Origin of the sequence: Paenibacillus curdlanolyticus YK9, assembly GCF_000179615.1 — a bacterium.
GTDB lineage: Bacteria > Bacillota > Bacilli > Paenibacillales > Paenibacillaceae > Paenibacillus_T > Paenibacillus_T curdlanolyticus.
In genome coordinates this window covers 288,069-345,739 of record NZ_AEDD01000002.1, presented here as the reverse complement: position 1 = coordinate 345,739, position 57,671 = coordinate 288,069, and the positions used below count along the sequence as shown (strand labels likewise).

At 51.3% G+C, this 57,671-nt stretch carries 54 protein-coding genes (2 of these 54 cut by a window edge); 12 read left to right on the top strand and 42 right to left on the bottom strand.

The window, feature by feature from the left end; all coding sequences use genetic code 11:
* Both PAECUDRAFT_RS04840 and PAECUDRAFT_RS04835 read right to left on the bottom strand, forming a co-directional pair.
* A protein-coding gene (locus tag PAECUDRAFT_RS04840; RefSeq protein ID WP_006036993.1) for an LSm family protein crosses the window boundary here: on the bottom strand, positions 1–97 show its 5' end (the start). Its footprint begins 401 nt before the window's first position; 97 of the gene's 498 nt are visible here — the first part of the coding sequence; it begins with the start codon at positions 95–97; its stop codon lies beyond the left edge, outside the window.
* Positions 98–138: 41 nt separating this feature from the next.
* A complete protein-coding gene (locus PAECUDRAFT_RS04835) occupies positions 139–465 on the bottom strand; it encodes an LSm family protein (RefSeq protein WP_006036992.1) in 327 nt (108 codons plus the stop codon).
* Between the two features lie 173 nt (positions 466–638).
* Between PAECUDRAFT_RS04835 and PAECUDRAFT_RS04830 the strand changes: the two genes are divergently transcribed.
* Complete coding sequence (locus PAECUDRAFT_RS04830; protein ID WP_006036991.1) at positions 639–1,349, top strand: class I SAM-dependent methyltransferase; 711 nt, start codon at positions 639–641, stop codon at positions 1,347–1,349.
* 77 nt (positions 1,350–1,426) lie between these two features.
* Here PAECUDRAFT_RS04830 and PAECUDRAFT_RS04825 read toward each other — a convergent pair whose 3' ends face one another.
* On the bottom strand, positions 1,427–3,178 hold the full coding sequence (locus PAECUDRAFT_RS04825) for an ABC transporter ATP-binding protein (RefSeq protein WP_006036990.1): 1,752 nt from the start codon (positions 3,176–3,178) through the stop codon (positions 1,427–1,429).
* A gap of 134 nt (positions 3,179–3,312) precedes the next feature.
* Positions 3,313–4,695: an MFS transporter gene (locus PAECUDRAFT_RS04820; protein ID WP_006036989.1), complete on the bottom strand. Its 1,383-nt coding sequence runs from the start codon at positions 4,693–4,695 to the stop codon at positions 3,313–3,315.
* Between the two features lie 148 nt (positions 4,696–4,843).
* On the opposite strand from PAECUDRAFT_RS04820, the gene PAECUDRAFT_RS04815 reads away from it, so the two are divergent.
* Positions 4,844–5,686 (top strand): helix-turn-helix transcriptional regulator, encoded by an 843-nt coding sequence (locus PAECUDRAFT_RS04815; protein ID WP_006036988.1) that lies wholly within the window; start codon positions 4,844–4,846, stop codon positions 5,684–5,686.
* A gap of 74 nt (positions 5,687–5,760) precedes the next feature.
* Positions 5,761–6,270, top strand: a complete 510-nt coding sequence (locus PAECUDRAFT_RS04810) for a DUF3231 family protein (protein ID WP_006036987.1) — start codon at positions 5,761–5,763, stop codon at positions 6,268–6,270.
* A gap of 61 nt (positions 6,271–6,331) precedes the next feature.
* Here the strand turns inward: PAECUDRAFT_RS04810 and PAECUDRAFT_RS04805 are convergent, their stop codons facing one another.
* The 4 genes from PAECUDRAFT_RS04805 to PAECUDRAFT_RS04795 form a co-directional block, all read right to left on the bottom strand.
* The gene (locus tag PAECUDRAFT_RS04805; protein WP_006036986.1) at positions 6,332–6,850 is read right to left on the bottom strand and encodes a DUF3231 family protein; all 519 of its coding nucleotides are present in this window, start codon (positions 6,848–6,850) and stop codon (positions 6,332–6,334) included.
* 222 nt (positions 6,851–7,072) lie between these two features.
* On the bottom strand, positions 7,073–7,369 hold the full coding sequence (locus PAECUDRAFT_RS25500; RefSeq protein WP_085979460.1) for a WGxxGxxG family protein: 297 nt from the start codon (positions 7,367–7,369) through the stop codon (positions 7,073–7,075).
* A 276-nt stretch (positions 7,370–7,645) separates the two neighbouring features.
* On the bottom strand, positions 7,646–8,089 hold the full coding sequence (locus PAECUDRAFT_RS04800; RefSeq protein WP_006036985.1) for a cell wall hydrolase: 444 nt from the start codon (positions 8,087–8,089) through the stop codon (positions 7,646–7,648).
* Between the two features lie 162 nt (positions 8,090–8,251).
* Positions 8,252–9,673 carry an MFS transporter gene (locus PAECUDRAFT_RS04795; RefSeq protein ID WP_006036984.1) on the bottom strand — a complete coding sequence of 474 codons (1,422 nt, stop codon included), beginning with the start codon at positions 9,671–9,673 and terminating at the stop codon, positions 8,252–8,254.
* A 188-nt stretch (positions 9,674–9,861) separates the two neighbouring features.
* Between PAECUDRAFT_RS04795 and PAECUDRAFT_RS04790 the strand changes: the two genes are divergently transcribed.
* Positions 9,862–10,779: an AraC family transcriptional regulator gene (locus tag PAECUDRAFT_RS04790; protein WP_006036983.1), complete on the top strand. Its 918-nt coding sequence runs from the start codon at positions 9,862–9,864 to the stop codon at positions 10,777–10,779.
* Between the two features lie 104 nt (positions 10,780–10,883).
* Here PAECUDRAFT_RS04790 and ppsA read toward each other — a convergent pair whose 3' ends face one another.
* The 6 genes from ppsA to PAECUDRAFT_RS04760 all read right to left on the bottom strand — a co-directional run bounded on the left by ppsA (position 10,884) and on the right by PAECUDRAFT_RS04760 (position 21,598).
* Positions 10,884–13,481, bottom strand: coding sequence for a phosphoenolpyruvate synthase (ppsA, locus tag PAECUDRAFT_RS04785; protein ID WP_006036982.1), 2,598 nt, complete (start codon positions 13,479–13,481; stop codon positions 10,884–10,886).
* 258 nt (positions 13,482–13,739) lie between these two features.
* On the bottom strand, positions 13,740–15,833 hold the full coding sequence (locus PAECUDRAFT_RS04780) for a Kelch repeat-containing protein (RefSeq protein ID WP_006036981.1): 2,094 nt from the start codon (positions 15,831–15,833) through the stop codon (positions 13,740–13,742).
* Complete coding sequence (locus tag PAECUDRAFT_RS04775; protein WP_006036980.1) at positions 15,830–17,848, bottom strand: hypothetical protein; 2,019 nt, start codon at positions 17,846–17,848, stop codon at positions 15,830–15,832. The genes PAECUDRAFT_RS04780 and PAECUDRAFT_RS04775 overlap by 4 nt, the downstream gene beginning before the upstream one ends.
* Before the next feature lie 48 nt (positions 17,849–17,896).
* Positions 17,897–20,140, bottom strand: coding sequence for a hypothetical protein (locus tag PAECUDRAFT_RS04770; protein ID WP_006036979.1), 2,244 nt, complete (start codon positions 20,138–20,140; stop codon positions 17,897–17,899).
* Positions 20,141–20,239: 99 nt separating this feature from the next.
* Entirely contained in the window at positions 20,240–20,773 is a 534-nt protein-coding gene (locus tag PAECUDRAFT_RS04765) for a hypothetical protein (protein ID WP_006036978.1), read from the bottom strand.
* A gap of 297 nt (positions 20,774–21,070) precedes the next feature.
* On the bottom strand, positions 21,071–21,598 hold the full coding sequence (locus PAECUDRAFT_RS04760; protein WP_006036977.1) for a hypothetical protein: 528 nt from the start codon (positions 21,596–21,598) through the stop codon (positions 21,071–21,073).
* A gap of 129 nt (positions 21,599–21,727) precedes the next feature.
* Here PAECUDRAFT_RS04760 and PAECUDRAFT_RS04755 point away from each other — a divergent pair, with 129 nt between their 5' ends.
* On the top strand, positions 21,728–21,937 hold the full coding sequence (locus PAECUDRAFT_RS04755) for an H-type small acid-soluble spore protein (RefSeq protein ID WP_006036976.1): 210 nt from the start codon (positions 21,728–21,730) through the stop codon (positions 21,935–21,937).
* Positions 21,938–22,101: 164 nt separating this feature from the next.
* Here PAECUDRAFT_RS04755 and PAECUDRAFT_RS04750 read toward each other — a convergent pair whose 3' ends face one another.
* Together PAECUDRAFT_RS04750 and PAECUDRAFT_RS04745 are read right to left on the bottom strand one after the other, a co-directional pair.
* The gene (locus tag PAECUDRAFT_RS04750; RefSeq protein WP_006036975.1) at positions 22,102–23,337 is read right to left on the bottom strand and encodes a YbfB/YjiJ family MFS transporter; all 1,236 of its coding nucleotides are present in this window, start codon (positions 23,335–23,337) and stop codon (positions 22,102–22,104) included.
* 10 nt (positions 23,338–23,347) lie between these two features.
* Positions 23,348–24,436: a polysaccharide deacetylase family protein gene (locus PAECUDRAFT_RS04745; RefSeq protein ID WP_233516724.1), complete on the bottom strand. Its 1,089-nt coding sequence runs from the start codon at positions 24,434–24,436 to the stop codon at positions 23,348–23,350.
* A gap of 125 nt (positions 24,437–24,561) precedes the next feature.
* Here PAECUDRAFT_RS04745 and PAECUDRAFT_RS04740 point away from each other — a divergent pair, with 125 nt between their 5' ends.
* The gene (locus PAECUDRAFT_RS04740) at positions 24,562–25,464 is read left to right on the top strand and encodes a LysR family transcriptional regulator (protein WP_006036973.1); all 903 of its coding nucleotides are present in this window, start codon (positions 24,562–24,564) and stop codon (positions 25,462–25,464) included.
* 366 nt (positions 25,465–25,830) lie between these two features.
* Here PAECUDRAFT_RS04740 and PAECUDRAFT_RS26280 read toward each other — a convergent pair whose 3' ends face one another.
* On the bottom strand, positions 25,831–26,196 hold the full coding sequence (locus tag PAECUDRAFT_RS26280) for a GNAT family N-acetyltransferase (RefSeq protein WP_006036971.1): 366 nt from the start codon (positions 26,194–26,196) through the stop codon (positions 25,831–25,833).
* Between the two features lie 19 nt (positions 26,197–26,215).
* Complete coding sequence (locus PAECUDRAFT_RS26275) at positions 26,216–26,407, bottom strand: hypothetical protein (protein WP_006036970.1); 192 nt, start codon at positions 26,405–26,407, stop codon at positions 26,216–26,218.
* Between the two features lie 261 nt (positions 26,408–26,668).
* On the opposite strand from PAECUDRAFT_RS26275, the gene PAECUDRAFT_RS04730 reads away from it, so the two are divergent.
* Positions 26,669–29,230: a glycosyl hydrolase gene (locus PAECUDRAFT_RS04730; protein ID WP_006036969.1), complete on the top strand. Its 2,562-nt coding sequence runs from the start codon at positions 26,669–26,671 to the stop codon at positions 29,228–29,230.
* Positions 29,231–29,284: 54 nt separating this feature from the next.
* Here the strand turns inward: PAECUDRAFT_RS04730 and PAECUDRAFT_RS04725 are convergent, their stop codons facing one another.
* From PAECUDRAFT_RS04725 to PAECUDRAFT_RS04685, 9 genes are all read right to left on the bottom strand, one after another.
* Positions 29,285–30,052, bottom strand: a complete 768-nt coding sequence (locus tag PAECUDRAFT_RS04725) for an ABC transporter permease (RefSeq protein WP_006036968.1) — start codon at positions 30,050–30,052, stop codon at positions 29,285–29,287.
* On the bottom strand, positions 30,053–30,823 hold the full coding sequence (locus tag PAECUDRAFT_RS04720; protein WP_006036967.1) for an ABC transporter ATP-binding protein: 771 nt from the start codon (positions 30,821–30,823) through the stop codon (positions 30,053–30,055).
* 14 nt (positions 30,824–30,837) lie between these two features.
* A complete protein-coding gene (locus tag PAECUDRAFT_RS04715) occupies positions 30,838–31,704 on the bottom strand; it encodes a pentapeptide repeat-containing protein (protein WP_006036966.1) in 867 nt (288 codons plus the stop codon).
* Positions 31,705–31,718: 14 nt separating this feature from the next.
* Entirely contained in the window at positions 31,719–32,048 is a 330-nt protein-coding gene (locus PAECUDRAFT_RS04710) for a PadR family transcriptional regulator (RefSeq protein WP_006036965.1), read from the bottom strand.
* A gap of 240 nt (positions 32,049–32,288) precedes the next feature.
* The gene (locus tag PAECUDRAFT_RS04705) at positions 32,289–33,593 is read right to left on the bottom strand and encodes an MFS transporter (protein WP_006036964.1); all 1,305 of its coding nucleotides are present in this window, start codon (positions 33,591–33,593) and stop codon (positions 32,289–32,291) included.
* A gap of 16 nt (positions 33,594–33,609) precedes the next feature.
* A complete protein-coding gene (locus PAECUDRAFT_RS04700) occupies positions 33,610–34,275 on the bottom strand; it encodes an ArsR/SmtB family transcription factor (protein ID WP_006036963.1) in 666 nt (221 codons plus the stop codon).
* A 381-nt stretch (positions 34,276–34,656) separates the two neighbouring features.
* Entirely contained in the window at positions 34,657–36,693 is a 2,037-nt protein-coding gene (locus PAECUDRAFT_RS04695) for a Na+/H+ antiporter (RefSeq protein ID WP_006036962.1), read from the bottom strand.
* Between the two features lie 163 nt (positions 36,694–36,856).
* Positions 36,857–37,297, bottom strand: a complete 441-nt coding sequence (locus PAECUDRAFT_RS25605) for a hypothetical protein (protein ID WP_144266437.1) — start codon at positions 37,295–37,297, stop codon at positions 36,857–36,859.
* Positions 37,237–38,193, bottom strand: coding sequence for a sugar-binding transcriptional regulator (locus tag PAECUDRAFT_RS04685; RefSeq protein WP_006036960.1), 957 nt, complete (start codon positions 38,191–38,193; stop codon positions 37,237–37,239). Before PAECUDRAFT_RS04685 ends, PAECUDRAFT_RS25605 begins: the two co-directional genes overlap by 61 nt.
* Before the next feature lie 323 nt (positions 38,194–38,516).
* Here PAECUDRAFT_RS04685 and trpB point away from each other — a divergent pair, with 323 nt between their 5' ends.
* The 5 genes from trpB to PAECUDRAFT_RS04660 are packed head-to-tail and all read left to right on the top strand — an operon-like array spanning position 38,517 to position 44,795.
* Positions 38,517–39,713, top strand: coding sequence for a tryptophan synthase subunit beta (gene trpB, locus PAECUDRAFT_RS04680; RefSeq protein ID WP_006036959.1), 1,197 nt, complete (start codon positions 38,517–38,519; stop codon positions 39,711–39,713).
* Positions 39,700–40,524, top strand: a complete 825-nt coding sequence (gene trpA / locus PAECUDRAFT_RS04675; RefSeq protein WP_006036958.1) for a tryptophan synthase subunit alpha — start codon at positions 39,700–39,702, stop codon at positions 40,522–40,524. The genes trpB and trpA overlap by 14 nt, the downstream gene beginning before the upstream one ends.
* A gap of 11 nt (positions 40,525–40,535) precedes the next feature.
* On the top strand, positions 40,536–41,936 hold the full coding sequence (locus PAECUDRAFT_RS04670; protein WP_006036957.1) for a radical SAM protein: 1,401 nt from the start codon (positions 40,536–40,538) through the stop codon (positions 41,934–41,936).
* Positions 41,936–43,513, top strand: a complete 1,578-nt coding sequence (locus PAECUDRAFT_RS04665; protein ID WP_006036956.1) for a tryptophan halogenase family protein — start codon at positions 41,936–41,938, stop codon at positions 43,511–43,513. The genes PAECUDRAFT_RS04670 and PAECUDRAFT_RS04665 overlap by 1 nt, the downstream gene beginning before the upstream one ends.
* Positions 43,514–43,532: 19 nt before the next feature.
* Complete coding sequence (locus PAECUDRAFT_RS04660; RefSeq protein WP_006036955.1) at positions 43,533–44,795, top strand: cation:proton antiporter domain-containing protein; 1,263 nt, start codon at positions 43,533–43,535, stop codon at positions 44,793–44,795.
* Positions 44,796–44,870: 75 nt separating this feature from the next.
* Here PAECUDRAFT_RS04660 and PAECUDRAFT_RS04655 read toward each other — a convergent pair whose 3' ends face one another.
* The 15 genes from PAECUDRAFT_RS04655 to PAECUDRAFT_RS04585 form a co-directional block, all read right to left on the bottom strand.
* Positions 44,871–45,233 (bottom strand): (2Fe-2S) ferredoxin domain-containing protein, encoded by a 363-nt coding sequence (locus PAECUDRAFT_RS04655; RefSeq protein ID WP_006036954.1) that lies wholly within the window; start codon positions 45,231–45,233, stop codon positions 44,871–44,873.
* Positions 45,234–45,244: 11 nt separating this feature from the next.
* Positions 45,245–46,111: an energy-coupling factor ABC transporter ATP-binding protein gene (locus PAECUDRAFT_RS04650; RefSeq protein WP_006036953.1), complete on the bottom strand. Its 867-nt coding sequence runs from the start codon at positions 46,109–46,111 to the stop codon at positions 45,245–45,247.
* The gene (gene cbiQ / locus PAECUDRAFT_RS04645; RefSeq protein ID WP_006036952.1) at positions 46,108–46,908 is read right to left on the bottom strand and encodes a cobalt ECF transporter T component CbiQ; all 801 of its coding nucleotides are present in this window, start codon (positions 46,906–46,908) and stop codon (positions 46,108–46,110) included. Before cbiQ ends, PAECUDRAFT_RS04650 begins: the two co-directional genes overlap by 4 nt.
* Entirely contained in the window at positions 46,901–47,188 is a 288-nt protein-coding gene (locus PAECUDRAFT_RS04640) for an energy-coupling factor ABC transporter substrate-binding protein (protein ID WP_006036951.1), read from the bottom strand. Before PAECUDRAFT_RS04640 ends, cbiQ begins: the two co-directional genes overlap by 8 nt.
* Positions 47,185–47,952 carry an energy-coupling factor ABC transporter permease gene (locus tag PAECUDRAFT_RS04635; protein WP_006036950.1) on the bottom strand — a complete coding sequence of 256 codons (768 nt, stop codon included), beginning with the start codon at positions 47,950–47,952 and terminating at the stop codon, positions 47,185–47,187. The genes PAECUDRAFT_RS04640 and PAECUDRAFT_RS04635 overlap by 4 nt, the downstream gene beginning before the upstream one ends.
* 78 nt (positions 47,953–48,030) lie before the next feature.
* A complete protein-coding gene (locus tag PAECUDRAFT_RS04630) occupies positions 48,031–49,560 on the bottom strand; it encodes a cobyric acid synthase (protein ID WP_006036949.1) in 1,530 nt (509 codons plus the stop codon).
* A gap of 65 nt (positions 49,561–49,625) precedes the next feature.
* Positions 49,626–50,183: a nitroreductase family protein gene (locus PAECUDRAFT_RS04625; RefSeq protein ID WP_006036948.1), complete on the bottom strand. Its 558-nt coding sequence runs from the start codon at positions 50,181–50,183 to the stop codon at positions 49,626–49,628.
* A 39-nt stretch (positions 50,184–50,222) separates the two neighbouring features.
* Entirely contained in the window at positions 50,223–50,780 is a 558-nt protein-coding gene (locus PAECUDRAFT_RS04620) for a cob(I)yrinic acid a,c-diamide adenosyltransferase (RefSeq protein WP_006036947.1), read from the bottom strand.
* A complete protein-coding gene (locus PAECUDRAFT_RS04615) occupies positions 50,767–52,197 on the bottom strand; it encodes a cobyrinate a,c-diamide synthase (RefSeq protein ID WP_006036946.1) in 1,431 nt (476 codons plus the stop codon). Before PAECUDRAFT_RS04615 ends, PAECUDRAFT_RS04620 begins: the two co-directional genes overlap by 14 nt.
* The gene (locus PAECUDRAFT_RS04610; RefSeq protein WP_006036945.1) at positions 52,194–53,318 is read right to left on the bottom strand and encodes a cobalt-precorrin 5A hydrolase; all 1,125 of its coding nucleotides are present in this window, start codon (positions 53,316–53,318) and stop codon (positions 52,194–52,196) included. The genes PAECUDRAFT_RS04615 and PAECUDRAFT_RS04610 overlap by 4 nt, the downstream gene beginning before the upstream one ends.
* Positions 53,311–54,105 carry a precorrin-4 C(11)-methyltransferase gene (cobM, locus tag PAECUDRAFT_RS04605; RefSeq protein ID WP_006036944.1) on the bottom strand — a complete coding sequence of 265 codons (795 nt, stop codon included), beginning with the start codon at positions 54,103–54,105 and terminating at the stop codon, positions 53,311–53,313. The genes PAECUDRAFT_RS04610 and cobM overlap by 8 nt, the downstream gene beginning before the upstream one ends.
* Complete coding sequence (cobI, locus tag PAECUDRAFT_RS04600; protein WP_006036943.1) at positions 54,102–54,824, bottom strand: precorrin-2 C(20)-methyltransferase; 723 nt, start codon at positions 54,822–54,824, stop codon at positions 54,102–54,104. The genes cobM and cobI overlap by 4 nt, the downstream gene beginning before the upstream one ends.
* The gene (locus PAECUDRAFT_RS04595) at positions 54,821–56,077 is read right to left on the bottom strand and encodes a bifunctional cobalt-precorrin-7 (C(5))-methyltransferase/cobalt-precorrin-6B (C(15))-methyltransferase (protein ID WP_006036942.1); all 1,257 of its coding nucleotides are present in this window, start codon (positions 56,075–56,077) and stop codon (positions 54,821–54,823) included. The genes cobI and PAECUDRAFT_RS04595 overlap by 4 nt, the downstream gene beginning before the upstream one ends.
* Complete coding sequence (locus tag PAECUDRAFT_RS04590; protein WP_006036941.1) at positions 56,070–57,188, bottom strand: cobalt-precorrin-5B (C(1))-methyltransferase; 1,119 nt, start codon at positions 57,186–57,188, stop codon at positions 56,070–56,072. The genes PAECUDRAFT_RS04595 and PAECUDRAFT_RS04590 overlap by 8 nt, the downstream gene beginning before the upstream one ends.
* Before the next feature lie 31 nt (positions 57,189–57,219).
* Positions 57,220–57,671: the 3' portion of a precorrin-8X methylmutase gene (locus tag PAECUDRAFT_RS04585; protein WP_006036940.1), read on the bottom strand. The gene runs 199 nt beyond the window's last position; 452 of the gene's 651 nt are visible here — the last part of the coding sequence; its start codon lies beyond the right edge, outside the window; its stop codon occupies positions 57,220–57,222.

Here is a 57,671-nt window from a genome sequence, read left to right as displayed (position 1 = left end):
ACAACACGCAAACGGGCTGCCCGATACATCGGTATGCGTCTTTGGCTGCAATTACGCCCTCAGGTTTTCTTTTTTTAGGAGCTTTTCTGGATGCCACCGTAGTTACCTCTCTTCAATTAGAAGTCGTGTCAACGGCAATCAAATACAGAAGAACGGCAAAATGAACAGCGAAGCAATAAGGGCAAATGGAAAAAAGAAACCGCCGCAACCGCCACAGCCTCCACCGTAACCGCCATAACCGTCATAATAACTGGACAATCTTGCTTTATGCATAGAGCGCGTTTGTTTGGTAGAAGACATCGATACAGGCTTGTTGTCTAACGTACAATCCTCCAGTATTAACTGACCGTCTGCTACTCCCTTTATCGTTCCGATAACATGTCTTCCGTCATGCGTAACGGCACTCACTCTCCGTCCGATGTACGGATAGACCGTATTATGGGAAATCGGATAAACTTCCTGCATACCTTCATTCCTCCTAACCTGCAGCTTGTTTATCCTAGACTATGAAACTATCTGCTATAAAGATTGTACGATTGTCTTCTATTTTTAAAAAAAGAGCGGTAATGAATGGGTGTAGTCACGGCGACAGTTATGCATAGGATATCGGGAGAGGAACAGGATGAGGTGAAAAGGCAATGGATTACCACACATTGTTAGCCCGGCTCGGCGAAGGAAGTGCGCATCCAGGCGGTTTTCAAGCGACTACAGCATTAATCGGGCAAATCGGCTTTCCGCGCGGTGCCAAAGTGCTGGAGGCAGGATGCGGAACAGGCCGGACTGCGTGTTATTTAGCCAGTTTGGGCTGCGACGTGACAGCCATAGACCGAAACAAGGATATGATTCAAAAAGCGACCCATCGTGCGAAGCTGAGCGGGCTTCCCGTCCGCATCGTTCAAGCGGATGCCAGCTCCTTACCTTTTCCGGATGAGACGTTTGATGCCGTTTTTACGGAGTCGGTTACGGCTTTTACCCAAGGAAGCACCGCGATACGCGAATACTGGCGAGTGCTGAAGCCAAAAGGAGTCCTATACGATCGCGAGCTGGCATTTGCTGTGAAATTAACCGCGGCGCAAAAGAAAAAGCTCCAGGCGTTTTACGGACTTCAACATATGCGAACCGTTCCAGAGTGGCTGGAGCTGCTAAGCAAATCAAGGTTTGATCATTACTCCGCGTCTCCTTTCATGCAGATAAAACAACCGGCCAACGATAACGATCCTTTACGGGTTATCGATCACGAACTATTCGCGAAACCGGATGCAGTTGCCATGATGATGAAAAATGAACGTCTGATGAGCAGCTTTTCTACTGTGATGGGCAGTATTGTCATTACGGCGTGGAAAGCGTGAACATCTTACACGTGTTTCGATTGCAAATAGGCAAAAAAGCAGCCGATCGAGATGATCGGCTGCTTTTGTTGATGCATTTATACCAAGTCTCCGACATGTTGAATGTTAAACAGCCGTGCATATGCACCATCTTGTCTCATGAGCTCTTGATGCGTGCCCATTTCTTTGATCTCGCCATGATCGATCAGGTAGATCTTATCTGCATGCGTAATCGTTGACAAACGATGGGCGATGATGATTGTCGTACGCTGGCGAGCCAACTGCTCGAGTGATTCCTGCACAAGATGTTCGGATTCCAGATCAAGCGCGGAAGTCGCTTCATCCAAAATAATGACCCTTGGATTTTTGAGGAATACGCGCGCGATGGCGACTCGCTGCTTCTGTCCGCCGGAAAGCTTAACGCCTTTTTCGCCAATTTGCGTATGGTATCCCTGCGGCAGATCCTCAATAAAATCATGGGCATTCGCAGCCTTTGCCGCCTCTTGTACTTCCTCATCCGTAGCGTCGGGACGCCCAAGCAAAATATTGTCGCGAATCGTACCGCTAAATAGAATGTTATCTTGCAGCACGATTCCGATCTGACTGCGTAAGCTCTGCTGCGTTACTTGGCGAACGTCCTCGTCATCGAACGTAACCGTTCCTTGTTGGATATCGAACAAGCGCGGTATTAAGCCGACGATGGATGACTTCCCTCCCCCGCTCATCCCGACGAACGCGATCGTTTCGCCAGGTCGGATATCTAGATTAATGCCTTTCAGCACCCAGTCGGACTCCTCCGCATATTTGAACCAGACATCTTGGAATCGAATCCGCCCTTGTATTTCTCCAAGTGACTTCGCATGAGGAGCGTCATCGATATCATAGGGTTCCTTCATAAACTCAAGCACACGTTCCAATGAGGCGCTTGCTTGCGTGAGTTCCGTCGATGAATTAACGATTCGGCGAAGAGGATTATATAATCGCTCCAAGTACCCGAAGAACGCCACGAATGCCCCGACCGTTAGGTGACCTTGGATAACCTGATATCCGCCATAGGCTATGACCATTAACGGTGCAATATCGGTTAGCGTGTTAATGATTGCGTTCGTAAGCGCATTCCATTTCGTTTGGGCAACGGCCCGTTGCAGGAATTGCTCATTTTTAAGACCAAACTTACGCTGCTCATGTTGTTCCAGCGTGAAGCTTTTAATGACAGGGATCCCATTAATTCGTTCATAAAGGTATCCCTGCATCTCAGCCAGAGACTGCGATCTTGCTTTGGTAAGCAATCGCAGCCGTTTATAGAGCAGTTTAACGGCGATCGCATAGAACGGAAGAATTGCGATGGCAACCAGCGTTAAAGATGAATCCATATAACTCATGATACCGAGTGCAATGGAAAGCGTGATGAGATCAAGCCATATATTCATCATCCCTGTCTCTACAAGGCTTTTCGTTTGTTCAACATCGTTCATGATACGAGAAATAATCTCGCCTGATTTGTGATTATGATAGTAACTTAACGATAAGCGCTGCGCATGGGTGTAAAGTCGATTGCGAATATCGAATAACGTTCGGGAAGTGATCAGTTGAGCGAAGTACTGACGGAAGTACTCAATCGGATAACGTACGACAACAAACAGGATCGAAGCGCCGCCGATGATGGTAAGCAGTTGTTTCATTTTCTGTTCATCCGGCTGATGCGCTAACAGCACGTCGTCCACTGCATATTTTAGTATTAACGGCAACGATAATGGGATAGCAAATTTAATAACGCCAATCATGACAGTCAGTAGGACAAGATGCCAATAGGGCTTGACAAATCTAAAATAGGCCCTGATGTTCAACAAATGATTTGAGCTCCTTTCATGAACAGCTGCACAAACTACTCTCTCTATTTGTTATTATATTATATCCTTCCTATTGAGAGATTTGAAACAACAAAAAACGAGCCCCTTAATCGGTGCTCGTCTGACATACCATTCTATTTCCTGCCCCCCATGAACCGATATGAGAGAATGCCGCCGCATACAAAAAACAAGGCAGCAGCCCCCATCGCCAAATGCATGCCGGAGACAAACGTACGGCTGGAGCTGATCATCAAGCCGAACAGGACGACGCCAAGTGTTGCGCCAATCTGACGGCTTGCGTTCAACGCGCCTGAAGCGGTGCCGCCGAGCTCCTTAGGAGCAGCGGATATGACTGCCGCAACGATCGCAGGAATCGTGAGCGAAATGCCGAACCCGTTCAGGAGCAAGCTGAGGATGGTAACCCCGTAACTCGTCTGCACGTCCGTCCAGCTCTGCAGCAGCATACCGGCGGCTCCAAGACCAAACCCGATGACAACCGGGACTCTTGGACCGAATCGGGCGACAAGGCGTCCTGTTACAATCGGATTAAAAGCTAACGGGATCATCATCGGCAGCAGCGCGAGTCCCGTATGATGGGCCGAGAAGCCTTTAATATGTTGGTAGAATAGCGGCATAATGAATAAAAAGCCCGACAACCCGATATTGATCAACATTCCTGCGATCATCCCGACGGAAACCGTGGAATCTCGAAACATGCCTGGCGGGAACAGCCGTTGTCGATTGTTCTTCTCCGCATAGTAAAACAAACCGGCGCCTGCCAAAACAAGTCCGAAAGCGCCTAGAATGACAGGCGATTGCCAACCATACGTCTCGCCTTCCATTAGAGCAAAACACAGCGCTGCAATAACGAAGATCGCGCAAAGCTGCGTGATGATAGTTATCCGCTGCCGGATGTTGCGTTTCGTCTCGCTCGTAAAGAACAGGACGATGATGAAGCTAAAGAGGGTCACGGGAACATTCAGCATAAAAATGCTTCGCCACCCCAGCGTGTCAACCAGCAGACCGCCGACTACCGGCCCTCCGGCCATCGCTGTCCCCGTTATGGCCGCCCAAATGCCAAGTGCCCTTGCACGCTCTGCCGGAGCCGGATAAGCGTGACTTAGCAACGCCAGAGATGCCGGTGTGAGGGCAGCACCTCCTACTCCGAGCAGCGCCCGTGAAACGATCAATGATGGAAGGGAATGCGCTGCCGATGAGATAACCGAGACGACGGCAAAGATGGCTAGCCCCGCGAGAAAGACCCGTTTGGCTCCAAACCTATCCGCGAATACCCCCATTGAAAGCAAGAGTCCCGCAAAGATGACCGTATACGCATTAACCACCCATTGTAACCCAGTGATGCCGCTTCCCAAATCTCGTTGAATCGCCGGAAGCGCAACGTTCACTATTGTCGTATCCAATAAAACAAGAAAGTAACCGAGCGAGATGCCGGTCAACAGCAACCATTTTTTTGCATTCCCCACAGGACGAGATTGCAACTGTCTTGAAAGCTCCAATGAAATTCTCCCCTCTGATCCATGAACATTCATTCCTCTTATTTGTCATAGAGAAGTGTATAATGAAAATCACATTGAAATAAGATGACGGTTTATCCTAGGAGTGTTACTCCCCGGAAAGCTGGTGCATCTGAAGGAAGGCAGTGTCATGGATAACGCAAATCAACAACGGCTGCGCGAACTGGCCCAGTTTCTGCGCACGAGACGAGATCGGCTCACGCCTGAGCAGGTCGGCTTATCCCCGCAAGGCAGGAGGCGCACGCCGGGGCTTCGTCGAGAAGAAGTCGCTATTCTCTCTGGCGTCAGCATTGATTGGTACACGTGGCTGGAACAAGGTCGGGACATTCAGGTCTCTTCCCAAGTGCTCGAAAATATCGCCAAGGCTCTCCGGCTCGATCCGATTGAACGCAACCATTTGTTTGCACTTGCTTTGCAGCATCAACCAACAAACCAGCAGCAGGAAACCCGCTCCATCCAGCCAACGCTGCAATGCTTCCTTGATCAACAAGGGAATAGTCCTGCCTACGTCATGGATCAACGCCTCTCTATCGTCGCTTGGAACAAGGCGGCGAACCTGATTTACGGAGACTATGAGCGAATGTCTCCACTAGAACGGAATACGCTCTGGCGGTCCTTCGCTATGCCTTCTACCCGGGAGCTGCTCCGGGAAAATTGGGAAAGACACGCGAGACACCGTCTGGCCCAATTCCGCGGGAATTATGGGAAGTTCGTCGGCGATTCCTTATCCATGGAACTAATTGAGCTGTTGAATCAAGAGAGTGAGGAATTCCGGGAATGGTGGCCTCAGCACGATGTATTAAATGGCCCTGAAGGCAGGAAAATGAATTATCATCCGATTGTAGGGGTAATGGAATTCGATCAGCTTTCATTCCTTGTCACGGATTCGCAGCATCTTACCGTCACCGTGAACCTCCCATCCAATGAGGAAACAAGATTAAAGGTCGACAGGCTTCTTGTGAATTCCTATTGAGCTGCGCGTCTGTCTATAAATGGCCTTTCGCGGCTATACTGGGATTAACTGATATGAAAAAATGGAGAGAAAAAATGGGAATTTTGAGCGGGAATCCGAAAGACGAGCCATTGCATTACGGCGAAATCTTTTACATTTGGTCCTATTCAGCAAAAAAGAAATCGATCCTATCCACCTACCAGCTCTACTTGTCGCACGCAGGCGATACTGAATTGAAGCGATTATTGAACAATCTTATTCAACAAGCGCGTCAAGCTGCTGTAGAATGCGACGAACTGCTCGTCCATAATGGCATAATGCCCCCGCCTTCTCTGCCGGAGCGCCCTTCGGTAAGACTGGAGGAAATTCCAGCCGGCGCCCGCTTCTCAGATGTAGAAATTGCGTTGGCGATTGGCGAGAATCTTACTGCCAGTCTGGTAGCTTGCAGCCAAATTACCGGAAGCTCGATTCGCATCGACGTAGGCCTATTGTTCTCGAAGTACTACGCCTTGCATCTTGCATCGTCTGCAGCTGCACTGTCGCTTAGCAAAGAAAAGGGCTGGCTCGTTCCTCCTCCCCTTCAATTGCGACGGCCAGAACACTAATTATAAATGCGAATGCCAAAAAGACAGCCCGTCCCTTGCGGACTGTCTTCTGCTGATCACGTTATACGCCTACAGCTTCCGGACGCTTGATTTGCAGAGGCGGCGGAATGAGCCACCCTTTCTCTTTGCTCAGGCGCAGAATCTTAACGCCGAGAGCGGCTTTGGTTAGATGATATTTACCGAATAAGGCGCCGACGTCTTCACGAATCGACATCCCCATTGCCGTGCTTGCGGCAACAAGGCCAGCCGCTAAATCTGCTGAAACCATAGGGGCAATCTCCTGATCGGAGAATCTTGCTCCAACCGGAATTTCCTCCAGCTTAGCTTCTGGACGTTCCGGCAGCTTTGGTGTCGATGCAATGCCATTGGCTATTAAAATCTCGTCCAACTCGTCGATTTCCAGTTTGGCTTGTTGAATACCCTCTTCCAAAATCGCACGGAGATCTTTATCCCCTGTATGAAATTTAAGCGCGTTGTAAGTAGAAACACAGCCTTTCGCCGTTGCCGAGGCCTGCCAAATTGCGAAGATCTCTCCGTAATGCAACGGTTCGTCTTTCGGGTTCCCGCTTAAAACTCCCATGCTGTGATCGCTCCTTCAAAGATGTAGTTTCGCGTGCCTGCCTAGATGACAACCGAGAACAGATATAATATAACCTCGACAAGTATGACTATCCCTCAGACATCCTTGAAATAAGAGCATATATATCCAATATCAACCTACATATCGTGTCAAATGAAAAAGCCCGCTCTTTTCATCGCGGGCTACATGATAAACAATGGAATACACTTTTGCTTTTCTTACTTAGGCACGGTCGCGGCTATGATCGCGCGAGCGATTTCTCGCACCTGCTAAGCCAATTAAACCCAAGAGGCCAAGCCAGCCCCAATCGAAATCCTTGTCATCGTTAACGGCAGTTGCCCGATAGTTTCCTCCGACAGTTGAGTTCGTATCGTAACTATTTACCGAGCGATTGTCATAAGAAGTGTTGTTTTGCATAGATGTTGAAGTCGTGGTGCCTGCAGCGCTCGTAATGCCAGCGGACAATACTAGAGATAAACAGCTCAACGACAAACATGTTAAAAATTTCGTTTTTCTCATTTTTTAAGCCCCTTCAGTGGTGGATTTGAAATCTTAATTGGTTTCCCTACTGAGGAACAGAAATATGTGCCGACCTACTAAGTCGACAGAAAGTGGATATGAACGCGCTGTTGAGGATTCCGCGGAATGCTGCATTATGCTTTTTACGCATTTCTTTCGCGAATGGCTTCTTCCGTTCGGGGCACAAGTTATTCTACGCCAAATTTCGCCGGCATTTTCATTACTGCTACAAAAAAAAGCCGCGATTTACGCGGCGTCTTACGACTGATATAAAAGTTAAAACGTATTATAGACACTTTCACATTCTTTTGCCGTCGGTTCATAAAAGCAATGCTTCTTCCATCGGCCAACAAAAGGCTGATCATACCAAGTCGGCGGGCACGGTCCGGGATTATCGAACGTTCCTGGACGGAAATACCAAAGCGAGTATTTGGCTGGCCAATTCCGCTCCCCATTTACAGCCTTTTGCGCAATACGGCGTTCCCGATCTCTAGCGCTTTGATAGTACATGCCATGCTGCAGCGCTTCGAACGCATGCGGCTGATTGATCATTTGGGGAATTGTCCGGATATTTTTAAAATCGGAGCAATTCGCTCTAATGCGATTAATGCCAACATTTCCAACCAAGAACATGCCCATTTCGCCTTCGGTCTCCGCTTCAGCCCGGACCAATCTTGCCAACATGTCAATATCTTGACTTCTGGCTTTTACAACTGCCATTGACTCACCTCTTTTGATTTCTAGACTCATCATATTGTAGGTGGAGCGGAGGTGTTACACTGCCGCCTACGATTTCATCCCTACAACCCGCCAAGCGACTAGGCCATGCTGTAGGCAAAGGTACAAACACTAAACTTAAGCCCTCATATGATGACGGTAGAACTACCGCACCGCCCTCTCTCCAGCTGCGCAGCTTCGCGTTGCTCTGACGCCCTCTCCCGGCAGCAGCAAGAGCAAGACAGCAACGAGCGAAGCTGTCAAGAAAATGGCCGAGCCCCTAATCGAGACGGAGATCGCATAGACGTAAGCTATACCGGAGGTGGCAGCCGTTCGATTCGACGCCTCGAAGACGGCGATCAGAACTGCGAGCCCAAGCGACGCTCCGGTCTGGTGAGCGACGTTTACGAGGCCTGACGCCGCGCCTGCATCCTTCGCCTTTACGCCGGACAACCCTAAAACTGTGAACGGTTGGAAGATCATCCCGGCACCGCACCCCATGACAATCAACGGAAAGATCAAGTCAGGGAAAAAGCTGGAATCTGCGGTGATGGAACTCAGCCAGCTTGTTCCGACGATCGCGATTACCAGTCCGCAGATCAATACTTTCGTATTCCCGAAGCGTGCGACGAGCGAAGGCATGACATACATCATCCCGAACTGAACGGCCGTGAACGGCATAATCCCAAGGCCAGCCTCTAACGAATCAAAATGAAGGACGTTTTGCAGAAATTGCGGAACAAAGAAAAAGATCGGATAATTTCCGCACAGGAGCAGCAGCCTTCCCAGATAAGCGCCCGATCGCATTCGGCTTGCGAACAAGCGAAGTGGCGTTATCGGCTCTTTCACCTGCGCTTCGATCAGTACGAAAGCCGTTAGCGAAACCGCGCCAAGCGCAATCGAGCACCATACTGCCGGCGCTCCCCACCCGACAGTCGCGGCTTTAACGAAACCAAAGGCCAGTCCCGTCATGCCAATAAGCGAAGTCAAAGCACCCATCAGATCCAATTGACCTTTGTTCTTATCGGTTTCCTGCATGTATCGAGGCACCATTAGGAGTAGAGCAATGCCGATCGGCACATTGAGAAACATCCCGGCGCGCCACGAAATGACGTCTGTAAGCAATCCGCCGACGATCAGGCCAACACTTCCTCCAGCTCCCGATACAGCGCTATAAATCGCGATCGCCTTGACGCGCTCCTGAGCTTCCGAGAAAGTAACGGACAACAAAGCGAGTGCGGACGGCGTCGCCATTGCAGCCGCTAAACCTTGCCATGCACGAGCGGCAAGCAGAAGCGAAGCAGATGGCGCCAAGCCAGCAAGCACCGATGCCAGCGAGAACATTGTGATTCCCAAGATGAATGTTCTTCTCCTTCCAAAGATGTCTCCCGCACGTGCGCCTAATAGCAAAAAACCGCCGAATGCTAAAATATAAGCATTTTGCACCCAAGTCAATGCAGCTGACGAAAGTTGAAATGCACGGCCGATCTCAGGTAAAGCAGTCGTTAAAATAGAAGCGTCGAGCACCATCATCAACTGACTGACGACGATCAACACCAGAATGATACGCTTCGAATGTTCTTTCAAGCGTGTAACCTCCCTTTCGTGTTCTAACGATAGTTTGGCATGAATCGCTATCACGAAAAAGATCGTTCCTGCTTTAAACTTGCACGATACTGCAAAACCGGAGTTTTGATCTTGTGGTCGATTGGTTGGCGCTCTTTGGGGAAAGGTGTATAATTGTAGCATCACAATAAGAACGGGGGGAGATTTCCTTGCAAACGAATTTGGATCGACTACTCACAATGGTTGACTCTCTTCATCTTGCGGAAGGACGAACCGATACGGATGTGTCCTTCTTTTCGTTAGTTCGGCGCAATCAGCCTACATCGATGATGCCAGGCGTCCTCACGCCTTCTTTTTGCATGATTCTACAAGGCACTAAGAAGCTCCATCTTGGACAAGACATCATCTATTATGGTGTGGGCGATTATTTGGTCTCATTGTTCGATATTCCGGTTTCTGGTCAAGTCGTCGGCGCTACGCATGATTCGCCGTATATCGGCTTGCGCATCGAATTAACGGCACAAGAAATCGCCTTAGTCATGGCAGAAGCTGCAATCCATGTGAAGCCGCCTAATCGAATGCTCGGCACTGGCGCCTATGTAGGCAAATCTGATGAACACCTGCAGCTCTTATTCATTCGACTATTAGAGCTGAGGGGCAAACCCGAAGCGGAGATTCGCTTTCTAGCAACGCTTATTAAGCGCGAGATGATTTTCCGGTTGCTTACAGGAGATTTCGGGCACTTGTTTGTGCAACGGGTCTTCATGGACCAGCAGAACGAGGGGATTGGCAAAGCGATTGAATGGATTAAGCGGAATTTCAACAGACCCTTTACGATCGAAGAGGTTGCGAAATCGTCCAACATGAGCGTATCTGGACTTCATCACAAATTCAAAGCGGTCACGACGATGGCTCCTCTGCAATTTCAAAAACAGCTCCGTCTTCAAGAAGCAAGACGCCTGATGCTTAACGGCTCCGCCAACGCGACGGTCGCCGCACTGGAAGTCGGATACGACAGCCCCGCTCAATTCAGCCGGGAATACCGCCGACACTTCGGGCTTCCTCCGCTTCAAGATATTAAATCCTTACACAATATGCCCGTGCCGGAAGCGTTCGAGATCAGTTAAAAACTTAAAAAACAGCGGCGATCTTGGACTGAGCTCTAACGTCCTAGACTGCCGCTGTTGGCGTAGGCGCATGTCAACAATGACAATGCGCGCCAGTGCATCCACTACAATATTTCAATATACCCAGCTGTCCCATTCACGCGAATGCGTTGCCCGTCTTTGATGAGCTTAGTCGCATTGTCCACCCCGACAACTGCTGGCAAGCCATATTCACGCGCAATAACGGCACCATGGGTCATCAGCCCGCCAACCTCCGTGACTAGACCTTTTATCGAAACAAACAACGGTGTCCAGCCTGGGTCGGTAAAGGCGGTGACTAATAGATCTCCATCTTCGAGAGTCGCATTCTCCATGTTCAAAATGACGCGCGCCCTTCCCTCTATTACTCCGGAAGAAACAGGCAGGCCTATAATCGCGTCGGCTGGCAAATTGTCTCGTTGGTACGCACTTGCAATGATTTCTCCATCCGAAGTGATGACACGCGGAGGAGTGAGCTTTTCGTAAAATTTGTAATCCTCTTGCCGTTTGTTGATGATCCGCTCATCAAGCTTGTTGGTGCGTACGACTTCATGAAGCTCTTCAAAAGAGAGAAAGAATATATCCTCTTGATCATCAATAACGCCGGCTTGAACGAGTCGATCGGCTTCTTTCAGTAGAGCCTGCTTATAAACGAAGTATCGACTTACCATGCCGTATTTCGGATACTCCCGGTAGCCGATGAAATTCCGGATGAGATTGATCATTCGTTTTGTTTCTGCGGCTTTTCGTTCACCATCCGGCAATTGCTTCAATCGATCCAACAGCTCTTGCTCTTTATTCAAAGCTTCCTGGCGCCCTTGCTCATATTTTCGAGTGCCTTCATTTGGCTCAAAATTTTTGATGTTGCCAAGTATCATAGGGACTAGCGTTATCGGCTTTTCACTCCAACGAGGTTTCGTAATATCGATTTCTCCGGCACAGCGCATGCCATATTTGCTGAGATAACCAGTGATAGCGGCTTGGGCTTCGTTTCCGCCTTCAAGCATTGCAAGCCCCTCCAGAAAGTTATCTTCTTTTGCCTGCTGCAAATAATCAATCACCTCTGGGTATGGTCGAATCACATCGGCGACGTCTAATAACGCCAGGCCCATTTGCGAAGTTATATTGTGGGGTACAGATTGAGAAAGCGTATCTGCCGCACTCGTTTCGCCTAACCACGCGTTCATGTGTTCATTGATCCATGATGTAGCATTGATAGCAGCCATAAACACAGCCGTACTTTGCGGGTCAAATAAGAGCTTCTTTAATTGCTGCAGGTCTTCCAAAATAAAATCCATGACATCCATTCCTGATTTCGTTTGGATGTTTTGTTTTAACGCCTCTATCGATGCTTGGCTGCGCTGAATCAAATCAGAAACGACGGACGGATTGTCCTCAAATGGCGCCTTCGTTTCTGTATGATGACTTCGGCCCGGAACCGGCGCTGTCGGAGCATCGGGCAACAGTGTTATAAACGCTCGCTCGATTATGGTCATAAGCGCGCTTTTAGTGAGCGGATCAGCTCCTATTGTTTTCAATAAGGCTTCCCGGCCTGCCGTTGTCGTCAGCCTTGCTGCAACATCAACAAACAACCACCCGCCCGCTCTACGCATAGGTGCAGGCGTAATCAATAAGTAAAAAGACAATCCCAATGGTTTTATAGGATCGGTCATCATTTGTTGGTGGCCAACCGAAAGATAGACGTGATTTTCTTGATCAGCCGCTTCAGGGATCGGGAATAAAGTCGTAATTGGCCGACTCTGTACAATATAGAACGTTTCATCAACCAAACACCATTCGATATCTTGCGGACTGCCAAAATTGGCTTCGATTTGTCTTCCGATGTGTGCCAGCTGCAAAATTTGCTGCTCTGTGAGTGTTTGCACCGTCTGCTGGTCAGGAGCAATCGGCTTCGTTTCTGTTCCGCCTCCTTCCTTCCCATAGATAGCCAACTTCTTAGTTGCGATCCTCTTCTCGACGATCTCCCCTCCCCGCACTTTATAACAATCCGCGGAAACTAGGCCCGAGACCAGCGCTTCTCCTAGTCCAAAGCTGGCATCGATGGATAACATTTTTCGGTTAGAAGTGATCGGATCAGCGGTAAATACAATGCCTGAAGCTTGCGGAAAAACCATCCGTTGAACGATGACGGATAAATAAACCTGCCTGTGATCGAAGCCGTTCTGCATCCGGTAGATGACCGCACGCTCCGTGAACAAGGAAGCCCAGCATTTGCTGATGTGCTGCAGGATCGCGTCTTTCCCGATGATATTTAAATAGGTATCCTGTTGGCCGGCAAAAGAAGCATACGGCAAATCTTCAGCAGTCGCGCTAGAACGCACTGCATAAGCATGCTCGTCGCCAACTTCGCAAAGATAGTGCTCAACTGCGGTCACAACATCCGAAGGGATATCTGCTTCCGTAATGATTTGTCGGATCCTTCTGCTGATTTCAGCGATTTGATCTCGTTCCTCTATTTTTATTGTGGCTAGTCGATCTAACAAACCTTGGTACGATTCATTTTGTTCCATGGCTTGTTGATAGCCCGCTGTTGTAACGCAAAATCCTTCCGGTACGTTAATCCCTTGAATCGTTGACAATTTCCCCAAATGAAGTCCTTTGCCGCCAACAAGCCCAAGCTGGCTTGGTTCCAATTCTTGAAAGCCGAGAACGAAAGTACGCATGTTCACATCTCTCCTCACCATTAAATAGACAATTGACAGGAGCTAACCAGCATGTTACAATTAAAATATAAGATGAACTTACTATGTCTTTTTAAAGTTACAGACGTAATCTGATTATAGCATCATGTCATTTTAAGTGCAATTTATTATGAATCTGGCGCAGTTGCCCAGGTTTTTTTTCATTTTCCGCTAGCATCGGACTCCTAGTATTAAAAAAACAAAAGCAGCGCCAACCCATGTTGGACGCTGCTTTTGTTTCTATTGCGTGTAATACCACACCGAGCTGTCTGAGATTAAGTTCACAGCGCCACCGAGCAAATAGATTCGATCATGAAAGACTGTGACTCCCTGCTGAATTCTTGCCCCCCAAGGTGCTTGTTGCGTTACGGCTTCCCAACGGCTTCCGTCTTGGGTCACCCACATGTCGCTGAGACCTCTTACTTGCGAATTCGTTCCGCCGATCAAATATAGATTCGTACCTAGCACGACGGCTTTTGAATCGAATCGCGAGAGCCATGGGACATTCCCGTTTGCAAGGGGTTTCCAATCCCTTCCGTTATCGGTTGACCATACCTCCTGCAAACTGCTGCCGGATCTGGAGCCGCCAATCATATAAATCTGATTTTGATAGACGACAGCTGCCGCGGCATCTCGCGGACTCCAGCCAGCTTGCGGAGTAATCAGCTCCCAATGGGCACCGTTATCCGATGCCCACACATCATTATAAGTGTTTCCTTGATGATCCCTGCCGCCGAATACCCACATTCGATTTTGGAAGACGACGGCACAAAGCCCGTTGCGAGGCCCCCAAGGCGCATTAGGCGTCGCACATTTCCAGTTGACGCCATCAGGAGAAACCCATACGTCGTTCGCATCGCCATTGACCGTATCCCCGCCGAATAACCAGATCGCGCCCATGAATGATACGCCTGCCGAGCTGCGCCGACCTGCCCAAGGCGCTTCTCGAGTGACGCATGTCCAGCTTACCCCATCGCTTGAGCTATACACGCTGTTCTGATATTGGCCTGCGTATGCCCACATTTTGCCGTTATTGCTCAATGCGACCGGAATATTCATCGATCGAAGCTGGGTTTGCGCCGCTGCTTGATACCAGCCGGCCGATTGCCGATTGAACGGAATCTGTGCACTTTCGCCCCTAACCTTATAAGAGCTAGCCGCAACTTGAAGCTGCTTCGCATTTGCAGGAACAGCGTCTATCGAAATGGATAAGGATTGCTTGTTCGTCTGCTGCTCCCAAACGAGAGCGCTGCTGGCATCCAACAAACTGACAATGTAGCTGGTAATTCCTAAACTATTCATCTGCCATGTGACGTCAAATTGATTGTTATTAAGCGCGCAGGAAAGGTTTTGCGGTTTTCCCGGACTTCTTGCGAACGTGACGGCGTTGCTCCACGGTCCCGGCAGAAGGACATCGGAAGTGGGAAGTTTAAATAACCCTCGGATTTGAAATTTCGTAATCACGTCGGGCGAGATACTCCGAAGATCCACTTTAACCTGATTGCCGCCGCCCCCGAAATAGAACGGTGGCTGTGGGGTTAACGGCATATCGTTTTGAGCGTCAAGCGCGATGAAATTCATGTCTGCCGCCCCGTTCAAGGGGGTCCAATGCAGGATAATCGTGGACGAATCGCCGACTAGCATATCAAACTGCTGAGGAGCGGCGATCATCACATAGGTTACGGGAGCCGAAGCTGCGCTCCATTCGCTTTGGAGCGAGTCGACAACCGTCTGGATTCTGGCAACGTATTGCTGATTGCTCACCAACGGCTGGCCGCCGCTTAACGAAAGCAGCGAGCTTGTCCCCGTCACATTCGTTACGTTGCAAATAGCAGTTTGCTGATCTTGCACGGTGAATAAAGCGACGTTATAAACAGCCTCTTTGCCTTGCAACGGCGCAGGCAGTACGGCCGCCTGCCACGAGGCGCTTAGCGCGCCAGACGAATAATCGCAGGATACCGTCAAGCCCGTCGGGGGATCGATAACGATCTTCGGCGGAACGTACAACTGAATGATAGCATCCTGAACCTCATTAACGTCAAAACCGACGGATTGCAGCGCGAGCTGCATCTGATCCGCTGTCGTGTCGGGATATAAACTCGGCTGCAGCAGCAGCGTGCCGATATCAAGCGCGCTCATATCCGGAAATACCGGAGTCGGAGCCCCATATTTAATCCATTGCGCCACTTGAGCTGCGGTTAATACAGAATAAATAGACTTGATCTCTTGCGCAATCTCAACTGCCGAAGCTGTCGGGAATGCCAGGCGAAGCATCCAGGCTTGATAGGCGCTGCTTAGAACAACATTGTCTACTGTCACTTGGGCATCCGTCATTGACGAATCTCCCCTCCTTGCGTATCGTATTCCGAACTCACGACGTCAACTAACGTTTCATTGGGCGTAGTCGGAAATAGTAAGGCGAGCGCCGATTGCACCTCGTCCTTGGTGTACTCCGCAGCGTGTAGCGCGTGCGCCATCAAAGGAGGCGTGTTCGACGTTTCGTCGAAGTGAACGCGTAAGACGACGCCTAGTTGATCGGGCAGCGCATTGAATTGTGGATTGCTTTGCTTGATTGGGAGAGCCGCGTCTGCGGCTTTACTTCCCGCTAGTTGAAGCTCGGTGATCCGAGCCGTCACTGCAGGAATTGGATAGGCGCCTGCCATGAACCGCAAAAAATCGCTCATGGTGATTTTGTCTAAATAGAAAGCGCCGATCGCCGAGCTGGCTTGAGCGGGCGGTACGTTAGCTGCGCTTAAAGACCAAGCCACTTGCGAAGGCGCGCTCGTCGTTTCCGGGAACACCTGCGTCAACGTCTTCAGGAATGCGTCCGTGCTGTGAGCCGTTTGCTGCGGATCATGGCCTGCGAGCACTGGAGCAGCTTGCTGTGCCGATTGACCAGCAGCCTTCAGCCGTTGCGCCAGACCAGCATTCAGTGCGCCGACATTGCTAGGGAAGGCGTGCGCGATGTACGAAAACGGTGATATCGCGTCTCGGATGTTTCGGATAATATCCGTGATGCCGACTGGCGATACAGATTCAGCGGCAGACACCTTTTGCATACCGAACGTAACTAAGCTCCATATTTTACCTTGGCATTCTTCAGGAAGCTCACTCTCCGGAATGAGAAGCGAGAAGCAGAGAGAAGCATCCAGCCCGACGAATTGCACGGATGTCGCCGTTTCTCCTGCCTCCCCTCCCTCCAGTGACAAGTTATATCTCGTTCGATCGGAATAGACATGAAAGGACATTGCGCTCTTGGACATCTGATCAGAAGCGAAGCTGACGACTGTGCTTGGAAAGCCCATTCCCATGCTGAAATACGTGCTGCCTTGATCGGACACGATTTTGAGCAGCCCGATCACGCAAGCCCGTTCGCCGGCAGCTAAGGGAGACGCGGCGAACGCTCCGCCGTTGCTGTATATTGCTGCATTGGCCGCCCAATAGGTGATCAGCTCCGAGGTTGGCAAATCCGTAATCTGAGAAGCGGGAATGCTAGGCAGTCGGCCAATATCGAGCGTCCCCGTTGCGATTTTGCTCGCGTCCAACGTTGGAACTTGAGCGGCATCTAATAGGCCAGAAGCGATCTTATTCGCATCCAATGCGGGAATGCAAGCGGCGTCCAGTACGCCAGAAGCGATCTTGCTTGCATCCAATGCGGGAATTCGATTGACATCCAGTGCGCCGGCAGTCATCTTATTCACGTCAAGTACAGGAATGCGAGCGGCGTCTAGCACGCCGGAAGTCATTTTGCTCGCGTCCAGCGCAGGAATTTGCGAGGCCGACAGCTCGGGCATGCGACCCGCTTGCAGGCTCGAAGCTTGCCGTACGCTTTCGTCGAGTCTAATCGTGATTGTGATAATGTCAGGCGCTGTGCCAGTAGAGGTAACGGTTATTTGGGACAACGGAATTTGCGTGCTGTCTGGCGTCGCGCTCGACGTATCGAGCAGCGTCAAAATCGGGCAGGATTGCAATGCATGATCGGCGACCTGCGCATCATGGGATTGGATAACGAGCAGCCAGATTTTGTTGGCATAGGCAGCCTCGCTAAGATCGATCGACACGCTTCCGGATTGCGCGAGAACCATATTGCCCGCCAGCTGCGCGCGATCCGTGAGTAGGATCAAGCTTCCCCGCTCGTCGATGGCCGCTCCCGGAGAAATGAGTATGTTGTTCTGACTGCCTTGGGAAACGTCAAGCCCTTGCAGTATGCCATTTTGTACGAAAAAGCGCGAGAGCAGCTCACGGCCGGCGATGTGGAAATCTCTCTCTCTGTTGAAATCTTCAACGTTCAGCAGTTGGTTCGCGTAATATCTTTGTTTGAGCATCGTTGGAATCACGTTGTTCGCCATGTCCTCATATCCTTTCGTGACCCTTTCCCGAGTGGAATTGCATCTATGCTAGCCTTTCAGTCTCGTATTGACGCCGACAATGCCTTGTCCAATTTGCAAGTACGACGGCATGCTGAGATGCGCATATACCGGATTCGACGTGATTCCCGACGTGTTGTAGGCCGCAAGCTGGTTCATCTTAACGCTCAGCTCTGAAGCGTATTGCTTGGCTTTGCCGTTGTCGATGCTTGCAAGCTGATTGATGGCGTCCTCTAGCTGATGTCTAGTATTATCATACAGGTAGGTAAGCCCTTTCACCGTAGACACGACGGATGCATTAAGCTGATACTGCTCGGCGTTTGGTATTTGCTGAAGCGGGATCTGATAAGCCGTTTGATCAGTCGTCAATACTTTTACGCTGGTGCCGGGCCATGCGTCGGCTTGCGATCCCGGCGTTCCTTGCAGCAGGTTGAACGAGTACAACAGCACCGCTCCCGTACCAAGCCGGTCCACAACGCTTCCATTCAACGTCCATGCGGCGTTGTAATTGGACTGAGCGTCGAGGGAGACGCCGAGCGTCTGAATTTGGATCATTGCTTGAATATCATTGATTTTGTTGAAAATGATGTTCAGCGCGCTCATTATTTTGTCTCGTGCAGCTTGTAACTGTTCCTCCGCTTCTCTCTTTTTCTTCTTGTCTTCGCCGGTTAACCAATCCCAGAGCGAGGCAAATAAAGCAGCCAAGCCTGCTATGAGAACGGGAATGCCGAGCGTGGCAACAGCCGCCAGTGCCGCAGCGAGCTCTACCGCTTCCGCTAGCGTGGCGGCGGCTACCAGCGACGCGAATTCTTCTGCAAGCGCTTTGGCTACGCTTTGAATTCCCTTCTCCAGCGCGCGGCAAATAAACCGGGCTGCCGCTCTCGCCCCGCCTTGCAGCGCGGCATATTCCGCGATAGCTTTGTACGTATCGGGCTGGCTCAAAATTTGCGGAATGAGCGAACCTGCGCTATCCACGATCGATTCCCAGATGGCGATGGGCAAATGTTTGACACCTTTAGGAATAACGAATACGGGCGTAAACAAAATTTCATTCGACGCAATCGTATGCTCCGCAACGTTAATGGAATACACAAGCTTCAGCGGAACTTGCATTTTCCCGTCTGGCGTCTTGGAAGGACTGCCGTTCAGCTTCGGAGTCAACGAGGTTTTCGTCAGCCCTTTGATCCAGTCGGAGACGATTTTGGCGCATCCGCCGCCCATATTTAAGACTTCCGTATATTTCTGAACCCAATCGAGGGAATTGACAGGCAGCCCGCTGATTTTCGTAATCTTGAATCCGCTCCCGGACCCGGAACCTTTGGTCCATGTGAATTCGACGCCGAGCGTCACCTCTTTCGAGCTCGTCCCGCTGTCAGTAGGCAAGTCTATACTGCCGAGATCGACGTTTACATTTCCGACGAATGCGCTTTGCGTCAGATCGTAACCAGCATTGACGGTGCCCTTCACGGAGGTGTTCAGGATGATGACATCGGTGCCGATCGTGATGTATTTATGATTAGGCTGTGTGCTTATTTTCAAATTTGTATTGGTTAAGGTGATGAAATCAAAATCAAAGCTGGAACAGCTTATCGTTTCCAAGAAAATCGTTTTGCCCGTAACCCCAAGGCTAATCCGAAAATCGTACTTGCCGAATATGCGCAAAATCGCGTCCGCGTGGTAACCCGGATAACAAGTTACGTTGTTAGCGGACTGGTTGGCATCAACATACTTGTAGCTGTAATCCGTCGGCGCATCCGGCGGAGCCGAAAGCGCGTAAAACATGCCTTTCTGAAAGGCGAATTGATCGGTGACGCTGTCCACCCAGTCCCACTCGCCCCCGATCACTCGCGTGATGAATTGGGTTAATGTTAAGGCGGGATTGGCGGTTAACTGGATAATTGCGAGCCGCGGAGACGCCTTCTCGAAGACGATGCCCCCTGACAAATTGAAGCCTGGCAAATTCACAAATCGCGCGGAAGCTTGCAATGAGGTGTCCGCGGTCATGTGCTGATTCGCATCTTTGTAAATATGAGAAGTGACGTCGAGCTGTTCGAGCACGACGCCGTTCAAGCCGAGCGGATTCGTAATGGACGTGGTCATTTCGCCACTTGGCGCCAGCTTCGGATCGTACGGCAAATGTTTGGATAACACGAAATATAAATCTGCGGAAGTCGTGACTCGAATCGCCCCGTACAGGCGGACGGGCATCCCTACGTCGAACTGCATGGTGCTGAATAGATAGAAGACGCCTTCAGTACTGGATTGATACTTCATGTCCTATTTCCCCTAACCCATTCACGATAACAAAAAAGGACGGCCTGCCAACATGGTGCATAGCGAAGGCCGCCCGCGTTACGAGTTGGAACGAAGCGATTATGGTGTGTTCGGAGGATTCTCGTTCGTATCCTCTGATTTCGTGTATTTGCGATCCAGCGAAATGCCGCCGCCAATGACGCTGAATAAGCCGCTAATGAGCGGGATCGGCTTAGGCGTGGAAGGATCCTTAGGATCGACAGCTTGTCCCGTAACGGCCAAGCCCAACCGAATCGGCGGATAGTTGCCGTCCGCATCTTGTGGATCTTGATCGATGGACAGTCGCGTAACCGTCACTTTTGTATTCAGAATGCCGTCAAAAATGTCCTTAATCGCTTCCGGCCAGTCCGACGATGCGGCTGCAGGAAGCGTAATGTCTACGCCGATCTTTTTTAATTGCCCGTTTAACCAAGTGATAAGCTCTGTAAGGCTGCCCAGCGCGACCTCTGTTTCTGGAGGAAGCTCAAAATGCAAACCTTTCGTCTTAATATCGCTAATGTCTTCAGCCGTGATGTTGACGGCCTTGTTGTCTTGACCCAAACCGAGCGTAATGTTAAACCCGAACCCGAAATTAGACTCGTACGTAATGGACATTTCCCTCAACTCCCTTGGATAGATGATTAGTGCGTCTGTTACTGCTTCGATCTGCGATTAATAATCTTGCTGCATAGGTAGTTCGGAACCTTCTTTTCGTTGACCGAAATAGTACTTTATTCATGGCAGCACCCCGACCAACAGACCAATTTTATCCTTTTGGCCCTACCACTGTCTAGTAGAAAGATCCTTATTTATGTCAAAATTGCTCGATTTGTTAGTGTTATAGGCAAAAAACAGCCTGATGTCAAATAGGGTGACATCAGGCTGTTTTTACCGTTAAAGATGACGGCCGTTCTAACCTTCAATTAGCGCCGATACCGTATAGCCGAATCGCGACATGTTTGCTCCGCGAACACGAACGACAGCCGATACGGACAGGTGCTTCGCAGCCTCGTCTGGCGTCGGCTGAAGCCGTACATCGCCGTTAATAAGCGCCATTTCACTCGGATTCCGATCGAATGTACCGTAGGAATTCGGAGCGACTAGAATCGTTGAATTCATTAGCTTCGCCTCAGGTCCGAACAGCAGCTCCACCCTGTCCTGCTGAAGGGCGAACTCCACAGGTACGATGACTAGCGCATCTTCGCGTGATACCGCGTTCTGACCAAGGTCTACGACTCCGCTAGCCGTTACAAGTTGTCTATTATCGGGCAAGGCAATAGTAAATGCACGCGAGCGTACAATGTTCGTAGGAGGAATCACAATCGGCGCATGCTCGATTACAGTCTGATTACGTGATCTGGCGCAGGCTGCCGATCGTGTTCGTCTGGTAGCGGATTGCTTCGTGCGGTACCGCTTGCGCGGCTTTCCTGATGTCGGCATTCCGGCATTCCCCTTCCAAGGCATGTTGGAATACTGTATGCGGAATCGACTACGCGCGTCACCAATCGCATTCGAACGATGGATAAACACCCAAGCTTTAGCAAATACTTGATGAGAGGTGATAACATCGTGGAAGCATACAGAGCAAAGGAAATTGCCGAGTCTCCAGATATGATAACAGTGTCGTACTTCGGCGTTCCTGTGTTTATCGAACGCGTCAATGTGGAAGCCGGTACGGCAAGAATACATCCGATTGACAGTCCAGAAGAAGAGCAGACCGTGCCGGTCGACGTGCTTAATGAAGAATTCAATAACGACTCTGAACTTCCATTTTTGTAAGGAAAGCCGAGACTAACAATATCGTTCATGCTCAAGCATCTCGCTTTCCAATTCGACCAAGTCCGTGCCAACCGACACGGACTTTTGCTTGTTAATCCAATCAAAGAAGCCAACCATTCAAGCGGACTGCATGGGGCTCACCTCTGGAGATGTCTAGACTCATCCTATTGTAGGCGAGGCGAATATGTTGCACCCTGCCGTTGCTGGTACCCATATAAGCAAGCAAACACAGCGGCAAATGCCATGAAGATTGCGCTGGATGCTACGCCGAGCTGCAAGCCATACCTTTCAACCGCCACGCCACCAACGATAGGACCGATAATCTGCCCCAAGGCAAAAAAAGCAGTCGCAATGCTAAGACAAGCCGTATAGGCGTGGTGAGGAACGTGACGACGAAGAAGCGCAGTGGTCATCAGCGGCGGAGTAATAAAGGAAACCATCCCAACGATGGCGGCTCCCAATACCGTAAACCACACTTGATTGGCAGCTGCTCCGCTCACGCCGACCATTCCCAAGGCAAGCCCTAACGCAAGCGTAAAGCCGCTTGGCCAACGGTCAATGGCTTTGCCTCCGATCCATCCGTTAAACAAACCTGCAAAACCGATTCCAGACCATATCATCCCGGCATAGAGGGATGGAACGCCTTTGCTTACCAGATAAGGAATCAGGAACGTAAAATAGATGATATATCCCCAGCCGAAGAAAAAATAAGAAGCAACCAGATACAAGAGCCTATTCGGGTTCAATAGAAGACGAAACACATTTTCACTTTTGTGCTCCTCTAGCTGCGACTCAGTCTGCAGGAGTGTTTTTTCGGCTCCTCGTCTTCTGGTAACAAACTCGAAACCGAATGCGGCAATGACTCCGAATACGCCCATGACTGCCCAAGCAAACCGCCACCCCTGCAAGTGTGAGGGATCTATCGTGTAAGGGGCAAATAAACCTGTGATGAGAATGCCGGCTGAACCGCCCAGCCAGATTAATCCTGATGCCACCCCCCGTTCTGCCGGCCGAACGGCATCCAGTGCAATGGACAGGACTAACACCGTAGCGAAGGACGATAACAATCCAATTACGAACCTCCAAAGCCCAAGCTGAGTGAAGTGATGACTAAATGCCGAGCCGATCAATGCCAACCCGAGCAGCAAGCAAGTTATTCGATTAATGAGAGGCTTACCATACGGGAACCGTGAGATCAACGGAGAAAGACATAATGTCCCGATCAAATAACCGATGAAGTTAACTGTGCCCAATATACCTAGATGCCCGTAGCTCCCGCCAATCGCTCTCTGTATACCTGGCAAAAACATACCGTATGAAAGCCGCGAAAAGCCGAGTATGACGACAAACAAAAGTGATGCCCATAGCGTGATCCAATTAAATGCAGATTTTGTGCCCATATCTCCATCTTTATCCTTCCTGCAAAATAATTTCCGCTTCGAAACCTAGCTGCTCACACAACTTGTGAATACGTCGCATGTCCAGCGTGCTGGAGATCCACTTGCAACCCAACTCCGCTGCCTCGTGAGCCGCCCATTCCAGAACATAGACCAAAGCGTCCGAATGGGCTTCCTTGGTAGCAAAGTCCTTTAGCACCAGCGTGTCGCCGCGAACAGAAGCATGCACGTATGCCCAATGCTGGTCAGCAAAGCTTCGGGCCACAAAACGTGTCTTGTCGTCCGATTGAGCATGCATCGCAAGCGTTTGCAGCCAGTTTCTAAAAGCGCCATTGCCTGTCGGGGTATTCGGATTCCCCCATTCAAGCGAATCGGCAGCCAGCTTATGCAATTCATCTTCTCCAGCTACGCGAATCCACTGCTCCAGATGGAAAAAATCTTGGAGAGTTGGCTTGAACCTTACTTGCCAGCTGCGCTCACCTGTGGAAATACCATTAGCATGAAGCAGCTCGGATATGGGAACTGCTGCAAGACCTTTGGCTTGCGCTAGTTGGACAAGCGTTCTGACAACCTGTGGCGTTTCTTTAGCGATTTCATTAGCATGAAACATTAGAATCGTCCCATGGACCAGCTTAGGCGCTACTCGCTCCACGAGCTGCACTTTTGGCGGCCCTGACCAGTCGACCGTATCCACCCCCTCGATGACTCGATAGTTCCATTCCCGGAGCCATGCAAGATTTTCTTCCCGATAAGAAGCATAAGGGAACCGTATCAGCGAAGGAGCCGGCCTCCCCGTTGCTTCTTGGTAAGCGAGCTCAGTCATCTTTAGCTCTTCGAAAAATACGTCTTTGGTTACATCTGCCATTCTGCGGTGGTGGTAGGTATGCATTGCGAGCTCATGACCTCTGGCTAGCAGCTCTCTTGCTTTGGCAGGAAAGCGGTCAAGCCACTCGCCAGTAACAAAGAATGTCCCGCAAGCGCCTCCCTGCTCCAAGGCATCCAACCATGCGTCAATCGTAATCCGCATCGGACCGTCATCGAATGTAAAAGCAATATGTGCAATCGATGGATTGCCGCGAGTTATGACCAAGTTTGTCATCATAAATCCCCTTTCTTCAGGATCTTCCACTGGAATCCCGTTGACCCTATTGTAAAATCACATGTAAGTTTTGTAAAATTGAATAATATGAATAAATCATTCGAAAATCTTAAACTAAGGGGTTAACCATGGATATTCGAGCTTTAAAAACCTTTGAGGCCTGTGTGCGATTTGGCCATTTTCTGAAAGCCGCGGAGGAACTCCAATATGCTCCCTCTACGGTAACGCTCCAGATCCAACGTCTAGAAGCTGACCTCGGCGTTTCTTTATTCATACGCGATGGAAAACGAGTGATTGTAACCGAGGCTGGCCGCTGGCTTCATCACGAGGCAGCCGCTTTACTGAAGTCGATCGGGGCTATGAGGCAGACGGTCTCGGATATCGCTGCGGGAGATAAAGGCTCGGTGCGCTTTGCGGCTATTGAACCGATTGCAAGCCAGCAGCTATCAGCCGTTATCGCTGATTTTTGCAAGGCTCGACCGAAAGTAGCGTTAACAATGGAAGTTAGCGGAAGCAGGTCGATCGCGGAGAGGGTTCGAGCAGGCGATCTGGAATTCGGCGTTTGCTCGGCTCCGCCTGCGAAGCACATGCTCGCATTTGAGCCGCTGATTGAGGAACGATTAGGGGTCATGTTGAACAGGAATCACCCATTAGCTGATCGAGACAGCATTACTGCTAGTGATCTCGAGGGGCTAACCGTTCTTGTCAAAGAACCGACTTGCATCTATCGAGAGCTCTGGGAAGCTACGATTGATCCAACTGGGGGAATCCTGTTCTCTTCTATGGAGGTTGGAAGTTTCCACGTTATTCAACAAATGGTTAAGGCAGAGTGTGGCATAGGGATTGTTCCAATTTACAGCAGTCTGGAACAGGAAGGCTCCTTGGTGATCAAACCTATAGCCGACCTGAATCCTGCAATCACGATAGGCATTGCTTATAAAGACCAGAACCTATTAGGCAGGGCAGCTTTATTGTTAATAGATGCCATTCGAGGCATCCGCAATCCTAAACTTGCGCTACCAGGTGCATGATAAAAATTTCGACTAAAAAAGCCTGATTTCTCAGGCTTTTCCTCCATTATTATCATCTACCTTATGGCATTAGTCGCCTGATAGACAAGCTGAAAAGCCGACTCGTCGCCTAACACCGCTTTTTCAAGCCAAGATCGTAACTCTTTATCGTTCATCGGGGCCCCTCCCTAACGTGTTACAACCCTTAATTCGCTCTTCGGGGGAAAAAGGTTCAGTAGGGAATAAACTTATATTTGATGATTCCATCCTCTTCTATTTTCAAGCGAATTAGAAGTTTTCTTTCGACTCAATAATAAAAAAGCCGCTTTAATTAGCGACTTCTTTCATTCGACAGACCAACTAAATATTCAACTTCTGCAGTTACAACTACAGTTCGAGTCCTTCAAAGTTACATCGCCAATCCGTTACCCACGCGGGAAAATACCCAACTCGATAAGCTACTTTCTGCGATGCGATGTTACTAGCGTTGACGTCATAGCTCGGTATATCGCCACGTTCCAATATTTCAAGGGTTAACCTGTTTACGAGATAACTAGCTAATCCAAAATTGCGAAAGCTGGGTAATATTTCTACGCCGATTTGCCACATCTTTGCACAAGTTTTGCTTGCTCCTGCTACACCAACAATTTCCCCATTTTGTTTTGCAACCATAGCTAGGTCAGTCTGCCAGGGAAGATTTGCATCATAAATGATAGCCTCATTGAATCTTGTGACATCAAATTGATGAATCACTTCTTCTCGATTCATCCGTTCAAATGTAAAAAATCTGTGCCATTGGCTTTATTCTTTCAGTATCCGGAAGAAAATGCAGGGTGAGCCCTCTGATAAATGGCAAGGAGATCATGCTGTCCTTATCCCTGTTAAGGTCATCTACTGTGCAATTTAGGTCGATAGCAAGTTGTGATTGCACAATGAACAGCATCTCTTTTTGTGTCATGGTCATCGTTACGCATCCTTTCACTGCTTCGAAACACAGAGTACCTATTTTACCATTATAAAGTCATCAAAATGCCTATAACAATTACGAAATTCACGATATGTTCTTCTAGTAAACCGGTGGCAACTATCGAGATGTCTACACACGAGCTGAAGGGTAAGGAGGGAAAATGGACAGTCATATGATTTGGCGGATTTTAATTTGTAAGCGCTGTTATTTTGATTAAAGCAATGCTAATTATACTCCATTTAGAAAGGAAATGTGATGATGAAAAACTGGCTCAAGAAAGCAAGCGCCCTATTGCTGGCAATTTCGCTGCTGTTTGGCATGGTGACCGTGCCTGCGAACGCGGAAACCGCCTTGTTCACCATCGAGGGCGAAAACGCCCAGCTTAGCTCCGATCTTCAAGTCGCGACCTCGATCTATGGGACACCTAAACCGGGATATACCGGTAGCGGATTTGTTTGGATGCAAAACTCCGGCACGATCACCTTCACCGTGACTGTGCCTGCGACTGGCATGTATGCGATCTCCACACGCTATATGCAAGAGCTGAGCACTGACGGCAGAATGCAAAATTTAACGATTAACGGAGTTAACAAAGGGTCGTTTATGCTGCCCTACGCAACGGCGTGGTCGACTTTCAACTTTGGCTTTCAAAAGCTGAATCAAGGAACGAATACGATCCAGCTGAAGGCTGGTTGGGGCTTTGCCTATTTTGACTCCTTCACGGTGGATTACGCCGACCTTGATCCTTTAGTTGTACAGCCTGTCCTGACCGATGCGCAATCCACGTCGGAAACGCAGCTTTTAATGAATTATTTGACGCAAGTTTATGGGAATCATATCATCTCTGGCCAGCAGGAGATCTACGGAGGCGGCAATGATGGCAATTCGGAGTTAGAGTTTGATTGGATTCACAATTTAACTGGCAAATATCCGGCCATACGCGGCTTCGATTTTATGAACTATAACCCGCTGTACGGCTGGGAAGACGGAACGACGAATCGGATGATCGATTGGGTAAATAACCGCGGCGGCATCGCAACAGCCAGCTGGCATATCACTGTGCCTAAAAATTTCACCGCCTATCAGCTCGGCCAAGCCGTCGATTGGAAAGACGCGACCTACAAGCCGACGGACACCAATTTCAACACGGCCAACGCCGTGGTTCCTGGTACGAAGGAATACCAATATGTGCAATTGGCTATTGGGGATTTGGCGGAGCAGCTGCAGATTTTGCAAAATAACGGAGTGCCGGTTCTCTTCCGCCCCTTCCATGAAGCGGAGGGCAACGGCGGCTTGAACGGCGAAGGCGCTTGGTTCTGGTGGGCAAAGGCGGGCGCGGAGGTTTACAAGCAGCTGTGGGATATGCTCTATACCGAGCTTACGGAAACGTATGGCTTGCACAACTTGATTTGGACCTACAACAGCTACGTGTACAGCACCTCGCCTGCTTGGTATCCTGGCAATGATAAGGTAGATATGGTCGGCTATGATAAATACAATACGGTTTACAACCGCTACGACGGTTTATCCGGCGTTCCGAACGAGGATGCGATCACATCGACTTTCTATCAGCTTGTTGATTTGACCAACGGTACGAAGCTGGTCGCAATGACCGAAAACGATACCGTCCCAAGCTTACAAAATCTGACGGAGGAAAAATCGGGCTGGCTCTATTTCTTGCCTTGGTATGGCGAGCATCTTATGAGTTCCGCCTTTAACTTCCCGGCTACTCTGACAACGCTCTATCAGAGCGATTATGTCATTACGTTGGATGAGCTGCCTAATTTAAAGGTGAACAATCCAACCCAAAACGCGTCCATCACGCCGAAGAGCGCTTCGTTCGATAAAAAGACGGCTAACCAGTCGGACATTACGGTTACGATGACGTTAAACGGCAACACGCTTAGCGGCATCAAAAACGGCTCCACCTCCCTTGTTTCCGGCACGGACTACACGGTATCGGGCACGACGGTCAACATCAAGAAAAGCTACCTTACCGCGCAAGCGCTCGGCACAACGAATCTGACGTTTGACTTTAGCGCAGGCATCGATCCCTTACTTGCAGTATCAATTGTCGACACAACCGTCAATTTACCTGGTGCGCTCACAGTGTCGGGTACGGCAGGCAACGCGCAAACAACCCTGACTTGGACGGCTTCAACCAGCGCTACCTCGTACAAAATCGAGCGCGCAGCAGGAAGCGGCGCCTATACGGCATTAGCGTCAAGCTTGACCGGCCTGACCTATACGGACACGACGGCCGTTAACGGCACAGTGTACAACTACCGCGTCGTTGCCTCCAATTCAGCTGGCTCGACGACCTCCAACGTCGTCACGCTTACTCCCGCGGGAACGACAACGTCGACCGGCAGCTTCAAAATCCAAATGTACAGCGGCAATACAACCGCTTCGAGCAATACCATCGCTCCTCGCATCAAGATCGTGAATACAGGGACATCGACGCTGGATCTCTCGAAGGTCAAGCTGCGTTACTACTACACGATTGATGCGAACAAACCGCAAGCGTTCTGGTATGACTGGGCTAGCGCTGGCAGCAGCAATTTGACTGGCGCATTCGTAGCAATGACCACGCCTAAGACCGGCGCAGATACGTACTTTGAAATCGGCTTCACGAATGCCTCTGGCTCGCTAGCGCCGGGCGCATCGTCTGAAATCCAGCTTCGTATCGCTCGCACGGACTGGACCAACTATACGCAAACGGGCGATTATTCGTTCAGTCCGACTGGCTCCAGCTATGTAGATTGGACGAAAATGTCCGGTTACGCGAACAACACGCTCCAATGGGGCATTGAACCTTAAGAAGATACGCAACAAGGGTTGGATCGAGGTTATTCCCGCCCCAACCCTTGTCTCTTATCCCCTCTTCTTATAAGCTCTCATAGCAAACAAATACCCGATCAGCATAATTCCGAGACACCACGCAAGCGCGATCCATATGTCGTGGTTCAAGGGCTGGCCTGACAGTAAAGCACGAATTGATTCTACGATGGAAGTAACCGGTTGATTGTCGGCGAAAACGCGAACGACGGTCGGCATCGACTCGGTTGGCACAAAGGCGGAGCTGACAAATGGGAGAAAAATAAGAGGATACGAAAAGGCGCTTGCGCCGTCGACCGTTTTGGCGGACAGCCCGGCAATAGCTGCAATCCATGTCAATGCGAGTGTAAACAATGTGAGAATTCCAGCTACAGCAAGCCATGGCAGAACGCCTGCAGAAGAACGAAAGCCCATTATTAACGCTGCGAGGATGATGACGACAACAGATAGGGCATTGGAAATGAGGGAGGTCAGCACATGGCCCCAAAGCAAGGCGGAGCGTGAGATCGGCATTGTATGAAAACGTTCGAATATACCCCGCTGCACGTCGGTAAACAACCGGAAAGCCGTGTAGGAGATCCCGCTGGCAATCGCCATCAGCAGGATGCCTGGCAGCAGGTAATTGACATAGTTATCCGTTCCGGTTCGAATGGCGCCCCCTAATACATAAACGAACAGCAGCATCATCGCGATCGGCATGATCGTAACCGTTATAATGGTGTCCATACTTCGGAAAATGTGGCGCATCGAACGTCCGAGCATGACGCTGACATCGATAAAGAAATGTTTTTTGGTCGTTTCCATCTAGTTCATCTCCTTCTTGCCGATGATTGCGAGGAAAATATCCTCTAATGTCGGCTGTTTCTCAACATACTCCACTTTCGTGGACGGGAACATCTTCTTCAGCTCGGCAAGCGTGCCGCTCGCGATAATGCTGCCTTCATGCAAAATGGCGATTCGGTCAGCAAGCTGCTCAGCCTCCTCCAAATACTGCGTAGTAAGAAATACGGTCGTCCCGCCGTCAGCAAGCTCCTTCACGATCTTCCACACCTCGATGCGCGCCTCGGGATCAAGTCCGGTGGTCGGTTCATCCAGAAAAATAATCTGCGGCTTTCCCACCATGCTAAGCGCGATGTCGAGCCTGCGGCGCATCCCCCCGGAGTAAGTCGACACTCTGCGATCCGCAGCATCGGTCAGGCCAAAGCGCGTCAACATGTCGTCCGCGACCTGACGCGGGTTTTTAAGGTATCTCAGCTTGGCGATCATGATCAAATTTTCTCTGCCCGTCAAAATCTCATCAACTGCGGCAAATTGCCCGGTCAGGCTGATCGCCTGCCGTACATGATCGGGCTTTGCAGCCACATCGATGCCATTAACAGCTGCAGTTCCCCCATCTGGTCGGAGCAGCGTGGTCAAAATTTTGACGACCGTCGTTTTGCCCGCTCCATTAGAGCCAAGGAGAGCGAATATGCTCCCCTTCTCCACCTCAAAATCGACGCCCTTCAAAACTTGATGCTGTTTGTAGGCTTTTTGCAGCCCTTTGACTTGTATGGAATTGGTTTGCATAGTTTGCATGAGGTTCCCTCCCCTTAAACGACTGTAACCTTAGACAAATCGGCTTCCATGCCTTTGAGCAGCGCGTAGGTCAGCTTATCCATCGTTGCCCCTTCGAAGTTGACGGTTTTGATCATGCGATAGTACTTCTTGGTGAATGTAAACCCAGGCTGGAAGGATACGCTTTTAAACGTAGCGCCCTTGAACGAAACGCCGGTTAATGCCGCTTTCTCAAACTTAACGCCGATAAACGTCTGCCCGTCGAAGCATTGCCCGCTCAGATCGGAATATTTGAAGTCAACGCCGTCAAATAAGCAGCCTTCAAAACTTGTTTTTCTAAGATCAGTCAGCGTCAGCACGACGTCGGTCAGCTTCACGCCTTTGAATGCGGCTCCATCAAGCCCCGACTTGCTGAAATTGGTGCGTACAAGGATCGACTTATTGAAGCTTGCTTTGGTCAGGTCAAGCGCGGTGAAGCTGCAGTCCGTCAGATTAGCGCCGTCAAAATTAGCTTCGCGTACATCGCTTCCCTTAAACGAGCTGCCGGTCAGATCAGCGCCCGAAAAATCGGAACCATGCAGCGCACTGCCTTTGAATTGTCCTTTATGGGCGGTAACGCCTGCAAAATCGCTGTGCGTCAGGTTGCTTGCATTAAAGTTCGTCAGCACTTGCCGCTCCAGCGAGCGGGAGAGGTTGGCGACTTCGAGAATGGTTTGCTCGATGTCGCCGATGCTCTCAATCGTCAGCTTAAACGCTGTTTCATCGTCCTTTCCTTCTGCTTTGAGCTCACGGTACCGTTCTTGCAAATCGGAAAGCAGGTCTGCCTTCAGCTCAGTGACGCTTTTCACCCCATCGTATGGCGTAAACACGCTGTCCAAATAGCTCGTTAACTTCTTATTCATATCATCCATCTCCTTTATAATAAGTTTTCGAGTACACGCTTGGCGTACTCCCAATTGCTTACGTTACGAGCGTGTGTTTCTTTGCCCTTGGCGGTAATTCTAAAATACTTGCGCCTTCCGCCCTGCGATTCATCGCCCCAATACCACTCGATGTCACCGTCTGCTTCAAGCCGCCGGAAGCTGGAATACATCGTTGCTTCCTTCAGCTCATACTCGCCGCCCGAACGCTCGGCAATTAGCTTGACAATCTCGTAACCGTAACGATCAGCTTCAGACAATAGCCGCAATATCATCGTGTCCGTATGTCCGCGCAGCAGGTCGGATGTGATTTTGTTCTCGCTCATACCATCACCTCCACATCTGCATCATAAGACATATTACTGTGACTGTCAAGGTAGTTTTATCGTTATAATACTCTGGCTGAAATAAAGTGTGCATACCCGTTCGCCCAAAAAAACGGGGAACTCCGCAATCCGCACATCCCACGCCAATCGCTGCAACGCAAAAAAGGGCTGACCCTCAGCCATCGTGGCTTTTGGGTCCCCCTCTTTATCAGGTTTCCGATTCCATGATATGAAATTGACCTAAGCGCTGTGGGAAGTTGAGGCGCGCTCAAGACTTCGCGTTCGTGACCAAACCACAACAGGTATAAGCAACAACGCCAAACCTCCGCCTGCAAGCGACAGTGTTGCGTAGCTCGAATGGGCGACAACCATACCTGAAAGCGCCCCGCCAGACGCGCCAGCAAGGGCAATCAGCACATCTATCGTCCCTTGTGTTTTCGCTCTCGTAGTTGGATCAGTGGCATCTACAACAATGGCCGTTCCACTAATCAATCCGAAGTTCCAACCGATTCCGAGCAAGGATAGTGCAATAATAAGGACGAGCATGGAGTCTGGAGGCGCTGCGGCAGCCACTATGCCTGCAAGCAAAAGCACGCAGCCTGATGCGATTGACATAGCGATGCGTCCAACTTTATCCACTAGAACGCCGGTAATGATCGAAGGCAAATACATGGAGCCGATATGAATGCCAATAATTAATCCGACATCGCTTAGGCTATGGCCGTGATGTTTCATATGGACGGGCGTCATCGTCATGATGGCAATCATGACAATCTGGGTTAAGATCATGACCGATGCGCCTACGATTAAGCCACGGTTGCTTGTAATAACCTTTGTTTTGCCGTTATCTAAGACTCTGTTATGTTCCTTCGATTGCTGCGATTCAAACAGAGCCCTTGCGACAACATAAGGATCTGGCCTTAAGAGTAAAAAAATGACGAGTCCTGCAAGCAGGTAAGCCGCAGCCGCTAGAATAAATGGCCCAGCAAGCGCGGGTACGCCAATGAATAAAGCCCAGTCCCCTGTGAGATTAACCATACTCGGGCCTGCAACCGCACCTAATGTGGTTGACACCATCGCAATGCTGACAGCTCTTGCCCGCTGATTCGACTTGGCCAAGTCGGTGCCAGCGTAACGGGCCTGCAGATTTGTTGCCGATCCCGCCCCATAGACAAGCAGCGATATGAAAAGCAGCGGCACGCTAATATAAACCGCAGCCAGAATAACGCCAACTGCGCCAAGACCACCTGCAAGGAAGCCCGCTGCAAGTCCCATCCTACGACCAGAATGCCCGGAGAGCCGCCCAACTAACCACGCAGCAACCGCAGAACCAAGGGTGAACAGTGCTGCAGGCACGCCTGCAAAACTTTCTGATCCCAACATATCTTGCGCAAGAAGCGCCCCGACGGTTACCCCGGCAGCCAGACCGGCGCCCCCGAATATTTGGGATAACACTACGATAAACATCGTTCGCTTGTACAGCTTATTTTGCATGTCAGTCGAATGAACGTACCGGTCCATGTCTCGCTGAGATTCATTTGCCATTGCGTCAACCGCCTTTCTAATTGTGAGACTGATATTCCCGCCATTCTACGACGCCTTCTTCCATCCTGAAGGCTGTATATCCTTGCTGCTGCATGACAGCAACCGCTTCAGCCGAACTCACGCAATAAGGCCCGCGACAATAGGCAGCGATTTCAACATCTTTGGGAAGATTTCGAAGATAACGATCCAGATCCTCAAGCGGAACAGAAATCGCACCCGGAATATGGGCAGCTTCATATTCATCAGTTGGCCGCACATCCAACAAGATGATGCTTCCTGCCTCCATTTTGCTTAACACGTCACGCAAGGATAGGGTGTGTGTATCAGCAGACGCGCTCATAAACTCAGATTTAATCCGCATCACGTCACCGAGCTGCATCTCACTGATTCGCCATAAGGAAGTCAGGAAGCCTTCAATGTCCGGAGTCGCGAGCGAATAAAATACATAGGTTCCTTTCTTGCTAAATCTTACTAAATTAGCGTCTAGCAGCACCTGTAGATGCCTAGATACGTTAGCTACGCTCATTTCCGTATTCTGGGCCAGCTTCTCGACGGATTTAGGCCCTTGCGATAACAAATGCAGCAGCTCTAACCTTTTATCGCTGGACAAACATTTCCCGATTCGAGCGAACTGCCGGTATAAATCATCTTTGCAAGCACGAATAGGACGCGTGTATTCCATGAAGCTCATCCTTTCTCTATTATTCAATCAATTAATTGAATTATAGTTACGAACTCGCTTTCTCGTCAAGATTTCAGCTTCAACATGACGAATGGACCGAAGCGAACGGTTTTACGACTGCTAACACCGAAAGCGTCATTGGCTGGAGCAGCGACGGAAACTCCCTCAACCCCGGCTATAAAAACTTCTATAACGACGGCGTGCAGCACGAAGGAAGTTTCTTAAGCGGTTTGCGAGCAAGCCCATAGCGAAAACCGAAATCAGACGTTCAGACCGGTCAAGCGACTTTGTCTGAACGTCTTTCTCGACGGTTCGAATCGATGACCTAAACAGCAGAAAGCATCACAATCACGGTTGATCGGACGCAGTTCGCGTACCGAGCTACTCGGCATGTTCGTAAAGCGTTTCGTTCTCGATGTAATTAACCATTCTCCGCAACTCTTTGGCTTGCTCGCTGCTAATCTCCCCATTTTCGTGCATGCGTCGAATCTCCGAGCGTTCCACGTCCATCACCACGATCCGAAGCTCCTCCTTCTGCGTCTCTACGGAGGCGTTATATTGGCCTGGCCCTTTGAGCCGATCGACAAATCGCTTATAGTCGAAAATGACCGGATAGACAACCGCCGCATCGCCAAGTGCGTGCTTATTCGCTTCCAGATAGTTGAGCGCTGCTTGCGAGGACTTCAGGAGGAGTTCCCTGCCTGCCTGACGCTGTGCGATCCGACCTCGGCCTTTTCTGGATTCGCGGCGCCTGCGGCGAGAACGTTTCCTCTCACGCAAAACGCTTCGAACAAGGAAACTAAATTGCGATCTGGCATTGTGAGACAGTGACTCTTCGCGCAAATCGAAGGCATTCATGAGGAATTGGAATAGTTCTTCATCCACTTCTCCTTTTTGCAGCGCATTCTCCATATATTTTCGTTCTGCTTTTAACGCCATTAATCGAACCTCTCTTATTTTATGAACAAACACATAATCCTCTTTTCCTTTCGAGCTCAAGTCGACATTGGTCTGCTCAAACGTCTGCTTGAACTCGTCCAGCAATTGATAAGCAGCGGACTCATTCTCTTCGTTTATTTCCGAGCGCACCTTCTTCATCGCCGCAATCAGCAGCCTGCTCTTAGCAGCATTCATGTCCAAATAAGGAGATAGCTCACCGGTAGACGCTTCGCTTTTGCTTAACAAAGGAAGAAACAGGGTCGCAGCAAGCAAGGTGAACAAAATGACGCCTGCAGCTAAAAAGAGGATGAGAGAACGCTCAGGGAACGCGTCGCCATTCTCGAGCAGGAACGGGATGGATAACACCCCCGCCATCGTCAACGCCCCTCGAACGCCAGTGAAGCTAATCAAAAGTGTCATTTTTACGGTCGGTTTCGCGACTTCAGTCCCCCTCTTGAGCCGATGCTCAAAATAGGAAAACAAATAGGTCCAACCGAATCGGATCGCCAATATCGCAACCCCGATCGCCAATACATAGCCGACCGCAAGCGCATTATGAATGCTCGGACTTTCGACGGTGGAACGAACGGACGGTGGAATGATTAAACCGAGCAGCAGGAATACCGTTCCGTTTAAAATAAACGACACCGTGGACCATATATTTTCCGTTAAAACCTGTTCTTCCGCCTGCATCGGTTCCGCTTTCTCTCGGAGCAACGAATGAACGATTCCGCCTACTACCACTGCAATAACCCCGGAAGCGTGGAACATCTCCTCTGCAATGATGTAAATTAGAAAAGGCGTTAAGAGCTGAAGCAGCGAATGCAGCGTAACGTCGCTGATTCCTTTTTTACGCAGGCTATACCTGATCCACGTCATAAGCAAGCTGAGCACGAGCCCCAGAAGAGCGCCAGCTAAAAACATATATGTAAATTCGAATATGGCTTCGCGCAGCGAAAAATAGCCCGTGACCACTGCGGCTACCGCATAGTTAAAAGCGACAAGCCCCGATGCGTCGTTAATCAGCGATTCTCCTCGTACGAGATTCAATACGCTTTCCGGCAGATGAATACGTTTTGCAATACCGTTGACTGCTACAGGGTCTGTCGGCGACAAAATGGCTGCTAAGGCGAAAGCCGCAGCTATCGGAATGTCTGGGATCGTCCAATGAATGAACCACCCACCGCCGATAGTTGTGAGCAAAACGAGAACGATGGCGTTGCCGAAAATCGGAGCCCGCATTTTCCACAGCTCATCCCTCGGAAAATGCCTGCCATCGTTGTACAGAAGCGGCGCGATGAAGAGCAGCAGAAACCACTCGGTTTCGATCTCGAGATGGAATTCCTTATAGATGAGAGCTATGGCCACTCCAATCGCAATCTGCGTTAACGCGGTAGGCAAGAACGGCACATAGTGACTGATGATGTTCGAAATGACTAAGCATACGAGCAGCAATATAATGGTCATCAATATTTCCATTAGATGTTCCTCCTGATCCTTATCTCATGAAAGCGAACGTTCGTCGGAGGCATGCGGCAAACATGCTTATTATTCGGTCAATTGGGTTTGTTATACGGAAAAGTAAGGAACAAGAAAAAAGCCTGCGAGTTCCGCAGGCTTCACTCCATCGAACGGGCATCGGTCATACGCTGCGTTCAAACAGCTTTACAACTTCCTCGCGCGTTTTCGACATTTGCTTCATCATCGAAGCGATCAGTTCTTCTGTGAATCCAATCTTTACAGGCCCTCCGAAAAGGGACATATGCTCGGAGTAAGCTTGCACTGCATCTTCGATGGGGATTGGATTTACGAATGATATTGTAATAGTCGCAGGATCGATTTCAAGATAGTCAAGGCTGACTTTCCTGACGCACGCTTCGATGACTTCCACATTAATACCTTGGTTTGGATGCCATATTTCTAATGAACGAGGGTTTAAGCCATTCTCATTACGCGGCAGCTTCGGATAAGGCAGCTCATAAAGATCCTTGTCATCGATTGGAAGACTGCTTTTATTCAGCGTTACCGAAGCTCCAGCACGCCCTTCGCTGTCTCGGCATCCGTCACCAGCGTATCCACCCATCGACCGCGCAGCACAGCGCGAATCGCATCGACTTTCTCCGGACCATGGGCAATTGCGATGACGTTTTCAATACCCCGCAGCTCCTGCACTGACAGTCCGATCATCCGAGCTTCATCCGCGCATGCGAGTATCTTCCCTTCGCTATCCAGAAACGAAGTGCACATGTTCGCAACAGCGCCCATGGCCTTCATTTGGGCAATGCTCCGCTCCTGAAGATTGCCGGATCGGACGATCGCCGCCTCTTCAGACACCTGCCCGATGCCGACAATCGCGACCGTTGCGCTTCGTGCAAGCTGAAGCACCTCCGCAATTTCCGCTTCCGCCGCAATGACATCGCGTGCCTGCGCAGAGCCGACAATCGCTGGTGCGTTCAGCTGATAATAAGGCGATTTCAGCGCTTCGCCGAACAGCCGCGTATTCGTATTCGCATGCAGCCTTGCTCCTTCAGCGCCCCAGCCGCCTACCATGGGCACAAACCTTAAACCTTTTCGTGCAAAATAGTTCAGCTCTTCCCCTACCGCGCTCACGCCTGATCCAGCCATAATGCCAACGATGTCCTTGTCCTTCAGGACAGAATCCAGCAGCGCGGCGCTCGCTCTGCCCAGTTGAGACCGGATCGATTGCAAATTTGCTTCCCCCGTCGCTTGGATGACGACTGCATTTTTGATGCCGAAGGCTTCGACTAGCGCCCGTTCATACTCCTGCTCTTCGGAGAACGGATTTTTGATCGTTATTTGCACGATGCCTTCCGATTTCGCCGCGCTCAGCATACGGCTGATTTGGGGACGGGAAATGCCGAGCTTTTCGGAAATTTCGATTTGGCTTAGGCCGTCCAAATAATATAACATGCTCACTTTAACAAGTATTCGTGTTCGTTCGTCATTGATGTTCGACATAAAGGCTCCTTATTGAACAAATGTTCTTGGTTGAAATTTTGTTCAAGCGCGTGTATAGTGATGACAGAAACAAAGATTTCCAAGTTGAGTCGAGTCGAGCAAAGATGAGTTGAGCGGAGTTAGTTGAATATTGGAATGACCCTGCATTCATTATATTTCTGAGTCAGGATCTTTTCCATGCTTTAGTCTGCTCCATTCCTCTCCCACGGAGAGGAAACGTGTTGAACAGGAGTTTCCTTGCTCCTGTTGCTCATAGATCGGGCGATTTTACGAGCGCCCCTCTTTCTGCCGGCTCGTTCTCAATAAGCAGAAGGGAGACTGTCATGAATCAGACGATCGGGAAATTCGGAGAATATGGCGGAAGATTTGTACCCGAGACGCTCATGCATGCACTGAATGAACTGGAGAGCGCCTATTTGTATTACAGAAACGATCCTGATTTCAATCAGGAGGTAATGGAACTGCTGCATGAATATGCTGGAAGGCCTACCCCGCTTTACTATGCCGATAGATTAACCACACACTTGGGCGGCGCGAAAATTTACCTCAAGCGCGAAGACTTAAATCATACAGGCGCCCACAAAATCAACAACACAATCGGCCAAGCGATACTGGCCAAGCGAATGGGCAAGAAAAAAATTATTGCCGAAACTGGCGCTGGGCAGCACGGAGTAGCGACAGCAACCGTTGCCGCGCTGCTGGGCATGGAATGCAAGGTGTTCATGGGCGAGGAGGATATCAAGCGACAGCAGCTTAATGTCTCCCGCATGAAATTGCTAGGCGCTGAAGTTATTCCCGTGCTGTCTGGAGCCAGGACGCTGAAGGACGCCGGAAACGAAACGCTTCGTTATTGGGTCGCTCACGTTGAAGATACGTTCTTCCTCTTCGGAACGGCTGCTGGCCCGCATCCTTATCCTATGATGGTCAGAGATTTTCAGCGGGTTATCGGTGATGAGGTGCGCGAACAGATCATGGCCAAAGAAGGTCGGCTGCCGGATACTATCGTAGCGTGCGTTGGCGGCGGCAGCAATGCGATCGGCATTTTTTACCCGTTCCTGAACGATGCTGCTGTCCGCCTTGTCGGCGTTGAAGCCGGCGGCAGAGGCTTGCATACGAATGCGCATTCAGCCACGCTGTCCAAGGGCACGCCCGGCGTGTTTCAAGGCTCGATGAGCTATCTGCTGCAGGATGACTTCGGTCAGGTGCAGCCTGCGCATTCCATCTCGGCAGGGCTCGACTATCCCGGTGTCGGACCGGAGCATGCCTATCTGAAGGATACCGGCCAAGTTACGTATGTGTCGATTACCGACAGCGAAGCGATGGCTGCGCTTCATATGCTTAGCAGGACGGAAGGCATCATTCCTGCGCTGGAAAGCTCGCATGCACTGGCCCAGTGCGCGAAGGTTGCTCGCACCCTGCCCAACGATCATATCATGGTCGTGAACGTGTCTGGAAGAGGCGACAAAGATATGGATACCATCATGAATTATGCCGGAGGCGAATGCGATGAACGCGATTGACCAGACGATGAAGCAGCTCCGTACATCGAAGAGAGCCGCATTTATTCCATATTTAACTGTCGGCGATCCAAGCTTGACTGCTACACTCGACCTCCTGTTGGAATTGCAGAACGCAGGCGCCGATATGATTGAACTAGGTGTGCCCTACTCCGATCCGCTCGCTGACGGGCCTGTCATTCAGGAAGCCTCAATGCGGGCGCTGCGCAATCAGGTCAGCGTCATTGATGTCATCGGGTTGGCGAAGCTAGCCCGTCAAGCCGGCGTCCACATCCCACTCATCCTGTTCACCTACTATAATCCGATTCTGAAAGCAGGGCTGGGGCAAGTTTTCAAGCTTATGCATGAGAGCAGCATAGACGGCGTTATCGTGCCCGATCTCCCTATTGAGGAGAGCAGTCGAGTCCGTGCCCACTGCTCTGAATTCAGCATTCACTATATTCCGCTAGTTGCCCCGACTTCAAGAGAGCGTGTCAAGATGATCGCTGATAAAGCTTCCGGCTTCATATACTGCGTGTCATCGCTCGGCGTCACCGGTCAGCGGCAGCAGTTTCATCAAGATATCGAAGCGTTCCTGAGGGAAGTGAGAAAAGCCACTTCCCTGCCTATTGTCGTAGGCTTCGGCATTTCCAGTCCCGAGCAATACAGGACGTTCGCGAAGCTCGCAGACGGTGTTGTCGTAGGCAGCGCCATCGTTCAGCAAGTCGGAGCGAATCTCGCTCTGCTTGAAAATCCGGAGTCCTATTCCCGAGGAATTCATCATATAAAGGCATTTATTTCAACTCTGATTGGGAAGCAGACTACACCATTCTAGGAGGGATAGTTATGCTTGAGTTAAAGAAAGCCTACCAAGAGAAGAACATCGACTATTACACCGACGAGTATTACGAATATGTCAAAAGGCTGCAAGGCTATTCCGGCAAAGGCCGCAAGAAAGAAACCTACTACATGCTCGCAGAAAACTTCAGAGAGAAAGGCAAGGCGCTTTATGAATGCCTTGCTCTGGAAATCGTCCATCAGCTCCACTGCCAGTTGAAATGCGAATACTGCTACGTCGCGCTCGATACGAAAAGCGAGTCCATTAAGCCGATCCCGGCCGATGAAATCAAAGCGATCATTGATCAAGCGACAGAGGTCGAGCCGGTATCTGGCAAAACGCTGTTCGGTCAAATCGCCTTCATCGGCGGGGAGCCGACTCTCCACTCGAAGCTGCCAAGCCTTCTGGCGTATACGATCAGCAAAGGGCTGACGCCGATATTAATCACGAATGCGGTCAAGCTGGCAAAGATGGATTATGCGAGGCAAGTGTGCTTGCCCGGCATCGTTATCGTAACCCATCTCCCCTATCTGGATGAGGAAGGCGACAAGGAGCATGATCGAATTACTAGATTCCCAGGCTACTCCAAAACATTGGAGGAAGCGATTGCGAACATCGTTACAATCAAGAAAGAATGGAACGCGGTCGGCCAAGATTTCGAGTTCATCGGCGACTTTGTCATCAACAATCAGACGATCGACTATGCATTCGAGGTGCATAAATATTGCAGAGAGAACAGCATCACCCCCTTCTTTGAGCGGATGCGGGTTTCGGACGATCAACGGAACCTGCATCTGGTTCCGGACACGGATCAGCTGAAGGAGCTGCTGTTCAACATTTTTGACTACGACAGGCAACACTACCCCCACTTTGTCGTCTCCGACAATTCCACCTACGAAGAAGAGCTCATGAAGAAGATTGAATATCTGATCACACCGGCCTTCGCTAACCCTTGTACCATGACCCAGACCGGCCTTCATATCAAATACAACCAGAACGGATTCGGCGAGGCGATGTCCTGCGTCGGCCAATCGATTCCACATGGCAACATTTCACGAAACAGCTTGCAGGAAATTGTGAAAAACAAATTAGAGTCCCGCATATTTACGGAACAAGAGGAATTTATCTCAGGTCCATGCTCTTCATGCGAGCTTTACCACCTGGTTGGCTGCGAAGGCGGTTGCCGAGGCAATGCCAATAATGCGTTCAATTGCGGCCGCGCATCCGATCCGGACTGCATGTTCATACGGGAAGAATTTCGGTTAGATAAACTCGTCATGGCCCCTCCAACCTGCGATGATTGCCCTGTCCGCGAGACGGCGCCGTGCAGCAGCTACGTGCAAGCGAAGTATGAGAAATATTTTGCAGCCGCGCCACAAGACGCACAATTAAATTCGGAGGTGCTTTAATGAAAGAACGTATTCAATCTGTCGTCATTCTAGGCGGCGGCTCTGCGGGGTGGATGACGGCTTCCTACTTGTCCAAAGCATTCGGCGATCAGCTTCAAATCACGCTTATCGAAGCGGATACCATTCCGAAGATAGGCGTAGGCGAGGCTACGATTCCAAATCTCCAGCGTGTATTTTTTGATTTTCTAGGCTTGCGTGAAGAGGACTGGATGCCGCACTGCAATGCCTCCTTCAAGGCAGCGATCAAGTTCGTAAACTGGCGCAAGGCGCCTCAGGAAGGCGAGCCCGACAATTATTTCTATCATCTTTTTGGGCAGGTTCCGGATTGCGACAATGTGCCGCTCTCCCATTATTGGGCACGTCGCATGCTCGAAGATGGCGACCATGAAGAGATGGCTTATGCCTGTTACGATAAAGCGCCATTGCTTGATGCCAAGCTGTCTCCACGTATGCAGGACGGTACCCGGAAGATGAGCTACGCCTGGCATTTTGACGCTAATCTGGTTGCCGCCTTCCTGAGGAAGCTCGCAGTCGGCTGGGGCGTACGCCACGTCGTGGATGAGCTGGATAACGTGGAGCTGAAGCCTGATGGGTCGATTCAAGCGCTGACGATGCGTAAGGGCGGGCGCTACGAAGCAGATTTATTCGTCGATTGCTCCGGTTTCCGCGGACTGCTTATCAATCAAGCGCTGAAAGAGCCCTTCATCGATATGAGCGATTATCTCTTCTGCGACAGCGCTATAGCCTCCAACATTCCGCATGACGATGAGCGCTTTGGCGTGGAGCCCTTCACCTCCTCCATCGCGATGCGTCACGGATGGACATGGAAAATCCCGATGCTCGGTCGATTTGGTTCCGGCTATGTATACTCCAGCAAATTTGCATCCGAGGATGAGGCAACCGAGGATTTCATAAAGCTGTGGAACCTTGATCCGAATAAAGCCAAGCTTAACAAAATCCGCTTCCGTACCGGCCGCAACCGGCGTGCCTGGGTCAAAAACTGCGTTTCCATCGGATTGTCCTCCTGCTTCCTGGAGCCATTAGAATCGACTGGCCTTTACTTCATCTACGCAGCCATCTACCAGCTGGTCAAGCATTTCCCTGACAAAAGCTTCAATCCTACGCTCATTAACCGGTTTAATGAAGAGATCGAAGGCATGTTCGATGATTCCCGCGACTTCATTCAGTCACATTATTTGATCACTTCACGCGATGACACCGAGTTTTGGCGAGCAAACAAGCATGAACTCAAAATTTCCGATGCGCTGAAGCATAAGCTGGAAACCTATAAAGCAGGTCTTGTCGTCTGCCCGCCGCTAACGACAAACGAAAGCTCCTATTACAACAACTTCGAGATGGAATTCCGCAATTTTTGGACAAACAGTAACTACTACTGCATGTTTGCAGGCATGAATTGGCTGCCTGACCAAGCATTGCCGAAGCTGGCGTACAGGCCGGAGGCTGTCAAGAAAGCCAACGCTATGTTCGCGCAGCTGAAGAAGCAGACTGCCGAGCTTGGAACTTCCCTGCCTTCTACCTACGACTATTTGAAAATGCTGCATGGCGTTACGATCTAGTTGACATGCGAGGTTATTCATGAACCTTATGATTATCATTCAATTCGTCCCCGCTTTTATCATCATTATTGTGCTATGCAGATTGCTTGGACGGTTCATGCAAGTTATCGGACAGCCTAGAGTGATCGGCGAAATGATCGCCGGGGTTATGCTCGGCCCCTCCTTAATGGGTCATGCAAGCCCGCAGCTGTCAACGATGCTGTTCTCGGAAGAGGTGAAGCAGCTTCTGCAGGCTCTCAGCAGCGCAGGGCTCGGCATCTACATGTTTTTAGTTGGGCTGGAGATTGATCGGCAGCTAATGAACAAGAAAAATCTGTCCAAGTGCACACTGCTCTCGATCGTCGGCATCGTCCCCTCCTTCGTACTGGGCATTGCAGCAGGCGCGATGTATGTCAAAGACTTTGCGCCTGCCGGTATCCCTTCTTATATATTTATGCTGTACATGGCCGTTGCATTGTCCATTACCGCCTTTCCTGTGCTAGCCAGGATCATGCAAGAACGGCAGATGCATACGACTCCGATTGGCACCTTGACGCTATTTTCCGCATCGATCGAAGACGTCGTTGCATGGGTACTCGTAACCATCGTCATCGCGCTAGCGCACTCGGCAAGCGTAGCTTCCAGCCTGATCGGTATCGTTGGCTGCGGCCTATACATCCTCTTCATGCTCACGCTGTTTCGAAGCTGGATGTCACGGCTTGGCCAGCGAGTTGTCCGGCTGCAAAGGCTGTCATTACTGCAGCTTGCCTTAATCATTGGCGCCGTATTACTATCGATGGAAGCGACTGATTTTCTGGGCGTACATGCCGTGTTTGGCGGATTCATGGCCGGCATCATGATGCCGCAGCACCGGCTGTTCAAGCAACTTGTGCTGGCACGGCTGAAAACATTCATTTCCGTCATTCTGCTTCCGTTATTTTTCGCCTACATTGGACTCAACACCGATCTCCGCCTCGTCTTCGATAGTCAGATGGCAGCGCCGCTGCTGGTTATTCTCACCTTTGCTATTGTAGGAAAGCTCGGCGGCTGTTCCATTGCGATGAGAAGCATGGGCTATACGTGGCGCGACTCTTCCGTTTTTGGCATTCTGATGAACGCGCGAGGCTCTATGCTGCTCATTCTGTCCAACATCGGCTTTACCTCGGGGATCATCTCTGAAACGCTATTCTCGATACTGGTCCTCGTGGCAGTCGTCACAACCTTATTGACTGTCCCGCTGCTCACGCTGGTGAGCGCGAAAGAGCAGAAGCAGCAGCACGCTTCTGAAGTCTCCTACAATTGAACGAATAGCAAACAAAGCCGCGACATTTGTCGCGGCTTTACACTTTAATTGAACGATTTGCTGGAACGCATCCCGTCATGACTTCGAATATCCCTTCGAGCCGTTCCCGGTCGGAACAAAGCGATGATCATGATAGAACAACGTCATGTGTTCACGAAGAGGCTCACCTCGCAGCAAATGCTCTCTTACAAGCCGCTTGCCGCTTTCCGGCGTCATTCCTTGGTACCAGATCCCTTCCGGATAAACGGTTACGACGCATGCGTCCTCGCAGCGCCCGTTGCACTTCGTTCTTGTCGTATGAATATAGTTATCAGCCTTGTGCAGTTTGATCTCCTCTCGTATCGCTAGCGTAACTTCATCACCAAGCTGGCGCATGCAGCTGCCGCCATTACAAATCAATACATGATGCCTGGTTGCCGATAGATCCCACGTGGTCATTGTCCTTCCCCCTATCGTGCATGCCCGGCTGATGCCGAAACAGACGGTTGAAGCTGGTGCATAAGCTGTTTAAATTCCTGCAGGCTGCGAGGCGGAGCATCTCCGTTTTGCAAATACTGCGGAAGCGATTGCCAAACCTCGAGCAGAAGCGGCAGCTCCAGCCCAAGCGTGAGTAACTGATCCTTACGTTCGAAAACTTCCGCGGGCGTGCCTTCCAACACACACTGTCCCCGATCCATAACGAGCATCCAATCTGCCCAGGCATAGGCCAAATTCATATCATGCGTAGCCATCACGACGGTAACGCCATTCGCATGAATGCGATCCAACGCTTCGATTAGCTTCTGCTCGGAGATCCGGTCCAAATATGCGGTCGGCTCATCTAACAGGAGCAGCTCCGGCTCAAGCGCCATTACGCCTGCGAGGGCAACGCGTTTTTTTTGCCCCAAACTCAGGTGATGAATCGGCGTGTCTGCCAATGGCGTCAGATTCAACGTTTCCAGCATGCTCAGAGTCCGCTTCCGGATGTCATCCTCTTGCATGCCAGCATTGCGAAGGCCATACGATATATCTTCATAGGGTGTAGTCAAAATCAATTGATGCTCCGGGTCCTGAAACACGAGCCCGATATGCTGCCGAAGCGCCTTCAGGTCCTTGGGACGATACGCAATGGGAGAATCGTTCCAAAGGACCGCGCCGCGCTCCGGCTTGTGAATACCTACGGCTTGGAGGAATAAGGTCGATTTGCCGGAACCGTTATGACCGCAGATCGCCGTCTTTTTCCCCGTTGGAAGGTGCATATTCAGCCCCCGAAGCGCCTCATGCTCGCTGCCTGGATAGCTAAAGCTTACATCCCGCGCCTCCAGTATTGCATTCATTTGATTCCCCTCCATTGATTCCATACTTCAACAACGGCTAAGATGACAAAACCGATGTAGCCCTCCCACTTATACCGAGCGGGCATCGGCATGGCCTCATACGGTGGCATCAGGATGTCATTCGTGAACCCTCTTGCGATTAATCCGTTCGAAACCCCTTTGTACCTTTGCATGGTTTTGTCGAAAAGTCTAACGATCAGCATCGCCATGTCTTTTATTTTGCTGCGAAAGCTTGAATGCCCGCCACGCGCCAATTGAGCCGCATACATCCGTGAAGCCGTGTCCATGAGCAAAAACAGAAAACGATACATTATCAGCATCAGCTCGAGCACTAAAGCAGGCATCCGCAGCTTCTTGAACACTTGAAACAGCTCCGTAATCGGGAGAGTTAACGTCACGAAGGTAAGGCAAGACAAACAGGCCGCCACCCGAACGAATAAATGAACGGCCATAAGGACGTTAGCGTCACTAAGCTTGATAGCCCAATGAAAGGCAGTGAATAGTACAACGCCTGAAGTCAAGGAATCAGAGCTTAACGGTTCAATCTCGAGGACGAGCGCTGGAAAACTAGCCGCATAAAACAGACAGGGCACTGCAAGCAATAAAACATACTGCTTTACAGGAATTCGAGCATAAATGACGATCCACACGAACATCCAGCCCATGATGGCGAGCTGGATGATAGGATGAGATAAATAAGAAAGCGCGAATAATGCAGCGGCAAACATAAATTTCCACAGGGGAGCGATATTTCTAAGCTTGTTTTTGTAGGAAAGCGAATCGATGCGCTTAATCATTGCGATTGTTTTTCGATGATTTGCCCTTGAACCATCCGATCGCATAGCCGATAAACCCCGCGCCTAGAGCGGCTTGCAGAGCAAATAACATGCTTTCCGTTTCAGAAGGAAGCTTAAACAGAGAGGAAGCCCACGGTTGATAGTCCGGTTTTATCGCCGAAATGGCCTGCTCCGCCGCATTGTCTGCCCCGCCAAAATCGCCATTCACAAAGAGCAGCGGGATAATCGCCAATAGAATAACGGCAACTAGCAGCAATAGATTTTTCATTCGAAGGGTCACGATAGATTCGCTCCTTTCATTCTGCGCTGCAGAACGGACAGCTCATCTGAGCTATTGGCTTGCAGCCAGTTCCAGATCAATACAGTTAGTAGGCCTTCACTGATGGCAAGCGGAATTTGTGTAAGTGCAAAAATGCCGCCGAACTTGGCAAACGAAGCAATAACTCCCCCGCTCTCTGCTGGAAACGCTAATGCCAATTGCAATGACGTAATGACATAGGTGGACAAATCTGCGAGGGCCGCAGCTGTGAAAATAGCCAGCTTTTGCTTTCCGGTTCCCTTCATGATCCCTTTATAAACGGCATAGCCGACAATCGGACCTGCCACCGCCATTGAAAACGCGTTAGCGCCTAACGTCGTCAAGCCGCCATGCGCCAGCAGTACTGCTTGGAACAACAGCACGATGGAGCCGAGCACGCTCATAGGAAGCGGACCGAACATTACTGCTCCAAGACCGGTTCCCGTTGGATGCGAGCTGCTCCCTGTGACAGACGGAATCTTGAGCGCCGATAGGACGAAGGTGAAAGCGCCCGCTAGTCCGAGCATAATTTTCAGCTCCGGCGTTTCCTTCGTAATCTTGATTAAAGAGCGAAGCCCCAGCACGAAGAACGGGACAAAAACAATCCACCAGAACAGCGCCCAGCCCCAGGGCAGAAACCCCTCCATAATGTGCATCGCATAAGCGGTCTGCGGCTCATTCACCGATAAATACAACGTAAACCCGAGCACCAATAAGACGCTGCTTATTGCCCCTTTGCGTTTCATTTCGTTACCTCCAAACATTTTTCATAAAAAAAGCGGCCAAATCCATATAAGCGGAAGAGGGCGCTTTAACGGCCTTCACTACTTCTCTAACCCTATAATTTCGTACAGCTTGTCTATATCCAGATGATTGCGAACATGCGCTGCCAGCCGATCGAAAGCTTCGTCTTGGCGGGCACTGAACGGGAGGATGACACGGATAGGCTCCAAACCTTTCGCGGTGCGGACTGAATCCAACCATTGTCGACGGAAGGCATCCGCATGGAAAATGCCATGCACATACGTTCCCCATACGCGGCCATCCTCCGATATCGCGCCGTCCTCCCGATTGCCGAGCGAGAATAAAGACTGAACCGGCTCCAGCTTCTTCGTCTGCCCCATATGAATCTCATAGCCTGACACGGGAGTACCGATGAACGCATTCCAATCATGATGCTTGCTAACAACAGTGCCAATTACGCGTTCCGTCCGTTTCTCTTCATAGAAAGTCGTCTCCAACGGGAGATAGCCGAGACCGACCGCTTCTCCGCATTCCGATTCCACCTGCAGCGGATCGTTCAGCTTACGGCCAAGCATCTGGTAACCGCCGCAAATGCCGACGAGCGTACAGCCGCTTATGACCAATCGGTCAATCGCCTCGGCCAAACCGCTTTCGCGCAGAAAGCTCAGGTCGTCCAACGTGTTTTTCGATCCCGGCAATATCATAATGTCGGGCTGCTGCAATTGATCGGCGCCCTCCACATAACGAAGCGCAACGTCGGGCTCGGCGGACAGCGGATCAAAATCGGTGAAGTTAGAGATACGCGGAAGCCTGATTACCGCCACATCCAACTCCTTGCCCTCAGCATCGGCTCCGGTGTCGTCTGAGCGTTGCGAACGTTCCAGCACAACCGAATCCTCCGCTTCGATATCGAGCCTTGGCAAATGCGGAATGACCCCAAGCACTGGAATGCCCGTGCGCTCCTCCAGCCAATCGAGGCCGGGCTGAAGCAAACTGATATCGCCGCGGAATTTGTTGATCACGAACCCTTTGACGCGCTGCCGTTCATGCTCCTCCAGCAGCTCTAGCGTACCTACAATAGCCGCGAATACACCGCCTTTGTCGATATCGGCAACTAGAAGCACAGGTGCGTCAGCCCAACCAGCCATGCGCATATTGACGATATCCCGGCTTTTGAGATTAATTTCGGCTGGACTTCCCGCCCCTTCTAACGCGACGACATCGTATTGCGCACGAAGCCGCTCGAGCGCAGCGACCACAATGTCGGCAGCCAGAGGCAAATACTCCTCTCGGTATCTAGTGGCGCTCATCTCCTGATGCGGCTTGCCGTGTACGACGATCTGCGCCGTCATGTCCCGGGTCGGCTTGATTAAGATCGGATTCATGTCGGTTGTTGCGGCAATGCCGCAAGCTTCCGCCTGCACCCCTTGCGCGCGGCCAATCTCTTTTCCGTCCAGCGTAACATAGGAATTGAGCGCCATATTTTGCGATTTATAAGGCGCAACCTTCCACCCGTCTTGGCGTAAAATGCGGCACAACGCTGTCGTCAGCACGCTTTTCCCTACGTCGGAGGACGTTCCTTGTACCATAACCGTCTTCGCCCGCTGCAAGCCTGTCCCTCCTTCTTCATCCTTCTACTGTCATAGGCAGGACGATTCTTCTTGCGTCACGGCTGCTAGAGCCAAGTAGTCTTATCCAGATAAGAGGTTCTCGCCGTCGGGGGCGTTTCCGCCGCCGGATAGCCAACGAATACGGTGCCTATAATTTTCTTATTGTCTGGCGAGCCGATAAACTGATGCAAGCGTTGATCCCGAACGAGTCCGACGCCGCGCGTGCGCCAGACGAAGCCAAGCCCCATCTCCTGAGCAGCAAGCCACATCGAATGAATCGCGCAGGCTGCGGCATATTCGTTATCTTCGGATGACGCTTCATCGCCTGGCACGATGTCCGCGGTAACGACAATCATCAGCGTCGTCGTTTCAAGCACGGCTAGCGATTCTTTCACCAGATTCGGTTTGGTCGGGAAACGCTCCTGCAAATATTCCGCGGCCATTTGCTCGTATCGCGTCTTGGCTTGTCCGCGAATGACGTAAAAGTGCCACGGCTCTCGCAAACGGTCGTTTGGCGCCCAAGTCGCCGCTTCCAGCATTTTGGCCAACTGGCATTCGTCCACTTCACGAGCATCGTAGCTGCGAATTGCCCGACGGTGTTTTAAGGCATCTATAATTGACATATGCACGCATCCATTCTATTTTCACAAGTACGCTGCCAGCTAAAATTCAAGGCCAAGCACTGCCGGCACGCCTTCGTTATAGTAATGCTTGATTGGCTGAATCTCGGAGACCAGATCCGCTTTCTCGATAATTTCCGGCTTCGCCCCGCGGCCCGTCAACACGAGATGCAGATGGGCCGGCCTTTGTTCGAGCAGTTCAACGACTTCTTGCAGCGGAAGGACGTCGGCTATCGGAAACCGCTCGATGCCGAGCGCGTTGTTAATTTCATCGAGAACGATAACGTCCCAGTCGCCATTCATCGCTTCTTCCTTCGCCATCGTCCAAGCCATATGCAGCGCATCGCGATGCTCCTCCGGCGTCTTAGTCCATGTAAAGCCGACGCCGAGCTGGCGAATCTCGATCCCGATGCGGCTGAGCGCCAGCTGTTCGCCATAGGTACGCTGCGGCGATTTGATAAATTGCAGGATCAGCACTTTATAGCCGCGGCCTGCTGCGCGTACGGCAAGCCCGATAGACGCTGTTGTTTTGCCCTTCCCGTCTCCGGTATACACGAGCGTAAATCCTCTGCGCGATGCTCGCCGATCAGTCGATGCCATTGGACACCCTCCTCTGCAGGCGATATGCCGCACATTGTGCAATGAATCGGCGAGCCGCACCTACATTCGATGCGAAATGGACATGCGTATACCCCGCCGTAAGTGAAGGCAAGCCGTAGCCGTCCTTTCCTTGCCCGCGCAATCCTTTGGTCTCATAGGCGTAGGGGTAATGCTCATCGTCCGGGATCAGCGTCGAGTAATGAAACTCATGCCCGCGAATCGTCTCCCCTTCAGCTAGCAGCAAGCTGTCGCGCAGCCCTTTCACCTCTCGGTAACCGAGCGCTGCAAGCTTCGTCTGCATCTGGACCTCTGCAGGAATCAAACCTACCATCTCGTGCTTGCTGCCGGAGCGGTCCGTGATGAAACGGGACAAATACATATACCCGCCGCATTCGGCAAATACGGGCAACCCGTCCTCGGCTCTTGCCTTCAGGTCGCGACCTACATGGCTAGCAGCCGCAAGCCGGGAAGCGAACTCCTCCGGAAAGCCGCCTCCAATGTATACGCCATCGGCTTCTTCCGGTACAGCCTCTCCAGCCAGCGGGCTGAACAAGCGAATGTGCGCGCCGATCTGCTCCAGCAGCTCGAGATTTTCCGGGTAGTAGAAATTAAATGCCGCGTCTTTGGCAACGGCAATAATCGGCTGTGTGCCCGTCAGGCTCACACATTTGTCAGCCGCTTCCGAAAACAACCGTTCAACCGGCCACACAAGCTCCGGCGCATGTTCAGCAAGCGCAAGCACGGCATCCAGATCAACGCCTTGTTCGATGAGATCAGCGGCGCGATGGAACAACGGCTCCAGCTCGCCGCGCTCGATGGCAGGCACCAAGCCGAGATGCCGCTCCGGCACCTGCAGCTCGTCGTCGCGCCCCAGCCAGCCCAGCACTGGAATGCCGCACACTTGCTCAATGGCTGCTTTAACGAGCTTATAATGACCCGCGCTGCCGCATTTGTTGACGATAACGCCGGCAATTCGTCCGCTTCCGGCTAACTGCTGGAAGCCGAGCACGATGGCCGCGGCGCTGCGCGCCATGCTTTGCGCATTTACGACGAGCAGTACCGGGCATTGCAGCAGAGAAGCAATCTCCGCTGTCGAGCCCGTGTCCGACAACGGATCCTTTCCGTCGAACATGCCCATAACGCCTTCAATAACCGATACATCAGCCCCCGCCGAGCCGCGCAAAAAAATTTCCTTCATCGTATCGTGCGACAGCATCCAAGTGTCGAGATTGCGTGACTGCCGACCTGTAACTGCCGTATGGTAGGACGGGTCAATATAATCCGGACCGCATTTGAAGCCCTGAACCTCTAGTCCCCGACGCTTCAGCGCAGCCATCAGCCCGATCGTAATCGTCGTCTTCCCTGCGCCGCTGCCAGTCCCAGCGATGACCAAACGGGCTCTGCGTTCGCCCCTCATCGCACTGCCTCCGAACATGCGGCAGCTGTTTGCGGGAAGCGCACGCGAGCAATCGAGATCGTTACGTTGCCGCTCTTTTTCTTCTCCAGCAGCCATTCCGATGCGCCGCTTGCGCGTAAAGCCGCGGGCTCACATACGCCGTAAGCGCCTGTAAACTTAAACACTGTGTCAGACGGGTTCGCAAGTGGAACCTCGTTAAGCTCTTCAGGCGTATACGCCTCCAACCGCCACCCATATTTGCGGCAGATGTCCAGCAGCCCTTGTTCATCTTTCTTGATATCGATCGTCGCGATGCATCGGACACTTCGCAGCGAAAGCCGCATGTCGGCAAGCGTATCGATTATGACGCTTTCGATCTCGTCTGCCGATGTTCCTCGATTGCATCCCATGCCGATTACCAGCGACTTGGGGCGGTATAATACGCCGTTACGCAGCAGAACGGCTTCTTCCTCATGAGACAGCAGCCTGTCGGAAACGACCAGCGCAGCATCGAATGGCACATGCATTGCTTCCTGCGCATTCGCATAGACGCGGATGTGATCGGGCAGCGGCTTCTTCTCGTATGTCCACCAATTCGTCTCGCCAGTTTCTTGGACGACGACGACTCGCTCCTCGTTGACGACCGAAGCGCTGACCGGCGTCGCTTTGTCGAAGCTTTCGATGACCCAGCCAAAGCTGCGCCCGAATAGATCGACAGGGATCGTTTGCTGCACATCCGAAGCTGTCGTGATCACCGGCCGAGCGCCGAGTGCGGCAGCCACCTCACGGGTTAATTCATTCGCGCCGCCCAAATGGCCGGACAGCACGCTGATTACGTGCTCGCCCCGGTCATCGATGACGATAACGGCAGGATCCTTCTTCTTATCTTCCAGAATCGGCGCAATCATGCGAACGACTGCACCTAGCGAAATAATGATTATAAGGCCGTTATACTTCTTGAACAGATCCGGCAAAATGAGCTTTACCGAGCCTTCGAACATCTCGTAGCCCTTCACCGCTTCGTCACCGCGAGCGAATTTGCTCATATAGTACAGGTCGGTACCGGGAAAACGTTCGACAAGATCACGCGCCATCTCCACGCCATGCTTCGTGATCGCAACAGCGGCAAAAGGATTACTCACTTGCCGCCACTCCTTTCCGGTAGCCGTGCGTGAACGTTTTGTCATACAGCTTGGAGCGATGCTCATCGCGATCGACCAGCGAAGGATCGAGCGCCTTGCCAGCTAAAATCATCGCGTGCATGCGGATGCCCGCCTGACGCAAATCTTCCGCCAAATTACGCAGCGTCGAGCGCAAAATTTTCTGATCCGGCCAAGTTGCACGCTGTACGACTGCCACTGGCGTATCCTCATCCCAGCCAGCCTCAATAAACTCCCGTACAACCTTCTTAGCCAGCGTAGCGCTTAAATAGAGCGCAACGGTGCAATGGTGGGATGCGAGGTCACGCAGCTTTTCCCGCTCAGGGACAGGCGTCCGCCCTTCCGCGCGCGTGAGAATGACCGTCTGCGTCAAATCCGGCACCGTCAGCTCAGCGCCGAGCACCGCCGCAGCCGCGAACACGGAGCTGACGCCCGGAACAATCTCATAGGCGATGCCTTCCTGCTTTAGCAGCACCATTTGCTCCAAGATCGCACCGTACATCGACGGATCTCCCGTATGAATGCGCGCGACCGATTTGCCTGCGCGTACCGCAGAAGCCATCAGCTGAACCATCTGCTCAAGGTCCATGCCTGAGCTTTGCAGCACCGTCGCATGATTGCCCGCACGGGCAATCAACTCTTCATTTACAAGCGAATCGGTGTAAAGCACAACATCGGCTTGCTGCAAAATACGCTGACCTTTAACCGTAATTAAATCTGGGTCTCCCGGGCCTGCGCCAACGATATAGACTTGCGGGTTGAGCGTCATTTTCTCACCACCATCAACGTTAAATATTCCAGCTCCTGCCCTTTGAGCTCGCGAATGTTGCGCCAGACCAGCTCCTGAGGGGAAGTGACCTTCGTCACGACAGAAGCTTTATCGATCAGGTGGAGCTCCTCCAAAATGTCGATCATCATATCCAAAACCTTCGCTACTTTTATAAATACGATCGCGTCATGCTCGACGATCGCGCGTTTCATTTCATCACGATCGCCGGTCGCAGGCACGATCGCCACTTGATCATCGCCGTCGGCAAGCGGAACATTCAGCCTTGCAGCCGCGCCAAGTACGGATGAGATGCCAGGCACCGAACGAATTGGCACCTCTGGATGGAGCTTCTGCATGAGCCGCGCCATATGAATAAATGTGCTGTACAGGTTCGGATCGCCCTCGGTTACAAAAGCGATATCTCGACCGGCCTGCAAATGCTGCCAGATCAGCTCGGTTGTTTTATTCCACTCCCGATCCAGCGTCGCCTGATCCTTGGTCATCGGAAAGACGAGCCCCAGCATGTCCTTCTCCGCCGTATTCACATACAGCTCAACGATCTCAAGCGCATAGGACTTGGCGCCCATCCGTTTTCTCGGGTATGCGATTACCGGACATTCTTTCAGCAATCGAAACGCCTTGACCGTTATGAGCTCCGGATCTCCCGGTCCAACGCCTACTCCGTACAGCGTCCCTATTTTTACAGCGGTAGTCGTCATGCTTCCTTCTCCCCTTGCTTCTGTGCTGCTCCGTTCCCGCGGCTTCCGGTGATGACATAAATCGGGTTGAGTCCTTCAAAACGAGTCATGTCCAAAATCGGTTTGCTCCGCGAAATCTGAACGAGCGCAATATTCGTATCAAAGCCACCCTCGCGCAGCGCCGATTGCGCCGCCGCGAGCGTTTCGATCGTTGCTGCATTCACGACAATGCGTCCGCCTTCCTTAAGGCGCTCGCAGCAGATGCGGATGAGCTCGCGCAGCTCGCCGCCGCTGCCGCCGATGAACACTGCGTCCGGATCAGGCAAACGATCCAACCCATCGGGCGCTTTCGCGTGGATGGCCGTAAGGTCTGCTCTAAACTTGCGGCTGTTGCTGTGGATGTTCACAAGGTCGCCTTCATTTTTCTCAAGCGCGAACACTTGCCCAAGCGGCGCCAGCCTTGCACTTTCGACCGCGACTGAACCGGAGCCCGCGCCGATATCCCAAACGATGCTGTCCGGCTTCAGCTTAAGCTCGGCCAAGCTCAGCACGCGCACTTCCTTTTTCGTAATGAGTCCTTTATCCGGTTTCCGCTGATCGAACTCAAGATCTTCAAAGCCGATGCCATGCCGCGAAGGCGGCGCATCCAGCCTCCGCCTCAGTACGACAACATTTAGCGGAGCAAACGTGGCTTCCGCCATATCCGACAGCGTCCACCACCCATACCGCTCATCTTCGCCGCCGAGATTTTCCGCAACGAACGCATCGTATTCGTCCATGCCGAACGAGAGCAAGTAGGCCGCAACGGCTGCCGGACTATTCGTCTCGTCGGTCAACAAGGCTACCTTTGCTTTGCCGTCTATGCGCTGCGCCAGTCCTTTAATCGGCCTTCCATGCACGCTCTCAAGCACCGCATCCTGCCAGCTGTCGCCCATTCTGGCAAAGGCAAGCTGCAACGAGCTTAAATGCGGGTGAATGCATACGGCATCTGACCCTGCCTTCTTGGCAATAAAGCCCGCGATCCCATAAAACAGCGGGTCTCCGGAAGCCAGCACCGTAACCGGGGACTGCTCCCGCAGGCTCAGCAGCCGCTCAACGGTTTGCACGAATCCGCCTTTCAGTACGATGCGCTCGTTTCCGATCCCCGGAAACATGGCCAAATGGCGCTCGCCGCCAACCAGCACGCCAGCTTGTTCAATCTGCTGCAGGCTTGCTTCGCTTAACCCCCGTGGGCCGTCATCGCCAATGCCTATAATATGAATGCGTTTATCCAACTACTTCCGCCCTCCCCAGCACTTCGCCCTTCATCGTGACGAGTACGGTTTCTACCGCGATGCCGCCGCCGATATGCATCAAAGCGTGTCGGCAAGCGGATTCGCATAGTCGATTAAAAAACTCATTGATTCCCGCCTCCGCTGCAAGGTCCCCGGCTTGCGAAGCGGTATTGGCTTCCATAATCGACTGCTGCAATTCAGCGTTTGCACCCGCATCAGCGGCTACCTTAGCCAAAAACGCAAAATCGACAGGCGCGCTCTTCGAATGGACCATCATGACGCCCTGCGCCACCTTCGAAAACTTGCCCATCATGCCGACGAGGCTGACTTTCCCCATGCCCAGCCGCTTGGCGTGCTGCAGCGAGAATCCAACAAAATCGCCCATCTGGATGAACGCTTCCTCGCTTAGCTCTGGATTCATCTTGATAGCGTACTTTTCGCTGCTGCCTCCCGTCGTCAGCACGACCTGCTTGCAGCCGGACGCCTTCGCCACCTGCAGCGCTTGAATGACGCTGGCCTTGTAGGCCGCGGTCGAGAATGGCACAACAACGCCGCGCGTCCCGAGAATCGAGATACCGCCAAGAATGCCGAGGCGTGCATTCAACGTTTTTTTGGCGATTTCCTCACCGTCCGGTACGGAAATAACAATTCTAACGCCGCGTTCCGGCGCGATGCCGAACTCGCTTAGCACTTCCTCGGCGGCACGCGTCAGCATTCTTCGCGGCACCGGATTGATCGCGGCTTCGCCAACGGGTACCGGGAGCCCCGGTTTGGTGACTCGGCCGACGCCGACGCCTCCATCCAGCTCGATGCCGCCGCCTTCTTTCCAGCAGACAGTGGCGATAATTTTCGCTTTATGCGTCGCATCCGGATCGTCGCCTGCGTCTTTTATTGTCGCGACCTGCGCCATATCCCTCGTATATTCGCCCTCGATCAGCTCGAACGCATGGGCAAAGCCTGCCGGCAGCCATACCTCCGCAGCGTGAACCGATTGCTGGGTGATCAGCATCGTGAGCGCGCCTTTGGCAGCCGCAGTTGCGCATGCGCCGGTCGTAAAGCCATGCCTCATCGGTTGTTCGGATTTGTTTTCCTCCTGCTGCCGCTCGCTCACGGCGATCCCCCCTTCTATGCGCCCGCCTCGCCTATGCGCGTTTATCCGCCATGATCGATATTGCGTTAAGCGCAGCAACAACGATCGTGCTTCCGCCTTTGCGCCCGATATTTGTAATGTATGGAATATCAAGCTTAAGCAGCTCGTCCTTCGATTCCGCCGCCGATACGAAGCCGACAGGCATGCCGATAATCAGGCTCGGCTTGGCGAGACCTTCCTTCACAAGGCGAATTAGCTCCAGCAATGCCGTGGGAGCGTTGCCGATTGCATAAATGCCGCCCTCTGCTTCGCGCAGCGCCTTGCGCATCGATATGATCGCACGCGTCGTATTCAGCCGCTTCGCTTCCTCCACTACATCGGGATCGGATATATATACGTTGACGTCGCCGCCATATTTGTAGATGCGCTCTTTGCTAATGCCTACCTGCACCATCTGCACATCCGCGATGACCTTCTCCCCCCGGCGAATCGCGGCAATTCCGG

Coding starts and splice junctions, on each gene's coding strand:
- PAECUDRAFT_RS04615 (WP_006036946.1), bottom strand. CDS start 52,197: ATGAGGGGCGAACGCAGAGCCCGTTTGGTCATCGCTGGGACTGGCAGC.
- PAECUDRAFT_RS04720 (WP_006036967.1), bottom strand. CDS start 30,823: ATGCAAACTATGCAAACCAATTCCATACAAGTCAAAGGGCTGCAAAAA.
- PAECUDRAFT_RS26275 (WP_006036970.1), bottom strand. CDS start 26,407: ATGACCATGACACAAAAAGAGATGCTGTTCATTGTGCAATCACAACTT.
- PAECUDRAFT_RS04815 (WP_006036988.1), top strand. CDS start 4,844: ATGGATAACGCAAATCAACAACGGCTGCGCGAACTGGCCCAGTTTCTG.
- PAECUDRAFT_RS04830 (WP_006036991.1), top strand. CDS start 639: ATGGATTACCACACATTGTTAGCCCGGCTCGGCGAAGGAAGTGCGCAT.
- trpB (WP_006036959.1), top strand. CDS start 38,517: ATGAATCAGACGATCGGGAAATTCGGAGAATATGGCGGAAGATTTGTA.
- PAECUDRAFT_RS04705 (WP_006036964.1), bottom strand. CDS start 33,593: ATGGCAAATGAATCTCAGCGAGACATGGACCGGTACGTTCATTCGACT.
- PAECUDRAFT_RS04805 (WP_006036986.1), bottom strand. CDS start 6,850: ATGGGAGTTTTAAGCGGGAACCCGAAAGACGAACCGTTGCATTACGGA.
- PAECUDRAFT_RS04775 (WP_006036980.1), bottom strand. CDS start 17,848: ATGGCGAACAACGTGATTCCAACGATGCTCAAACAAAGATATTACGCG.
- PAECUDRAFT_RS04670 (WP_006036957.1), top strand. CDS start 40,536: ATGCTTGAGTTAAAGAAAGCCTACCAAGAGAAGAACATCGACTATTAC.
- cobI (WP_006036943.1), bottom strand. CDS start 54,824: ATGACGACTACCGCTGTAAAAATAGGGACGCTGTACGGAGTAGGCGTT.
- PAECUDRAFT_RS04650 (WP_006036953.1), bottom strand. CDS start 46,111: ATGAATGCAATACTGGAGGCGCGGGATGTAAGCTTTAGCTATCCAGGC.
- cbiQ (WP_006036952.1), bottom strand. CDS start 46,908: ATGATTAAGCGCATCGATTCGCTTTCCTACAAAAACAAGCTTAGAAAT.
- PAECUDRAFT_RS04700 (WP_006036963.1), bottom strand. CDS start 34,275: ATGGAATACACGCGTCCTATTCGTGCTTGCAAAGATGATTTATACCGG.
- PAECUDRAFT_RS04740 (WP_006036973.1), top strand. CDS start 24,562: ATGGATATTCGAGCTTTAAAAACCTTTGAGGCCTGTGTGCGATTTGGC.
- PAECUDRAFT_RS04710 (WP_006036965.1), bottom strand. CDS start 32,048: ATGAGCGAGAACAAAATCACATCCGACCTGCTGCGCGGACATACGGAC.
- PAECUDRAFT_RS04715 (WP_006036966.1), bottom strand. CDS start 31,704: ATGAATAAGAAGTTAACGAGCTATTTGGACAGCGTGTTTACGCCATAC.
- PAECUDRAFT_RS04760 (WP_006036977.1), bottom strand. CDS start 21,598: ATGCCGACATCAGGAAAGCCGCGCAAGCGGTACCGCACGAAGCAATCC.
- PAECUDRAFT_RS04655 (WP_006036954.1), bottom strand. CDS start 45,233: ATGACCACGTGGGATCTATCGGCAACCAGGCATCATGTATTGATTTGT.
- PAECUDRAFT_RS04685 (WP_006036960.1), bottom strand. CDS start 38,193: ATGTCGAACATCAATGACGAACGAACACGAATACTTGTTAAAGTGAGC.
- PAECUDRAFT_RS04625 (WP_006036948.1), bottom strand. CDS start 50,183: ATGTCAATTATAGATGCCTTAAAACACCGTCGGGCAATTCGCAGCTAC.
- PAECUDRAFT_RS25605 (WP_144266437.1), bottom strand. CDS start 37,297: ATGGGTGGATACGCTGGTGACGGATGCCGAGACAGCGAAGGGCGTGCT.
- cobM (WP_006036944.1), bottom strand. CDS start 54,105: ATGACGCTCAACCCGCAAGTCTATATCGTTGGCGCAGGCCCGGGAGAC.
- PAECUDRAFT_RS04725 (WP_006036968.1), bottom strand. CDS start 30,052: ATGGAAACGACCAAAAAACATTTCTTTATCGATGTCAGCGTCATGCTC.
- PAECUDRAFT_RS04660 (WP_006036955.1), top strand. CDS start 43,533: ATGAACCTTATGATTATCATTCAATTCGTCCCCGCTTTTATCATCATT.
- PAECUDRAFT_RS04770 (WP_006036979.1), bottom strand. CDS start 20,140: ATGAAGTATCAATCCAGTACTGAAGGCGTCTTCTATCTATTCAGCACC.
- ppsA (WP_006036982.1), bottom strand. CDS start 13,481: ATGCGTACTTTCGTTCTCGGCTTTCAAGAATTGGAACCAAGCCAGCTT.
- PAECUDRAFT_RS25500 (WP_085979460.1), bottom strand. CDS start 7,369: ATGAGAAAAACGAAATTTTTAACATGTTTGTCGTTGAGCTGTTTATCT.
- trpA (WP_006036958.1), top strand. CDS start 39,700: ATGAACGCGATTGACCAGACGATGAAGCAGCTCCGTACATCGAAGAGA.
- PAECUDRAFT_RS04750 (WP_006036975.1), bottom strand. CDS start 23,337: ATGGGCACAAAATCTGCATTTAATTGGATCACGCTATGGGCATCACTT.
- PAECUDRAFT_RS04765 (WP_006036978.1), bottom strand. CDS start 20,773: ATGTCCATTACGTACGAGTCTAATTTCGGGTTCGGGTTTAACATTACG.
- PAECUDRAFT_RS04800 (WP_006036985.1), bottom strand. CDS start 8,089: ATGGCAGTTGTAAAAGCCAGAAGTCAAGATATTGACATGTTGGCAAGA.
- PAECUDRAFT_RS04745 (WP_233516724.1), bottom strand. CDS start 24,436: ATGATGACAAACTTGGTCATAACTCGCGGCAATCCATCGATTGCACAT.
- PAECUDRAFT_RS04730 (WP_006036969.1), top strand. CDS start 26,669: ATGAAAAACTGGCTCAAGAAAGCAAGCGCCCTATTGCTGGCAATTTCG.
- PAECUDRAFT_RS04780 (WP_006036981.1), bottom strand. CDS start 15,833: ATGACGGATGCCCAAGTGACAGTAGACAATGTTGTTCTAAGCAGCGCC.
- PAECUDRAFT_RS04810 (WP_006036987.1), top strand. CDS start 5,761: ATGGGAATTTTGAGCGGGAATCCGAAAGACGAGCCATTGCATTACGGC.
- PAECUDRAFT_RS04665 (WP_006036956.1), top strand. CDS start 41,936: ATGAAAGAACGTATTCAATCTGTCGTCATTCTAGGCGGCGGCTCTGCG.
- PAECUDRAFT_RS04620 (WP_006036947.1), bottom strand. CDS start 50,780: ATGGCATCGACTGATCGGCGAGCATCGCGCAGAGGATTTACGCTCGTG.
- PAECUDRAFT_RS04695 (WP_006036962.1), bottom strand. CDS start 36,693: ATGGAAATATTGATGACCATTATATTGCTGCTCGTATGCTTAGTCATT.
- PAECUDRAFT_RS04835 (WP_006036992.1), bottom strand. CDS start 465: ATGCAGGAAGTTTATCCGATTTCCCATAATACGGTCTATCCGTACATC.
- PAECUDRAFT_RS04635 (WP_006036950.1), bottom strand. CDS start 47,952: ATGAAACGCAAAGGGGCAATAAGCAGCGTCTTATTGGTGCTCGGGTTT.